The organism is Janthinobacterium sp. HH106 (assembly GCF_001758725.1).
GTDB lineage: Bacteria > Pseudomonadota > Gammaproteobacteria > Burkholderiales > Burkholderiaceae_D > Janthinobacterium.
In genome coordinates, this window is record NZ_LRIC01000065.1 from 1 (window position 1) to 56,722 (window position 56,722).

General features: G+C 64.3%; 51 protein-coding genes (1 of these 51 cut by a window edge). 20 read left to right on the forward strand and 31 right to left on the reverse strand.

Annotated features, from left to right (window positions below; genetic code table 11):
- The coding region (locus JAB8_RS24530) for an Hpt domain-containing protein (RefSeq protein ID WP_175445252.1) at positions 1 to 182 on the reverse strand (182 nt) is incomplete at its 3' end.
- The gene (locus JAB8_RS24535; RefSeq protein WP_070291820.1) at positions 182 to 1,036 is read right to left on the reverse strand and encodes a protein phosphatase CheZ; all 855 of its coding nucleotides are present in this window, start codon (positions 1,034 to 1,036) and stop codon (positions 182 to 184) included. The genes JAB8_RS24530 and JAB8_RS24535, both read right to left, overlap by 1 nt.
- A gap of 466 nt (positions 1,037 to 1,502) precedes the next feature.
- Here JAB8_RS24535 and JAB8_RS24540 point away from each other — a divergent pair, with 466 nt between their 5' ends.
- The 6 genes from JAB8_RS24540 (at position 1,503) to JAB8_RS24565 (ending at position 6,051) form a co-directional block, all read left to right on the forward strand.
- The gene (locus JAB8_RS24540; protein ID WP_070221114.1) at positions 1,503 to 1,970 is read left to right on the forward strand and encodes a universal stress protein; all 468 of its coding nucleotides are present in this window, start codon (positions 1,503 to 1,505) and stop codon (positions 1,968 to 1,970) included.
- Positions 1,971 to 2,124: 154 nt separating this feature from the next.
- The gene (locus JAB8_RS24545) at positions 2,125 to 2,769 is read left to right on the forward strand and encodes a response regulator transcription factor (RefSeq protein ID WP_070221113.1); all 645 of its coding nucleotides are present in this window, start codon (positions 2,125 to 2,127) and stop codon (positions 2,767 to 2,769) included.
- A gap of 336 nt (positions 2,770 to 3,105) precedes the next feature.
- On the forward strand, positions 3,106 to 3,912 hold the full coding sequence (locus JAB8_RS24550) for a helix-turn-helix domain-containing protein (RefSeq protein WP_070221155.1): 807 nt from the start codon (positions 3,106 to 3,108) through the stop codon (positions 3,910 to 3,912).
- A 251-nt stretch (positions 3,913 to 4,163) separates the two neighbouring features.
- Positions 4,164 to 4,361 (forward strand): hemin uptake protein HemP, encoded by a 198-nt coding sequence (locus JAB8_RS24555; protein WP_034750559.1) that lies wholly within the window; start codon positions 4,164 to 4,166, stop codon positions 4,359 to 4,361.
- A gap of 85 nt (positions 4,362 to 4,446) precedes the next feature.
- Positions 4,447 to 4,773: a hypothetical protein gene (locus JAB8_RS24560; RefSeq protein ID WP_070221111.1), complete on the forward strand. Its 327-nt coding sequence runs from the start codon at positions 4,447 to 4,449 to the stop codon at positions 4,771 to 4,773.
- 48 nt (positions 4,774 to 4,821) lie between these two features.
- Positions 4,822 to 6,051, forward strand: coding sequence for a DUF2325 domain-containing protein (locus tag JAB8_RS24565; protein ID WP_083287913.1), 1,230 nt, complete (start codon positions 4,822 to 4,824; stop codon positions 6,049 to 6,051).
- 15 nt (positions 6,052 to 6,066) lie between these two features.
- Here the strand turns inward: JAB8_RS24565 and JAB8_RS24570 are convergent, their stop codons facing one another.
- Genes JAB8_RS24570 through JAB8_RS24590 form a run of 5 tightly spaced genes read right to left on the reverse strand, consistent with a single transcriptional unit; the run spans position 6,067 to position 10,537 of the window.
- On the reverse strand, positions 6,067 to 7,431 hold the full coding sequence (locus JAB8_RS24570; RefSeq protein ID WP_070291821.1) for a sulfite reductase subunit alpha: 1,365 nt from the start codon (positions 7,429 to 7,431) through the stop codon (positions 6,067 to 6,069).
- A 13-nt stretch (positions 7,432 to 7,444) separates the two neighbouring features.
- Positions 7,445 to 8,473 (reverse strand): FAD:protein FMN transferase, encoded by a 1,029-nt coding sequence (locus JAB8_RS24575; protein WP_070291822.1) that lies wholly within the window; start codon positions 8,471 to 8,473, stop codon positions 7,445 to 7,447.
- A 26-nt stretch (positions 8,474 to 8,499) separates the two neighbouring features.
- Complete coding sequence (locus JAB8_RS24580; RefSeq protein ID WP_070291823.1) at positions 8,500 to 9,324, reverse strand: DUF4198 domain-containing protein; 825 nt, start codon at positions 9,322 to 9,324, stop codon at positions 8,500 to 8,502.
- Positions 9,325 to 9,336: 12 nt separating this feature from the next.
- Complete coding sequence (locus tag JAB8_RS24585; protein ID WP_070291824.1) at positions 9,337 to 9,852, reverse strand: DUF2271 domain-containing protein; 516 nt, start codon at positions 9,850 to 9,852, stop codon at positions 9,337 to 9,339.
- Positions 9,853 to 9,883: 31 nt separating this feature from the next.
- Positions 9,884 to 10,537 (reverse strand): PepSY-associated TM helix domain-containing protein, encoded by a 654-nt coding sequence (locus JAB8_RS24590; RefSeq protein ID WP_070291825.1) that lies wholly within the window; start codon positions 10,535 to 10,537, stop codon positions 9,884 to 9,886.
- Positions 10,538 to 10,799: 262 nt separating this feature from the next.
- On the opposite strand from JAB8_RS24590, the gene JAB8_RS24595 reads away from it, so the two are divergent.
- Together JAB8_RS24595 and JAB8_RS24600 are read left to right on the forward strand one after the other, a co-directional pair.
- On the forward strand, positions 10,800 to 11,297 hold the full coding sequence (locus tag JAB8_RS24595) for a pyridoxamine 5'-phosphate oxidase family protein (RefSeq protein WP_070291826.1): 498 nt from the start codon (positions 10,800 to 10,802) through the stop codon (positions 11,295 to 11,297).
- An 84-nt stretch (positions 11,298 to 11,381) separates the two neighbouring features.
- Complete coding sequence (locus JAB8_RS24600; RefSeq protein ID WP_070291827.1) at positions 11,382 to 11,990, forward strand: DUF2239 family protein; 609 nt, start codon at positions 11,382 to 11,384, stop codon at positions 11,988 to 11,990.
- A gap of 9 nt (positions 11,991 to 11,999) precedes the next feature.
- Here JAB8_RS24600 and JAB8_RS24605 read toward each other — a convergent pair whose 3' ends face one another.
- From JAB8_RS24605 to JAB8_RS24665, 13 genes are all read right to left on the reverse strand, one after another.
- The gene (locus tag JAB8_RS24605) at positions 12,000 to 12,266 is read right to left on the reverse strand and encodes a hypothetical protein (protein ID WP_070300427.1); all 267 of its coding nucleotides are present in this window, start codon (positions 12,264 to 12,266) and stop codon (positions 12,000 to 12,002) included.
- Between the two features lie 194 nt (positions 12,267 to 12,460).
- Positions 12,461 to 12,835, reverse strand: coding sequence for a KGG domain-containing protein (locus JAB8_RS24610; protein WP_070221093.1), 375 nt, complete (start codon positions 12,833 to 12,835; stop codon positions 12,461 to 12,463).
- Positions 12,836 to 13,028: 193 nt separating this feature from the next.
- Positions 13,029 to 13,718, reverse strand: coding sequence for a ligase-associated DNA damage response endonuclease PdeM (pdeM, locus tag JAB8_RS24615; protein ID WP_070221091.1), 690 nt, complete (start codon positions 13,716 to 13,718; stop codon positions 13,029 to 13,031).
- A complete protein-coding gene (locus JAB8_RS24620) occupies positions 13,715 to 16,180 on the reverse strand; it encodes a ligase-associated DNA damage response DEXH box helicase (protein ID WP_070291828.1) in 2,466 nt (821 codons plus the stop codon). The genes pdeM and JAB8_RS24620 overlap by 4 nt, the downstream gene beginning before the upstream one ends.
- A 7-nt stretch (positions 16,181 to 16,187) precedes the next feature.
- Positions 16,188 to 17,828 (reverse strand): ATP-dependent DNA ligase, encoded by a 1,641-nt coding sequence (locus tag JAB8_RS24625; RefSeq protein ID WP_121670187.1) that lies wholly within the window; start codon positions 17,826 to 17,828, stop codon positions 16,188 to 16,190.
- On the reverse strand, positions 17,821 to 18,861 hold the full coding sequence (locus JAB8_RS24630) for a ligase-associated DNA damage response exonuclease (protein WP_070291830.1): 1,041 nt from the start codon (positions 18,859 to 18,861) through the stop codon (positions 17,821 to 17,823). The genes JAB8_RS24625 and JAB8_RS24630 overlap by 8 nt, the downstream gene beginning before the upstream one ends.
- 87 nt (positions 18,862 to 18,948) lie before the next feature.
- Entirely contained in the window at positions 18,949 to 20,640 is a 1,692-nt protein-coding gene (locus JAB8_RS24635; RefSeq protein WP_070291831.1) for an ATP-dependent DNA helicase RecQ, read from the reverse strand.
- Between the two features lie 106 nt (positions 20,641 to 20,746).
- A complete protein-coding gene (locus tag JAB8_RS24640; RefSeq protein ID WP_070221081.1) occupies positions 20,747 to 21,145 on the reverse strand; it encodes an MAPEG family protein in 399 nt (132 codons plus the stop codon).
- Between the two features lie 48 nt (positions 21,146 to 21,193).
- Complete coding sequence (locus tag JAB8_RS24645; protein WP_070291832.1) at positions 21,194 to 24,592, reverse strand: response regulator; 3,399 nt, start codon at positions 24,590 to 24,592, stop codon at positions 21,194 to 21,196.
- Positions 24,589 to 25,713, reverse strand: a complete 1,125-nt coding sequence (locus JAB8_RS24650; protein ID WP_070291875.1) for a hybrid sensor histidine kinase/response regulator — start codon at positions 25,711 to 25,713, stop codon at positions 24,589 to 24,591. The genes JAB8_RS24645 and JAB8_RS24650 overlap by 4 nt, the downstream gene beginning before the upstream one ends.
- Positions 25,714 to 25,819: 106 nt before the next feature.
- Positions 25,820 to 26,428, reverse strand: a complete 609-nt coding sequence (locus JAB8_RS24655; RefSeq protein ID WP_070291833.1) for a chemotaxis protein CheB — start codon at positions 26,426 to 26,428, stop codon at positions 25,820 to 25,822.
- 1 nt (position 26,429) lies between these two features.
- Positions 26,430 to 27,254, reverse strand: a complete 825-nt coding sequence (locus JAB8_RS24660; protein WP_217494246.1) for a CheR family methyltransferase — start codon at positions 27,252 to 27,254, stop codon at positions 26,430 to 26,432.
- Between the two features lie 140 nt (positions 27,255 to 27,394).
- Positions 27,395 to 28,381 (reverse strand): aldo/keto reductase, encoded by a 987-nt coding sequence (locus JAB8_RS24665; protein WP_070291835.1) that lies wholly within the window; start codon positions 28,379 to 28,381, stop codon positions 27,395 to 27,397.
- Between the two features lie 89 nt (positions 28,382 to 28,470).
- Between JAB8_RS24665 and JAB8_RS24670 the strand changes: the two genes are divergently transcribed.
- Together JAB8_RS24670 and JAB8_RS24675 are read left to right on the forward strand one after the other, a co-directional pair.
- Positions 28,471 to 29,361: a LysR family transcriptional regulator gene (locus JAB8_RS24670; RefSeq protein ID WP_070291836.1), complete on the forward strand. Its 891-nt coding sequence runs from the start codon at positions 28,471 to 28,473 to the stop codon at positions 29,359 to 29,361.
- Positions 29,362 to 29,428: 67 nt separating this feature from the next.
- On the forward strand, positions 29,429 to 29,938 hold the full coding sequence (locus JAB8_RS24675; RefSeq protein ID WP_070221149.1) for a GAF domain-containing protein: 510 nt from the start codon (positions 29,429 to 29,431) through the stop codon (positions 29,936 to 29,938).
- Here the strand turns inward: JAB8_RS24675 and JAB8_RS24680 are convergent, their stop codons facing one another.
- Both JAB8_RS24680 and JAB8_RS24685 read right to left on the reverse strand, forming a co-directional pair.
- Positions 29,939 to 30,526: a class I SAM-dependent methyltransferase gene (locus JAB8_RS24680; RefSeq protein ID WP_070221068.1), complete on the reverse strand. Its 588-nt coding sequence runs from the start codon at positions 30,524 to 30,526 to the stop codon at positions 29,939 to 29,941. It lies immediately after the preceding gene.
- 38 nt (positions 30,527 to 30,564) lie between these two features.
- A complete protein-coding gene (locus tag JAB8_RS24685; RefSeq protein WP_070221066.1) occupies positions 30,565 to 31,455 on the reverse strand; it encodes a DMT family transporter in 891 nt (296 codons plus the stop codon).
- 101 nt (positions 31,456 to 31,556) lie between these two features.
- On the opposite strand from JAB8_RS24685, the gene JAB8_RS24690 reads away from it, so the two are divergent.
- Both JAB8_RS24690 and JAB8_RS24695 read left to right on the forward strand, forming a co-directional pair.
- A complete protein-coding gene (locus JAB8_RS24690) occupies positions 31,557 to 32,336 on the forward strand; it encodes a helix-turn-helix transcriptional regulator (RefSeq protein ID WP_070291837.1) in 780 nt (259 codons plus the stop codon).
- Positions 32,337 to 32,417: 81 nt separating this feature from the next.
- Positions 32,418 to 34,880 (forward strand): tetratricopeptide repeat protein, encoded by a 2,463-nt coding sequence (locus tag JAB8_RS24695; RefSeq protein ID WP_070291838.1) that lies wholly within the window; start codon positions 32,418 to 32,420, stop codon positions 34,878 to 34,880.
- On the opposite strand, the gene JAB8_RS24700 is transcribed toward JAB8_RS24695, so the two are convergent.
- From JAB8_RS24700 to JAB8_RS24715, 4 genes are read right to left on the reverse strand one after another with little or no spacing between them, the layout of a single operon-like run.
- A complete protein-coding gene (locus tag JAB8_RS24700) occupies positions 34,877 to 35,527 on the reverse strand; it encodes a heme-binding beta-barrel domain-containing protein (protein WP_070291839.1) in 651 nt (216 codons plus the stop codon). The genes JAB8_RS24695 and JAB8_RS24700 overlap by 4 nt on opposite strands.
- A gap of 56 nt (positions 35,528 to 35,583) precedes the next feature.
- The gene (locus JAB8_RS24705) at positions 35,584 to 35,988 is read right to left on the reverse strand and encodes a hypothetical protein (protein WP_070291840.1); all 405 of its coding nucleotides are present in this window, start codon (positions 35,986 to 35,988) and stop codon (positions 35,584 to 35,586) included.
- Positions 35,989 to 35,990: 2 nt separating this feature from the next.
- Positions 35,991 to 36,794 carry a type I methionyl aminopeptidase gene (map, locus tag JAB8_RS24710; protein WP_070291841.1) on the reverse strand — a complete coding sequence of 268 codons (804 nt, stop codon included), beginning with the start codon at positions 36,792 to 36,794 and terminating at the stop codon, positions 35,991 to 35,993.
- A gap of 17 nt (positions 36,795 to 36,811) precedes the next feature.
- Entirely contained in the window at positions 36,812 to 37,411 is a 600-nt protein-coding gene (locus JAB8_RS24715) for a TetR/AcrR family transcriptional regulator (protein WP_070291842.1), read from the reverse strand.
- A gap of 113 nt (positions 37,412 to 37,524) precedes the next feature.
- Here JAB8_RS24715 and JAB8_RS24720 point away from each other — a divergent pair, with 113 nt between their 5' ends.
- Together JAB8_RS24720 and JAB8_RS24725 are read left to right on the forward strand one after the other, a co-directional pair.
- The gene (locus JAB8_RS24720) at positions 37,525 to 39,039 is read left to right on the forward strand and encodes an AMP nucleosidase (RefSeq protein WP_070221052.1); all 1,515 of its coding nucleotides are present in this window, start codon (positions 37,525 to 37,527) and stop codon (positions 39,037 to 39,039) included.
- Between the two features lie 432 nt (positions 39,040 to 39,471).
- Complete coding sequence (locus JAB8_RS24725) at positions 39,472 to 41,994, forward strand: TonB-dependent receptor (RefSeq protein WP_070221050.1); 2,523 nt, start codon at positions 39,472 to 39,474, stop codon at positions 41,992 to 41,994.
- Positions 41,995 to 42,133: 139 nt separating this feature from the next.
- Here the strand turns inward: JAB8_RS24725 and JAB8_RS24730 are convergent, their stop codons facing one another.
- Together JAB8_RS24730 and JAB8_RS24735 are read right to left on the reverse strand one after the other, a co-directional pair.
- The gene (locus tag JAB8_RS24730) at positions 42,134 to 42,604 is read right to left on the reverse strand and encodes a DUF1854 domain-containing protein (protein WP_070221406.1); all 471 of its coding nucleotides are present in this window, start codon (positions 42,602 to 42,604) and stop codon (positions 42,134 to 42,136) included.
- Positions 42,605 to 42,606: 2 nt separating this feature from the next.
- Complete coding sequence (locus JAB8_RS24735) at positions 42,607 to 44,877, reverse strand: ABC transporter ATP-binding protein (protein WP_083286938.1); 2,271 nt, start codon at positions 44,875 to 44,877, stop codon at positions 42,607 to 42,609.
- Between the two features lie 467 nt (positions 44,878 to 45,344).
- Here JAB8_RS24735 and cphA (JAB8_RS24740) point away from each other — a divergent pair, with 467 nt between their 5' ends.
- The 6 genes from cphA (JAB8_RS24740) (at position 45,345) to JAB8_RS24765 (ending at position 55,900) form a co-directional block, all read left to right on the forward strand.
- On the forward strand, positions 45,345 to 47,522 hold the full coding sequence (cphA, locus tag JAB8_RS24740) for a cyanophycin synthetase (RefSeq protein WP_070291843.1): 2,178 nt from the start codon (positions 45,345 to 45,347) through the stop codon (positions 47,520 to 47,522).
- Positions 47,523 to 47,579: 57 nt separating this feature from the next.
- Positions 47,580 to 50,150 carry a cyanophycin synthetase gene (cphA, locus tag JAB8_RS24745; RefSeq protein WP_070221408.1) on the forward strand — a complete coding sequence of 857 codons (2,571 nt, stop codon included), beginning with the start codon at positions 47,580 to 47,582 and terminating at the stop codon, positions 50,148 to 50,150.
- 282 nt (positions 50,151 to 50,432) lie between these two features.
- A complete protein-coding gene (locus JAB8_RS24750) occupies positions 50,433 to 53,099 on the forward strand; it encodes a TonB-dependent receptor (RefSeq protein WP_070291844.1) in 2,667 nt (888 codons plus the stop codon).
- Between the two features lie 169 nt (positions 53,100 to 53,268).
- Complete coding sequence (locus JAB8_RS24755) at positions 53,269 to 53,553, forward strand: hypothetical protein (protein WP_070291845.1); 285 nt, start codon at positions 53,269 to 53,271, stop codon at positions 53,551 to 53,553.
- Between the two features lie 44 nt (positions 53,554 to 53,597).
- Entirely contained in the window at positions 53,598 to 54,494 is an 897-nt protein-coding gene (locus JAB8_RS24760) for a MurR/RpiR family transcriptional regulator (protein ID WP_070291846.1), read from the forward strand.
- An 83-nt stretch (positions 54,495 to 54,577) separates the two neighbouring features.
- The gene (locus JAB8_RS24765) at positions 54,578 to 55,900 is read left to right on the forward strand and encodes an aspartate aminotransferase family protein (RefSeq protein ID WP_070291847.1); all 1,323 of its coding nucleotides are present in this window, start codon (positions 54,578 to 54,580) and stop codon (positions 55,898 to 55,900) included.
- On the opposite strand, the gene JAB8_RS24770 is transcribed toward JAB8_RS24765, so the two are convergent.
- The 3 genes in view from JAB8_RS24770 to JAB8_RS30055 are tightly spaced (at most 28 nt apart) and all read right to left on the reverse strand, a layout consistent with a single transcriptional unit that may run on beyond the window.
- Positions 55,897 to 56,160 carry a PAAR domain-containing protein gene (locus JAB8_RS24770; protein ID WP_070221412.1) on the reverse strand — a complete coding sequence of 88 codons (264 nt, stop codon included), beginning with the start codon at positions 56,158 to 56,160 and terminating at the stop codon, positions 55,897 to 55,899. The genes JAB8_RS24765 and JAB8_RS24770 overlap by 4 nt on opposite strands.
- A gap of 28 nt (positions 56,161 to 56,188) precedes the next feature.
- Positions 56,189 to 56,506 carry a hypothetical protein gene (locus JAB8_RS30050; protein ID WP_254679590.1) on the reverse strand — a complete coding sequence of 106 codons (318 nt, stop codon included), beginning with the start codon at positions 56,504 to 56,506 and terminating at the stop codon, positions 56,189 to 56,191.
- On the reverse strand, positions 56,479 to 56,722 hold the 3' portion of the coding sequence (locus JAB8_RS30055) for a hypothetical protein (RefSeq protein ID WP_254679591.1). The gene runs 161 nt beyond the window's last position; 244 of the gene's 405 nt are visible here — the last part of the coding sequence; its start codon lies beyond the right edge, outside the window; the stop codon is at positions 56,479 to 56,481. Before JAB8_RS30055 ends, JAB8_RS30050 begins: the two co-directional genes overlap by 28 nt.

A 56,722-nucleotide genomic window follows, 5' to 3' on the forward strand; every position in this document is an offset into this window, starting at 1 on the left:
GCCGCCACCAGCGCGGGCAAGCCCATGAAGCCGGCACCGCCCTTGATCGTGTGGAAGGAACGAAACACCGCATTCAGTGTTTCCTTGTTGTCAGGATCGCGCTCGAGGCGCAACAAGTGCTCTTCAACATTAACCGCAAGATCCATCGCCTCAACGACGAAATCCTTGAGCATATCGTCCATTAGAATCCCAAATCCGCAAGAAGGTCGTCTACATTATCCTGGTCCAGCGCCACCGACGGCACGGACGGGCCCTGCATCAGCGGCACCGGCTTTTGCGCCAGTTTCTCGCGCACCTCGGCCGGCGCGTTGTCGCGCAACAGCTGGGCCAGTTCGTTTTCCACGGTCTTGGTGATGTTGACCACTTTTTTGATCAGCTGGCCCGTGATGTCCTGGAAGTCCTGCGCCATCATGATTTCCAACAAGCGCGCTTTTTCCGCTTCCGTCGCTTCGGCAACGGCTTGCGCGAACTGGCGCGAGTCGCCGGCCAGGGCCTTGAATTCTTCCAGGCTCAGCTTGCCGTCGAACAGCGCCGTCCAGCGGCCGTCCATGTCCTTGGCTTTCTTCGACAGCACATCCTGCGCCGGCATGCCTTCGTCGAGCGTGTTCAGGACCTTGTTGGCGGCCTGCTCGGTCAGGGTGGCGACGTATTCCAGGCGGTCCTGGGCGTCGACGATCTGCGACGACGCTTCCGTCAGCGCCTTGTCGTAGCCCAGTTCGCGCAGCGAATCGTGCAGCAGGCGCACGATGCCGCCCAGACGCTCGAACATCGGCTTGTCGGACTGGTCGACGGGATCGGCCGCGTCGCCAGACGCCTCGGCGCTGGCCACAGGCAGCGCTTCCGCCTCGGCGGCCACGGGCTCGGCGGCTGCCGGCACGGCGGCGTTGGCCGACACCGAGTCGAACAGCGCGTCGAAATCGTCCTCCGCAATCACGGCGGGAGCGGGCGCGGCGGCAGGCGCGGGCTGAGCCGCGGCCGCACTTTGCGCAGATACTTCATCGAATAATGCGTCGAAATCATCAGCGGCGTTGGTCATATCCCTGCTTCTCCATAATTTGTCAAAATTCCGCCTGAACTGTGCGTTTTACAGACTGATACCCACAATTTCTCGATTAAGATGATTTGAGGCAATACCGCTGCGATGGTGCGAGTGTAGCAGGGCGCCGCCCTGTTGGTAAATCTCAAAACGCGCTTCCTGGTGCAAAGCTGGCCTACAAGAGCTTTTCCACAAGGAAATATGTGTTCCAGCTGTTGTATTTTGAAATACTACCATTGGCGTGCGTGCAAGACCACGCACAGCAGAAGAAATCCTGCTTCCGGGCGTCTGCGCAACAGCGCCACATGGACATCGTTGCAGCTACACACGATCTTTCTGCCAATGTTGTCTATACTGAAGGTGCAGTTGTATTGATAATTATCAAGTCTTTGCATGAATACAATGCTGCCGCCGCGTCTACAATAAGAGGCGTTGCGCGCGCTCAGTCACCGCCAAAGGACCTGCCATGTATAAGAAAATTCTGATCGCCACCGATGGCTCCACCGTCTCCAACCTGACGGCCTGCGCCGGCGTTGCTTTTGCCGAACAGATGCACGCCGACATCCTTGCCTTGTATGTGGCGCCCGAATACCAGTACCCGGTGTACATCGAAATCATTCCGCCAAGCTATCCCAGCGAGGAGGAGTACCGCATCGCCATGCGCAAGGCCGGCGCCGACCACTGGCAGCCCATCCTCGACGCGGCCGCCAAGCGCGGCCTGGAAGCGACGGGCCTGACGGCCTTTTCCGACAGCCCGGCCCTGAAGATCGTGGAAGTGGCGCAATTGCAGCATTGCGATCTGATTTTCATGGGTTCGCATGGCCGCAGCGGCTGGGGGCAATTGCTGTTGGGCAGTGTGACCAATAAAGTGCTGTCGCACTCGAAATTGCCCGTGCTCGTGCATAGGCTGATCAAGGAACCCCCATCCGAATAAGAGGTCACATGACCACCGGGGCCGCCGTTGCCGGCATATGCAGAAAAAGGCATAATGCGGCCGCCTCAGTTAAAATGACAACGTTTCTCGTTTCTCAACATTTGATTGTCCGGTGACGGACAGAGCAGATTTCACGCATCCAGATTGCCCGCCTATGATACGTATTGTAATTGCCGACGACCACACCATCATGCGAGAAGGCTTGAAGCGCATCCTTGACGGCGCGCCGGATATCGATATCGTGGGCGAAGCCATCGACGGCTTTGAAGTACTCAATCAGGTGCGCCAGGGCGGCTTCGACCTGCTGCTGCTCGACCTGTCAATGCCGGGCCGCAGCGGCGTCGACCTGATCCGGCAAATCCGCAGCGAGGCGCCCAAGCTGGCCATCCTGATCCTCACCATGCACGAGGAAGAACAATATGCGGTGCGCGCCATCCGCGCCGGCGCACAAGGCTATCTGACCAAGGAAAGCGCGGGCACCCAGCTCGTGGGCGCCATTCACAAGGTGGCGTCGGGACGCCCCTACATCAGCGCCGAGGTGGCCGAGCAGCTCGTGCTCAACATCATGATGCCGAATGAAAGCTTGCTGCACAAACAGTTATCGGACCGCGAGTTCGAAGTCTTTTCCCTGCTGGTGGCGGGCAAGTCGATCACGGAAATCGCCAACAACCTGCACCTGAGCGTGAAGACGGTGAGTACGCACAAGACGCGCATCATGCAAAAAATGGGCATGAGTTCGCTGTCCGAAATGGTGCAGTACGCCGTGGCGCACCGCCTGCTCTCCCCCTTCAAGACGTAAGCCCGGCGGCGCGCGCCCGCGCGTCGACAGTAGGAACAATCCTACTCCCCCTACCGTAGCTCCTACTGCCATATTCAGCCACTGCTGATATTAATTGCATATGGTTGTTGGCATACTGAAACCAGTAATCAAGTTGCTGGGAAGTTATTTCATCACACAGCAAGTCGTCAGCGAATTGAGCTTTACCAGCCTGGACGCGCGCCGCCCTTTCCCTGCCCGCCGTCTGCGCACCCTGTCATTCAACTCTGAACTACCTGTCACCAGGAGATGAACATGCTGTCCACGCAAACGCCCGAAACCCGCGCCGCCGCCCCATCGCTGGCCCCCTCTTCCCCGATGGAAGCAGGGCGCCAGCGCCAGGGGCGGCTATGGTCGAACCTGAAGGAAGTATGCGATCTGCTGCATATCTCCAGCGCCTGCACCATCGCCGCCGACGAACTGCTGTTCCAGCACGTGCAATTCAAGACGGGCCAGCGCGTGCATACCATCGGCCAACCGTTCGACACCTTGTACATCGTCAATTCGGGCTTCCTGAAAACCGTGCTCATCGACGAATTCGGCAATGAACAGGTACTGAGCTTTCCCATGAAGGGCGACATGCTGGGCGTCGACGGCATCCACTCGCGCCACTACTCCTCGGAAGCGGTGGCCCTGTCCGACTGCGACCTGATCTTGTTGCCGTTCAAGAAGCTGACGGCGCTGGGACGTGTTCACCTGGAACTGGAAAACGTCATGTACGGCGTGATGAGCCGCGAACTGGTGCGCGAACAGGCGATGATCGGCATGCTGGGCGCCTTGAGCGCCGAAGCCCGCGTGGCGCGCTTCCTCGTCTCGCTGGCCGACCGCTTCGCGCAGATGGGCTATTCGAGCAAGCTGTTCAACCTGCGCATGACGCGCCACGAAATCGGCAGCTACTTGGGCCTGACCCTGGAAACGGTGAGCCGCACTTTGTCCGCCTTCAATGAAATCGGCCTGATCTCGGTTGACCAGCGCACCATCGGCATCAAGGATCCGGACGCCCTGAAAACCCTGCGCCGCTTGCCGCCGTCGCGCTCGCGCGCCAAGCAGCTGGCTGCCGCCAAGCTCAAGGCCGACACCACCGCCGCCGCGGCCGCCTCGGCGCAATTGCTGGCCACGATTTAACGCCATCCCGATTTCTTCCAGCTTGGCACAGGCTTGACCCGACCAAGGCGCGCACCGCCTTGCCGGGTCTTTTTTGCTGCCGCTCCCCTTCCATGCCGCGCCAGTGGCCGTCTTCGCGCAGCGCCATGCTCCACGCTGCCATCCCATCGCAAAAAAGCACGGATTGCGCATAAATAAGCCTTGCTTTTCGGGCCACATTCAACAATAATGCAAATACGAATCATTCTCAACTGAGATAAAGAAAGCCCAACATGCAAAGCTCAAAACCAGCCTTGATCCAGGATGCCGCTACCGCCCACGTCCGTCCTCCCGTCAGCATGGCCCAGCCGGCGCGCCGCATTACCAGCGAAGCGCTGCTGCAGCAGGGCCGCGAAGTGGAGATTGAGCACAGCGGCAAGATCTATCGCCTGCGCGTCACCCAATTGAACAAGCTGATCCTGACTGCCTGAAGCAGCACGGCAGCCAGTCACCACGCTCGCCAGCCAGTCGCGCCCCGTGCGCGCAGCCAGCCAAACCACCGCACAGGAGTGTTTGATGGCGAACGACCGACCTTCCTCGATGTTTCCTTCCCCACAAGGCCAGCAGCCTGAATTGCTGCTGTCGGCCGTGCTGCACCTGATGTCGCACTACCATGCGGACAGTCCCTGCGAGAAACTGGCCGCAGTCATCGAACGCCATCTGCAAGCGCTGGCCGGCTCGCCCGGCCTCGGCCCCGTGCTGCAAGCGACTTGCCAGCAACTGTCGCAGCAATGGGCCACCCTGGTGGCGCTGCACCGGCCCGCGCCGCCGAAGACCACCTTGCTCGAGCGCCTGGCACGCATGCTGAGCGCCAGACGTCCTGCCTCGCCGCTGCCGCACTAATTTCTATTTCTCTTCCACCGCTGCCCCACCGCCCAACAGGATATCGCCATGTGTGACAAAGACCAGTCCCTGCCCGTCATCAGCAATTGCGCCCACGCCGACACGGAAACGGCCGCGCTCGCTTCGCGCCGCCGCCGGCTGTGGGAACTGTCGCATACCTGCCATTGCCCGCTGGTCGGCGTAGGCTTGCCCTTGGGCTACCTGCGCAAACTGGTGGGCAAGATGACGGGCGGGCGCGTGCTGGCCGACGACTACGAAGTGCACGTGGGCGCCGTCACGGAATGCGGCGCGCGCAACCGCCTGTCCGAAGCGCTGCAAAAGGAACTCGAACGCCGCTACGCTCCCGTGATCCTGCGCTTTCGCGGCGCCAAGACCACGGAACAGGTAGCGCAACTGTGGCGCACGGCCGTCGCCAACGGCGACGTGTCGGGCGCCTTCTGGGCCGGCCTGACGCACCCGCGCTGCGACGCCGAGCTGGAAGAGCAGATGTGCCGCGACTTGCACATGATCCAGCACCAGGCCGGCGCCTGCGTGCGCGCCGACATGGGCAAATTTACGGCCTTGCAGGAAGAAAATGCGCGCCTGACGCAGGAACTGGCCAAGCTGCAGCAGCGCAGCCAGGCCGCACTGACGGAAAAAACGGGCGAACTGGAACGCCAGGAAGCCGTGCTGCTGCGCACGCGGGCCGAGTCCATCGGCAAGGATAGCGTGATCGACGGCTTGCGCGCGGAACTGGCGCAATTGCAGGCGGCCATCCCGGCACTGGAATCGCGCACGCGCCTGGTCGAACGCCTGGCGCAAATGGATGAGCGCGAAAAGGAACTGCGCCAGCAAATCGCGGAATTGAAACAGGCCCAGCCGCGCCCTGCCGCCGCCGTGCCGCCACCGGCGCCCAAGCTGGAAGTGCCGACCGGCGGCAAGCTGAAAATGCCGATCCGCCTCGTCGATCAAAGCGTCTTGTGCGTGGGCGGACGCAGCGGCAATGTCGCCACCTACCGCGCCCTGATCGAACGGGTCGGCGCGCAGTTCGCCCACCACGACGGCGGCCTGGAAGACAATGCCAACCTGCTCGACTCAAGCCTGGCGGCCGCCGACCTGGTGATTTGCCAGACGGGCTGCATCAGCCACAGCGCCTACTGGCGCGTGAAGGATTATTGCAAGCGCACGGGCAAGCGCTGCGTCTTCATCGACAACCCCAGCATCTCCAGCCTGGCGCGCGGCTTGCAGGAAGTCAGCAGCGAGATGGACACGGCGCCGCTGGCTGCGGTCCAGCCATAAGCAGTCCCTGCTGCATTAATACACGTCGCGCCGGTAGCGCCCTTCGGCCGCCAGCGCGTCGAGCGCGGGCCGGCCCAGTATCTCCTGCAGGGCCTGGTCTACACCGCCCGCCATGCCGGCCAGGCTGCCGCAGATATAAATGGCCGCGCCCTGCTCCAGCCACAGCTTGACTTCATCGGCATTGCCGCGCAGGCGGTCCTGCACGTAGGTGCGCCCGGCCTGGTCGCGCGAAAACGCCAGGTCCAGCCGAGGCAAGTCGCCGCTGGCATGCCAGCCTTCAATCTCTTCGCGATAATGAAAATCGTGGGCCAGGTTGCGCTCGCCAAAGATCAGCCAGTTGCGCCGCTGCCCTGCCAGCACGCGGCTCTTCAGGTGGCCGCGCAGACCGGCGATGCCGCTGCCGTTGCCGATCAAAATCAATGGCCGCTGGGCATTGTCTTCCAGCCGGAAGCGTTTATGCTGGCGCAAGCGCAGTTGCACCACGTCGCCGACCTTGGCCTGCGCCGTGAGCCAGCCCGAGGCCAGGCCCAGGCTGCCGTCGGGATGCGCATGCTGGCGCACCAGCAAGTGCACGCCGCCATCGCGCGGAATCGAAGCGATCGAATATTCGCGCGGCTGCGAGGGGTCGGCGGGCGCCGTCACCTGCACCAGGTCGCCCGATTGCCAGTCAGGCAGGCTACCGGCCACGGGCGCCAGTTCCACGTGATAGATGGCGCCGCCCGCGCTGCCCGGGTTGAGCAGCTGCCTGTGCGTCAGGCGCCAGTCGCCGAAGGCGGGGGCGCTCCAGTCGGGCGCGTCGCTGGTGCCGGCCAGGTGACTCAGATGCTGGAACCATTGCTCGATGCTGACGCTGGCGCTGCGGTCGACTTCGATGCGCTCGAACAGGCGCGAGGCGCCCTGCGCCGCCAGCCAGGCATCGAGCGCGCGGCCGAAACCGCAAAACTGGCCATAGCTGCGGTCGCCCAAGGCCAGCACGGCGTAATGCAATTGCGGCAGCGCCAGCCCGCCCGTCATCAGGCGGCCCATGAAGGCAGCCGCATTGTCGGGCGCATCGCCTTCGCCATAGGTGCTGACTAAAAACAGAGTCCGTTCGGCTTGTTGCAGATCAAGGGCCGTGACTTCGGCCAGCGCGCACAGGCGCACGGGGATGCCGGCCAGTTGCAGGCTCTGCGCCGTTTGCGTGGCCAGTTCCTCGGCATTGCCCGTCTGGCTTGCATACGCCACCAGCCAGGCGGGACTGTTTGCCAGCGCCGCCTTGGCGGCGGCGGACGCGCGGCGCCTGGCGCGCGCGCGCAACCAGGGCGCCAGGCACACGCCCGCGTAGCTGAGGGACAGGGCGGCCAGCAAGGCCAGCCGCGTCGTATCGTGCGTAAAAATCATGGGAAATAAATCTTCATTCGTCGAGCATGGCCAGCATGTGGCTGCTCAGCGTTTCGTGAAAGCCAGGGCCGTCGCGCTGCAGGAAGCGCGCGGCCAGGCCCTGCTCTTCGGCCAGCGCCATGCCGGCCTCGACACCGAGCACGGTCAGGGCCGTCGACCAGGCGTCGGCCGCCATGCATTGTTCATGCACGACGGTGACGGAAGCGAGTTGATTGGCGATCGGCATGCCGCTGCGCGGATCGATGGTGTGCGAGAAACGCGCCGTGCCATCCTGGAAGAAACGCCGGTAGTCGCCCGACGTCGCCACGGACAAGCCGTGCAGCGCCAGCAGCATTTCCGGCGGATGTAGATCCGCGTCGGCGCCGTCGACCTGTTCCAGCATCACCCACCATGGCTGGCCGTCGGGCTTGCTGCCGGCGCCGCGCAGCTCGCCGCCCACTTCGACCAGGTAATGGCCGATGCCCTGGCTGTCCAGATAGCGCGCCAGGCGGTCCACGCCATACCCCTTGGCGATGGCCGATAAATCGAGCTGCAAGCCGCCGGGCTGACGCGCGCGGCGGGCCGGCAAGTCCAGCTCCAGGCGGCGGCGCTGGCGTTGCGACAGCAGCAAGGCCACCGTCTCTTTGTTCGGCGGCAGAAAACCGGGCTCGTCGTAGCGATGGCGGGGGCCGAAGCCCCACAGGTTGACGAGGGCGCCCGCACACGGGTCGTATGCGCCACCGGACGCCTGCGACACGTGCATGGCAAAGCCCAGCACCTCGCAAAAGGCGGCGGGCAGGCTGTGCCAGCTGCCGGGTTCGGCCCGGTTGAAGCGGCCCAGGTCGGACTCATCGCTCCAGTGACTCATTTGCGCCACGACCAGGTCCAGCTGCTGCTGCAAGCCCTGCTGCAGGTCGGCGCTGCCGGCGCGTCCCGGCATGGCGGACTCGAGCAGGCGCACCGACCAGCTGGTGCCCATGCTCAAGCCGCGCAAGTCCCGGATCGCGGCGCCGGGCGGCGCGGCCTGATCGGAAATATGCTGCGGCAGCAGGACCCGGCGCATCGGCGAGCTCGTGACGATGCCGCCGCTTACTGCGGCAGCACTTCCACGGTGGCCGCGTAGGTCATGCGGCGCTCCGGCATGGCTGGCGGCTGGCCGGCCACGGCAGGTGCGGCCGCAGGCCAGGTGCTGCTCAGGTAATACATGCCGGCGGCCGGCACGGTGAACGTAATCTCGCCCTTGGCATCGGTGCTCTGGCGGATTTCCCCGAGCACGCCACGGTAGCGCACGCCGCCCGGCACAAGGCTGAAGGCCTGATTCGCGGCCGGCTTGCCATCGACCAGGAAGCGCCACGTGGCTTTTTCGCCCGCGCGCAAGTCGTTCGGATGGGTCACCGGCACGAATTCCAGGCCCACGCCCGTCGGCTTGAACACTTCCGTGCTGGTTTCGCCATTGCTGAAGAAAGTTTCCAGCCGCGCTGCCGTGCGCGTGATTTTCAGCTCTTGCGCGTCGGCCGGCACTTCCTTCTTGAACGTCTCTTCATTGCCGCGGAAACGCTTCTGCTCGCCATTGAGCTTGTAGCTGCCCATCACGTTTTGCGACACGATGGCCGCTTTATACGTGCCCGGCTTTTCCATTTTTACGTCGAAGACGCTGCGCAAACGGCCCGTGAGCGTATTCGCCGGCGCCACTTTCGCGCCATCGGGGCCGGTCACTTGCAGCGCATCCAGGCGCAGCGGCTGGTGGTCGATCTCGAACAGGCCGTCGGAGACGGCAGCGTCCACCGTCACCCAGGCGTCCTTGCTTTCCACCATCGTGCTCGATGGCACCATCCAGCCCCGGTGGGCGTGGGCATTCATGGCCAGGCCGGCCAGCGCCAGGGCGATCAGCGGTTTATTCAGTTGCTTCAACATGGTAGAGGCGCCTTAAGGTTTGAGTTGGACGACGACATTGCCGAGTTCTTCCTTGCCCTTGCCAGGAACGGACTGGGCCGATTTCAGCGGCCACTGGAACGGCACGCGCACCAGTTCGCGTCCGCCCGCTTCGCGTGCCGCTTCCACCACCACCTGGTATTCGCCGGCCGGCAGCTTGTCGAGCAAGGCCTTGGCGCCAGGGAAAGTCAGGGTATGTTCGCCCGGCGCGCGCGTGGCGCCGCTGACGCCGTCCACTGGCATGGCCAGGTCGCGGCCGCTCTTGCGCCACCATTGACGCATGTCCTTCAGCCATTTTTCGCCCGCCTTGTCCTTCTTTTTCACGTCATACAGCACAGCCAGATTGCCAACGACCTTTTGATCGGCCGTTTCCAGCCACGCCGCCACGTAGGGGCGGTGGTATTCCGCCACGTTCAGTTGCGGGATTTCAAGCTTCAGGGACAGGTCGGCAGCCATCGCCGACGTACCGATCAGGGGAAGGCCAAGCGCCAGGGAGTAGCGTAATTTCATGGTGTGCCTGTAAAAAGGAAAAATAAAAACATCAGTGGATAAACAGCAAGGCGATCGCGCAAGGTATCAGAATGCCGAGGCCAACCATCGGCCACGTAAATGGCCGGTTGGCCGCGTGGAACTTCAAAATCAATAGCCCCGTCAGGCAAAACACGATGCAGGCGCCGGCAAAGATGTCGATGAACCAGCTCCAGGCGACGCCCGTGTTGCGGCCCTTGTGCACGTCGTTGAGCCAGGACACCCAGCCCCGGTCCGTCAATTCATATTCAGCGGCCCCGTCTTCGAGGCCGATGCGCACCCAGGCGTCGCCGCCCGCCTTGGGCAGCGGCAGATACACTTCGTCGACCGACCATTCGGCGGGACGCCCGCCCGCATTGAGCGACCATTGCTGCCTGAGCCAGGCTTCGGCGGCGGCCGGCATCGGCGCATTGGTGCCGTCATGCCCGGAGGCAAAGGCGGCCAGTTCCGTGACGAGGGGCGCCGGCAACTGCGCCTTCTGGCGCGTGATCGACGGTTTCGACTCGATCTGGCCGGCGTGGTTCAGGGTGATGCCGGTGATGGCGAACAAAAACATGCCCAGCAAACAAAGTGCCGAGCTGATCCAGTGCCATTGATGCAAGTTCTTCAGCCAGACGGCGCGGCTGGCGTTGTTCCTGGCCTTGTCGGCGGCGCCCGCACTATGCATGCTCCGCTCCCGGCAAGGGGCGGGCCAGCTGGCGCGACAAGTCAGTGTGCTTCATTCCCATCCTTCAATCAGAGTGCATGCCGATATTTCAAACAAATGATAATGATTATCATTTATTAAGTCAAGACATGGGGCGCCCCGCCGGGCCGGCGTTTTGTAACAGCTTTGAAACAAAGCACCGCTGCTACGTAAGCTGCCGTACAGAGCCGCATGCGGCAAGCGCCTATGCTTGTTGTTCAGGACAACCAACAAGGGAGCACCCATGCAATCGTATTCCAGCGAACAACTGGCCAGCATCGCGGCCAAGATCAAGGACGTCAAATTCGGCATGCTGACCACCAGCGACGACATGCGCACCCTCACCAGCCGGCCGCTGACGCAGCAGCAGGTCGATAACGAAGGGCATATCTGGTTCTTTGTTTCCGACGAGGCCAGCTATACGCGCGACTTGCTGAACAATCCGCAAGTCAATGTCAGCTTTGTCGACACGGGCGACAGCCTGTATGTATCCGTCTGCGGCCACGCGCAGCTGCTGAAAGACCGCGCCAAGGCGGAGGAATTGTGGAATCCGCTCGTGAAAGCCTGGTTCCCGGGCGGGCTCGACGATCCGAAGCTGTCGCTGATCAAGGTGACGATCCAGTCGGCCGAGTATTGGGATAGCAGCGCCAGCAAGATGATGCAATTCTATGAAATGGCCAAGGCCGCCATCACGGGCGAGCCGCCGAAAGACATGGGCGAACACGGCCGGGTCGATCTGTAGCAGATTTATCCTATTTTACCCGGGTAATATTGACTTTCTATTTAACCCGGGTAAAATTGCCTGCATTCCCCATGGAGGCAAGACATGCATAGCCCCGCACCACCTCAGCTCACCGCCTTCGCCGGCAAGCGAAAAGTCGCCGCCGGCCCTTTACATGCGCTTGCGCAAACACTGAAGGAACTGGTGACGCGCGATCCCGATGCGCAGATCCTGATTTTCGACGATGCCAGCGGCAGCCAGGTCGACCTGAACCTGCACGGCAGCCTGGCCGACGTGCTGCAGCGCCTGCCTCGCGCGGCAACGCCGGCGCCGCAGGACGACGCTCCCGCCCCCGCACGCACGGCAGGCCGCCCGAAGCTGGGCGTCGTGGCGCGCGAAATCACTTTGCTGCCCCGTCACTGGGAATGGCTGGCGACGCAGCCGGGCGGCGCTTCCGTCGCCTTGCGCAAACTGGTGGAACACGCGCAGCGCGGCAACAAGCTGCACGATGAGCAGCGCCAGGCGCGCGAAGCGGCCTATAAAGTCATGAATGCGCTGGCCGGCGATGCGCCAGGCTTCGAGGAAGCAAGCCGCGCCCTTTTCGCCGGCAAGCAAGCAGCGTTTCTCGCATGCGTACAGGAATGGCCAGCGGACGTGCGCGAACACGTCTTGCAGCTGGCCCGGCGCGGGTGGCTTGAGAGTGAAGAAAGTTAGGCGGCCAGATCAGACGCCCGTACTGCCCGTGGTGTCGGGCGCATCGTCGGCACTCTGCCGGCTCTGCCCGGCGGAGCCGGACTGGTGATGGGGCAGGCGGTCGGCGCGCCGCACCTCGCCGATGGAAAACAGATCGTCGCCGATATCGAGCCCTTGCTCGCTATCGACCAGCACAAAGTTCTCGGCAGAATCGGCCGTACTTTGCTTGTTGCCTGCCACGGACGGCGTGCCGCCCTGGCTATTGCCGGCTTGCGGCGTGGTGGAGTTGCCCATCATCTTCTCCCTGATCGTGAGTGCGATTTGACTGCGTTGACTGCGTGTCGGCCGTGGCCGGCGCAGCTATTTCATCATAGTCCATGCCTGCTGCGTTGCATCAAAATTTTGCGGCAGCCAAATAAGCGTGGCCCTGACCAGCGGCGTGCCTGCTTCCCGCTGGCCAGAGCCACTTGCAACTTGCTACTCAGCTGGCGCTACTTGTTGCGCGACCCGGAGCTGGAACCGGACCCGGAACCGCCGCTTTGCTTGTTGCCACTGTCACGGTTGCCCTCCTGGTTCATGCTGGCGTTATCGCGCGAACCGCTGGAGCTGGAGGCGCTTTGCCGGTTGGCATCGTTCTTGTGGCTTTGGCTGCCTGCGCGGCGGGCCTCTTCCGACGTGAATTCATGGGCCGTGCCTTTTTCATGCGCGGCACGTCCGCCTTCGCTGGCGATTTCGCGCTGCTGGGCGGGGTCCATGGAAGCGAAACCCCGCTTGCTGGTATCGCTTTGCTTGCTGCCGCCGCTGCCGCCGCTGCTACTGCTACTGGTTTTACTACCTTGCTGTTTATTGTCGCTCGATGTGGCCATGATGATCTCCTTGATCGATGGAATCGGAAACAGTGCAAACCATGCAATTCTTCCCCCTCGCATGGCAAGGGAACCGTCATCTTAGTGCGCACATGGGGCACAAGAAATAGGAGGATGGCAAGAGCGCATGTAGGATGAGTCCCGCCTACGGTGGCACAGTTACTTTCAGTTTTCCACCAAAAGTACCAAGCACTCAGCAGTTAGCGGGCAGCGGAAAAATCGCCGCGTCGGCCGTCACGTACACGCGCTCGCCAGTGCCTGGCAGCACCGCATGGCCGCCCGTGAAGGCGCCAAACGAGGGCAGGATGGCGCGCTGTTGGCCCAGCAGGAAACACGGCAGGCGCAGGCCGCCGCCGTGCGCTCCGCTCCCTTTGGCACGCAAGTGAAACACGGGATGCACGTGGCCCGCCAGCACGTAGCCGGGCGCGACGGTGTCCGGGTGATGGCAGAACGACAGCTTGCCCACCTGGTGCGGTTCATCGACCATGCGGATGCCCAGCGCGGCGGCCGGATCGCCCGCATGCGCGTCATGGTTGCCGCGCACCACCGTCAGGCGCACGTCGCGATGACGCATGCGCCACGCCAGCATGGCCGCCACGGTGGCGGCCGCATGGGCGGCGCGCGCGTGCAAAAAATCGCCGAGAAAGACGATTTCCTCGCAGGCGTAACTGGCCAGCAAGGCATCGAGCGCCAGCAGGTTTTGCGTGGTGGTGCCGCGCGGCACGGGCACGCCCAGCGCGCGAAACGCCGCCGCCTTGCCGAAATGGATGTCGGCAACGATCAATATCCTGCGCGCCGGCCAGTACACGGCCTTGTGCGCCAGCAGCCAGACCACCTCGCCGGCCAGCTCCACCGCGCAATGCGCCTGCTCCTGTCCCTTCATGCGGCCGCCTTTTCCAGCGCCAGCACCAGCCGCGCCACCCGGTCCGACAGTTTTTCCGTCGTCAGCTGTTCGCGGAAGCGCTCGACCATCAGGCCGAAGGCAAATGGCGAGGCGCGCTCCAGCGCTTGCAGGCAGATGCTGCGTCCATGCAGTTCGCGCAAGGTGGCGCGCAGGCGCGTCAGTTCCAGTTCCTGCTCCAGCACTTCGCGCTGCGCCTGCGTGAGCAGCAAATTGGCCGCGTCGTGCTTGCGGAACACTTCAAAGAACAGCGAGGACGACGCTTGCAGCTGGCGCGCGCTTTTCGGCTGGCCCGGATAGCCCTGGAACACGAGGCCGGCGATGCGGGCGATTTCACGGAAACGCCGCTGCGACAATTCCGTCGCGTTCAGGCTGGCCAGCACGTCTTCCAGCAAGTTGTCCGTGCTGAACAGGGGAAGATCGGCACCGCTGGCGGCCGTCAGCAGCGGCGCAAAATCGATATCGTCCGCGCCCAGCAATTCAAAGCCGTAATCGTTGACGGCGATCGACAAGGTGGCCGGCTGCACGCGCGCGATGCGATAGGCCAGCAGGGATGCCAGGCCCAGGTGCACGGAGCGGCCCGCGAATGGATACACGAACAGGTGATGGCCCTCGCGGCTGGACAAGGTTTCCAGCAGCAGGCTGGCGCGCGTGGGCAGGCTGGACCATTTCTGCTGGATGGCCAGCAGGGGCGCCAGCGCGCGCATTTCCGGCCCGCTGGCACGGCCCTCCTGCGCCAGCTGCAGTTGGTCCAGCACGGCGTGCGCCAGTTCCGACGACAGCGGCATCTTGCCGCCCTGCCAGCGCGGCACGGCACCGCGGCTGCCCGTGGCGCGCCGCACGTAGGCCGTCATCTCATGCACTCGCACGAACTCCAGGATGCGCCCGCCAAACAGAAAATGGTCGCCCTGCTTCAGGCGCGCGATGAACGATTCCTCGATGCTGCCGATGCGTCCCCCGCCGAGGAATTTGACCTGGATCGCCGCTTCCGAGACGATGGTGCCGATGCTCATGCGGTGGCGCCGCGCCAGCGCCACGTCCGGCACGCGGTAGACGCCTGCATCGTCCGGCAGCACTCTGCGGTATTCCGGGTACACGGTCAGGCTTTGCCCGCCGCGCGCGACGAAGTCGAGCGCCCATTGCCACTCGTCCGGCGTCAGGTGGCGATACGACCAGGCCGCGCGCACTTCCGCGTACAGCGCCGGCGAGTCGAAACCGCCGCCCAGCGCGATCGTCACCAGGTGCTGCACCAGCACGTCGAGCGGCTTGTCCGGCACGGGCCGCGCTTCCAGGTGGCCCTGCGCCAGGGCAGCGCGGGCGGCGGCCGCTTCCAGCAATTCCAGGCTGTTGGTCGGCACCAGGGTGACGCGCGAAATGCGCCCCGGCGCGTGGCCGCTGCGCCCCGCCCGCTGCACCAGGCGCGCGATGCCTTTCGCGCTGCCCACTTGCAGCACCCGTTCGACGGGCAGGAAATCGACGCCCAGGTCCAGGCTGGACGTGCACACGACGGCTTTCAGCTCGCCCGTCTTCAGGTGCTGCTCGACCCACTCGCGCACTTCGCGGTCCAGCGAACCGTGGTGCAGGGCGATCAGGCCCGCCCAGTCGGGGCGCGCGTCGAGCAGGTGCTGGTACCACAGCTCGGCCTGCGAACGCGTGTTGGTGAACACCAGGGTGGTGGCGCTGCCCTCGATCTCGGCGATCAGCGGCTGCAGCATCTGGATGCCCAGGTGGCCGCCCCAGGGAAAGCGCGTGGGATTGACGGGAATCAGACTGTCGACAAGGATGCGCTTCCTGACTTTACCTTCGACCAGCACGCCATCGCTTTGTTCTCCCAGCAAGACGTCCTGCGCCTGCCGCAGATTGCCCAGGGTGGCCGACAAGCCCCACGTCATCAAGGTTGCATTCCAGCGGCGCAAACGGGCCAGCGCCAGCTGCACCTGCACGCCGCGCTTGCTGCCCATCAATTCATGCCACTCGTCGACGATCACCGTTTCCAGCAGGCTGAAGCGTTCCTGCGCGTCCGCTTGGCTCAGCATCAGGGACAGGCTTTCCGGCGTCGTGACGAGCACCTCGGGCCACGCTTTCGCCTGCCGCGCCCGCTGCGCGGCGCTCGTATCGCCCGTGCGCGCCTCGATGCGCCAGCCGGGCGCCAGCGTTTCGCCGGACGCCTGCAGCGCGCGCACGGTGTCGGCCGCCAGCGCCCGCATGGGCGTGATCCACAGCACGCGCATGCCCTGCTTCCTGCCCTTGCGTTGTAGCCGCTCGGCGCGCAGCAAGGCGCCGAACCACACGGCATACGTCTTGCCGGACCCTGTACTCGCATGCAGCAAGCCGGACTGGCCCTGCGCGCCAGCGCGCCAGACGGCGCGCTGGAAAGGAAAGATCGTCCAGCCGCGCCGCGTGAACCACGCATCGATGCGCTGCGCCAGCGCGCTTTTACTCATCGCCTGCTCATGCGGCGCCCGCCAGCATGGCCTTCAGCGTGGCCAGGGTGTCGGCGTCGGCAACTGTCTTGTCTTCGCGGCGGCGCAGGATGCGGGGGAAGCGCACGGCGATGCCCGCCTTGTGGCGGCTGGACGCAGCGATGCCCTCGAAACCGATCTCGAACACCATCGTCGGCTGCACGCTGCGCACGGGGCCGAATTTTTCTATCGTCGTCTTGCGGATGGCCGCGTCGACTTGCGCGATCTCCGCATCGGTCAAGCCCGAATACGCCTTGGCGAACGGCACCAGCTTACGCTCCCCCTGCCCGCCCTCCTCCACGTCATCCCACACGGCAAACGTATAATCCGTGTACAGCGACGCGCGGCGGCCGTGGCCCGCCTGGGCGTAGATCAGCACGGCGTCGATGGCATACGGATCGATCTTCCATTTCCACCACGTGCCCACGTCTTTCGTGCGGCCCACGCCATACGCGGCCGACACGGCCTTGAGCATCAGGCCTTCCACGCCGCGCGCGCGCGATTCCTCGCGGATGATGGCCAATGCCTCCCAGCTAGCCGCGTCAACACGCGGCGACAGGCGCAACGCGGGAGAGTGCACGCCGGCCACCACGCTTTCCAGCAGCGCGCGCCGTTCCAGCTGGGGCAGCTGGCGCACGTCCACGCCATCGAGTTCCAGCACATCGTAAGCCACCAGCACGGCGGGCAGCTCGGCCAGCAACTTGGGAGAGACCGTCTTGCGGCCCATCCGTTGCTGCAAATCGGCAAATGGCGCCGGCACGTCGCCCGGCTGCCAGATGAGGATTTCGCCATCGAGCACGGTACCCTCGGGCAAGGCCAGCTGCGCCAGTTCCGGAAAGCGCTCCGTGATCAATTCCTCGCCGCGCGACCACAGCCAGTTCACGCCATCGCGGCGCAGCAGCTGGGCGCGCATGCCGTCGTATTTCCACTCGGCCAGCCAGCCGCCGATGTCGCCCAGGCTTTCCGGCCCCGCCTGCAGGGGATGCGCGAGGAAAAACGGATACGGCTGGCCGCCGCGCAGCGCATGTTCGCCGTCCGACTGCGCGGCGATCAGCTTCAAGAATCCAGCGCCCGTGGGGTTGACCTTGCCATCGGTCCAGCCCATCAGGCGCTGGGCGATCAGCTTGCTGTCGACGGCGGCGATGGACGCCAGCGCGCGCGTCACCAGCAGTTTTGAGACGCCCACGCGAAAGCCGCCGCCGATCAGCTTGATCAACAGAAAACGTTCGCGCGTTTCCAGCTCGTCCCAGTACCCCAGCAGGGCGGCGCGGATGGCGTCCGGCGCCGCGCCGCGCAACGGTGCGATGCGCTGCTCGACCCACTCGGCCAGGCCGACGTCGCTGCGTTTGGCGGGCGCGGGCAGGATCAGGGCGATGGTTTCGGCCAGGTCGCCCACGGCGTGATAGGCCTCGTCGAACAGCCAGGCATCGAGGCCCGCCCGTTCGGTCGCGTATTCGCGCAGCAATTTGGTGGGCACGGCCTGACGCGGCTTGCCGCCGGCCAGGAAATACACGGCCCAGGCCGCGTTCTCGGGCGAGGCGCCGCGAAAATAGGCTTGCAGCGCCGCCAGCTTGCGGCTGGTGGAGGTCGTCTCGTCGAGTTCCGCGTACAGCCGGGCAAAGTCACGCATGGCTGACGTCCTCCGCCGCCGCGGCCGCATCGGGCGCACCGTCATCGGCCTCGTCATCGCCGTATTCCGTCTCGAAGCCGCCCGCCTGCCAGCCGTTCTGCTGCAGCCAGCGCACCATGACGGGAATCGAGCCATGCGTGACGATGATGCGTTCGGCCTGCGTGGCCGTGATCGCTTGCATCAGGCCGGGCCAGTCGGCATGGTCGGACAGCACGAAACCCCGGTCCACGCCGCGCCGCCGGCGCGCCCCGCGCAGCAGCATCCAGCCGCTGGCAAACGCATCGCTGTAGTCGCCGAAGCGCTTCATCCACGGCGAGCCGGCGGCCGATGGGGGCGCGATCACCAGCGCCGTTTTCAATGCAGCCTTGTCCGTCACCTCGCCCACCATCACGGTGGCGGGCAAGGCCACGCCCGACTCGCGGTAGACCTGCGTCAGGGCTTGCGCCGCGCCATGGCAGATGATGGGGCCGATGCTGGCATCGAGGCCCGCCAGGATGCGCTGCGCCTTGCCGAAGGCATAGCAGAACAGCACGCTGGTGCGCCCTTCGGCCGCATTCCTGCGCCACCACTGGTTGATGTCGTCGTAGATTTCCTGCGGCGCCTGCCAGCGGTAAATGGGCAGGCCGAAGGTCGATTCCGTGATGAAGGTGTCGCAGCGCACGGGTTCGAACGGCAGGCAGGTGGGGTCGGGCTGCAGCTTGTAGTCGCCCGACGCCACCCACACTTCGCCGCCATATTCCATGCGCACCTGTGCCGAACCGAGCACGTGGCCGGCCGGATGCAGCGACATCTGCACGCCGTGGTGTTCGATGGTCTCGCCATACGCGAGCGCCTGGATGGACACGGGGCCCAGGCGCGCGCGCAGCACTTGCTCGCCTGGCGCGGCGCACAGGTAATGCCGGTGCCCGACCCGCGCATGGTCGGCGTGCGCATGTGTGATGATGGCGCGCTCGACGGGGCGCCACGGGTCGATGTAGAACTGACCCGGCACACAGTACAAACCTTCCTTGCGCACCACTACCATGTCCGCCATGCCCTGCTCCCTGCGTTATCACGCGTTGGAATGGGCTGATTCTAGCGCTCTTGCGCCAGATCATCTGTCAGACAGCGCACACTGGGTTCACGCCGGTGCGACAAACTCGGCCATGAAGGTGCGCGTGGTGTTTTCCGGAAAGGCAATCGTGACCTGGTCGCCCGCCACCGACAGCACGGTACCGATCTGGTAGCGGGGCACGCGCACGCGGCTGCCGACGGCGATCTGCGGCGCTGGCGGCGGCGATGGCGCTTGGGACGGGACCGGGGGCAACTCGTCGAGGGAAATGGGCGCGGCCAGCGCGGGCGGCGACAGGCAATTGTCACAGGTGCAGCAGCGCTCGAAATCGCCGGCATCGCCAAAATAATCGAGCAGCAGTTTCCAGCGGCACAAGCCGCTTTGCGCATAGGCCACCATCTGCTCGAGCGCCTGTTTGTCGCGCTCCTGCTTGTCGACGTAGATCTGCGCCAGCTGCGCATACGAGGGCGAGCTGGCCGAGGGCGCTTTCAGGCTGTAGCCCAGCTTGCGGTCCTGGCGCAGCAGCTTGCCGTCTTTCAACAGTTTCAGGCATACCTTCAGGTGGCCGTCAGAAAAATCGGGCAGGCTGGACGCCAGCGCAGCGAAAGTAAACGTGGCCGGCAATTCTTGCGCTGCCGCCACGATGGCGGCCAGTTCCTCGGCCGTCGGGTAATGCTTGGCCAGAAAAAATTGCTGGACCCGCTTGTCTTCCTGGAAGTACAGCAAGGTGCAGTCGGCGGGCAAGCCGTCGCGCCCTGCGCGGCCCGATTCCTGATAGTACGCTTCCAGGTTGGCCGGCACCTGCAAGTGAATGACGAAGCGCGTGTCGGGCTTGTCGATGCCCATGCCAAAGGCGTTGGTGGCCACCATGATGCGGCGCTCGCCATTCATGAACAAGTCCTGGTGGTGCTTGCGCTCGCGCGCCGCCAGCTTGCCGTGGTAGCAGGTGACGCTCTCGCCCAACGCTTCCAGCCGCGCCGCCAGGTCTTCGACGGCCTTGACGGTGGCCGCGTACACGATGCCCACGCCCGGCGTCTCGCGCAGCAGGCGCAGGACTTCGTCCTGTTTTTCTCCCGCATTCGTGACCTGGATCACGCGGTAGCGCAAATTGGCGCGGTAGATGCCGGTATTGATGACGTTCAGCTTGCGCGCTTCGAGTTGCGTATCGATATCGGCCATTACTTCCCCGGTGGCCGTGGCGGTCAACGCCAGCACGGGCGGGCGGCCCAGCGCGCGCAGGGCGGCCGCGATGTCCAGGTAGGCGGGACGGAAGTCGTGGCCCCACTGGGAAATACAATGGGCTTCATCGATGACGACCAGGCTTGGCGGCGCGCCGGCCAGCAGGGACAGGAAGGCGGTATTGGTGAGGCGTTCCGGCGTGCAAAAGATGATGAGTCTGCCGCCCTGGGCGATGCGGGCGATGGCGTCGTCTTCCTCGGCGCGCGACAGGCTGCTGTTGAGCTGCACGGCCGTGATGCCCAGTTCGTGCAGCTTTTCCAGCTGGTCCTTCATCAGAGAAATCAGCGGGGACACCACCACGGTGGCACCGGGCAACAGAGCGGCGGGCAGCTGGTAGCACAGCGACTTGCCGCTGCCCGTGGGCATGATGGCCAGGGTGTCGCGTCCGGCCAGCACGCTGTCGATGACGTCCTGCTGGCCCGCGCGCAGCCGCGCCACGCCAAATACGGAGCGCAGCAGACGCTGGATCTTGCGCTGGCGGGCGCTGCCCGCTTCGTTCACTGCAGAAATGGTAGTCGCCATCGTGGTCCGGTCCCTCACATGCCGGCGCCAATTGCCAGCTTGCCGCCACTTTACGGCCGGGTCTGGCGTACGACCATAGGACGGCTGCTACAGCCAGCGTAGGATTTCAGGAAGCGAACAGGATGGCCCAGAACAGCATCAGCAGCCCGGCAATCGACACGCACCACACGAGCGTGCGCACGACGGGCACGCCGAACGCGTACAGGGGCAAATACAGCACGCGCGCGGCCAGATACAGGGCGGCGCCGTACAGGGTCAGTGCGCTTTCCTGCGCCGTCACGTGGGCGATCAGCACGGCGGCGGCGAACAGGGGCAGGGTTTCGAACAGGTTTGCCTGGGCACGCCGCAAACGGCCCGTGATCTTGCCCACGGGCGGTCCGTCGCCGTCGCGCGCGCTCACGTTATAGGCCGTGCCCGTTTCGCGCGTGCGGAACAGCGCGGGCAGCAGGATTTGCACCAGCGCCAGTACCAGGGTACCGGCCAGCATCGTCAGTTCAGGGGTCATGCCTTACCTCTACGTGTGAGACGGGCGGGCCGAAGCGGCGCGTGCCCGTCAAGGTTGGTCGAGTGCCGCTTGCAACTCCATCAAATCATAGGGCTTGCGCAAGACACTGGCGGAAAAACCCAGCTCATCCATCGATTCCTTGCCATAGCCCGTGGAAAAGATGATGCGCATGGCCGGTTTATCGCGCAGCACCATGCGCGCCAGCGCGATGCCGGACATGCCGGGCAGGCTGACATCGGTAAACAGGATATCGAAGTCTTGCTCGTTGAGCAATTTCCACGCCGCCTCGCCATCGGATACGCCGCTGACCGTATGGCCCAGCATGCCCACCAGTTCGCACACCATCAGCTGCGAATCGAGGTTGTCTTCCACCACAAGTATTTTCATCGATGTCGGCATGTCCCCCTGTGGTTCCGGAGCATGGCCCGTCAAGTCCAGTCCCGGCGTGTCACTTCCCAGCACGCTGGCAGCCGCGCTGCCGGTCGGCAGGATGCCGGCCACCGGCGCGCCGGACCGTTCAAACTGGCGCGCACGCATTTGCTGCTGGCGGTTGGCCAGCACATGGCGCAGCTTGCGCGCCAGCTCTTCGCGCCGGTACGGCTTGCTGAGCAATTCCACTCCCGCGTCGAGACGCCCCTCATGCACGATGACATCCTGCGCGTAGCCCGACGTAAACAAGACGGCGATATCGGGCTGCAACTCGCGCGCCTGGCGCGCCATCTCCGTGCTGCTGACGGGACCGGGCATGATGACGTCCGTAAACAGCAAGTCGATCTGCGCGCCGCTATGCAGCACGGCCAGCGCGCTTTCGCCATCCTCGGCCTTGAGTACCTTGTAGCCCAGCGCGCCCAGCATATCGACCACGGTGGTGCGCACGCCCACGTCGTCTTCCACTACCAGCACGGTTTCCGTGCCGCCCGTGACGACGCCGCTCAATTCCAGTTCCTCGTCCGCTTCGGCCATCAGGGAACGGGGCAAGTAGATTTTGACTCCCGTGCCCACGCCAGGTTCACTGTAAATGCGGATATGGCCGCGGCTTTGCGTGACGAAGCCATACGCCATCGACAGGCCCAGGCCCGTGCCCGCGCCTTCCGGCTTGGTGGTGAAGAACGGCTCGAACGCGCGCTGCAGCACGGCGCCGCTCATGCCGCGGCCCGTGTCCGTCACCGACAGCATCACGTACTGGCCCGCCGGCACGTCGACCAGATTGTGCACATACTGTTCGTCGAGCACGACGTTGCCCAGCTCGATCGTCAGCTTGCCCACGCCATCCATGGCGTCGCGCGCATTGATGACCAGGTTGAGGATGACGTTCTCGATCTGGCTGCGGTCGACCAGGGTATTCCACAGCCCGCCGCCGCCCACCAGCACGATGTCGATCGCTTCGCCCAGCGCGCGCCGCAGCAGCGCATCCATGTTGCGCACCACGCGGGCCAGGTCGGCCACCACGGGTTTCAACGGTTGACGCCGCGCAAAGGCCAGCAGGTGCGACGACAATTTGGCGCCCCGCTCGACAGCGGCAATCGCCGTGTCCAGGCGCTGGCGCATGAGGCCATCCGTGCCCGCCAGATGCTGCAGCAAGTGCAAATTGCCGGAAATAATTTGCAGCACATTATTAAAATCGTGCGCGATGCCGCCCGTCAACTGGCCCACGGCTTCCATCTTTTGCGCCTGGCGCAACGCGTCTTCGGCCTTGGTGCGCTCACCGACTTCCTGTTCGACCCGGTGCTCGAGCGTTTCATTCAATTCATGCAGCGCTTTTTCCACACGGCGCCGGTCCGTGATGTCCGTCTTGACGGCGATCAGGGAACGCGTATGACCCTGCTCATCGACGAGGCGGCTGACATTGCTCGACACCCACACTTGCGTGCCGTCGGGCTTCAGGTAGCGCTTTTCCAGCGAAAACGACTCGCCCGTTTCCACCAGACGCTGGAACAGCACGTTGTTGCCGGGCACGTCCGCCGGATGCATGATGTCGTTCATGTTCAAGCTCAGCAGTTCCTCGGCGGAACGCCCCAGCATGCAGCACAGGGCACCGTTGACCCTCTGGAAACTGCCATCGAGGCCCAGCTCGGACAAGCCCACCGAGGCCTGGCCGAAAATGGCCGCCATGCGCTCCTGGCTGGCATTGAGTTCATCCTCGATCTGGCGCCGCTCCGTCACGTCGAACGACACGCCCACGTAGCGGCGCTGGCCCGGCACGCGGCCGGCCACCACCTCGCCCTGGCGCGCGATCCAGCGCAGCGCGCCATCGGCGGGGCGGCGGATGCGGTACTCGACGTATTCGAGGGGATTGGGCGCGACGTCAAGCTTGCTCGGTCCGACCTTTTGCTGGTCGCGCGCGTCGACCAGGCTCACCAGCAGGCGTTCCGTCACTTCCACCTCGTCGGCAATACCCCACAGGCGGCGGAACGTGGGCGACACCACCATCGCGCCCGTCTCGGGGAACCATTCGAAGGTGCCGATGCCGCCCGCCTGCTGGGCCAGGCGCAGCCGCTCCTCGCCTTCCATGCGTTCGGTCACGTCGATGCCTTCGACGAGGATGCCCGTCACCACGCCCTCTTCATCCTTGATGGGCTGGTACACGAAATCGATCTGGCGCTGGCCCGTCTGCCCGTCCGCCGCCTGCAAGTCCACCTTCACCTGGCGCCCCTCGTAAGGTTCTCCCGTGCGGTAGACCTGGTCGAGCAGCTCGATGAAACCTTGCTCCTTGACTTCAGGCAAGGCCGCTTCGACTGTCTTGCCCAGCACATCGCGGTGCCCGACCAGACGCAGATAATGCTCGTTCGCCAATTCGAACACGTGCTGCGGCCCGCGCAGCAGGGCCATGAAACTCGGCGCCTGCTGGAACAGGGCGCGCAGCAGCGCCCGCTCCTCGCCCAGGCGGCGGTTGGCCGCGCGCACGGCCTCGCTCTCGGCCTGCAAGGTGGTGTTGAGTTGGCCCAGCTCGGCCGTGGCCAGCTTCAGCTTGCGCCCCTCCTCCATGCGCGCCGTCAATTCCAGCGCCGTGCACAGCACGCCGTCGACCTGGCCGCCGGCGCCATGCACGGGCGTGTAGAACAGGTCGAAACAGACGTCCGTGCGCTGTCCGCCGCGCAACAGCGGCAAACAGCATTCGCGGTGCACCTGCGTCTCGCCGCGCAGTCCCGCTTCGAGGATGCGCGCGTTCCAGTCCCAGATTTCCGGCCAGATGCCCGGCACCGTGCCGCCCAGCGCCGCCGGATGGCGCTCGCCGGCGATCTGGATGTAGTCGTCGTTGTAAATCATGACGTGCTGCGGGCCCCACATCAGCACCATCGCCATCGGCGAATTGAGCACGATGTCGACGCTGGTGCGCAGATGGGCGGGCCAGCCATCGACGGCGCCCAGGCTGGTGGCGGACCAGTCCCGCTCGCGCACCAGTTCCCCCATGCTGCCGCCGCCGCGCGGCCAGGCTGGCGCGCTCATGTCGCCCGTCCCGCTTGCACGCACACCTGGCACTGGCGCGGAATGCGCACGGTCGCCAGCGTGCCCTGCGCGGCCGTCGAACTGAGCTCGAGCGTGCCGCCATGGGCCTTGACGAACATGTTTGCCGTGTACAGGCCCAGTCCCAGGCCCTGCCCCGTCCGGCGCTTCTCGCCCGCCTGCTGGAACGGTTCGAACAGGGTCGGCAGCAAGGTGGCGGGAATGACGCCACGATTGGCGATGCGCAATTCAATACTGCCGGCGTCCCGTCCGTCGAGGGCCAGTTGCACGGGCGCGCCCGGCTCGCCATGCGTGATGGCATTGTTTAACAGATTCGAGATGACTTGCGACAGCAGGCCCGCATCGCATTGCCCGTGCAGCTCGCCCACGCTGCTGACCTCGACCAGCGGCGCCTGACCGGCCGTCTCGCATTCCTCGACGATGGCGCGGGCCAGCGCCAGGTAGTCGTGCATGCTGCCGCGCAACTCCATCGAGCCGGAACGGATGCGCGCCAGGTCCAGCAACTGGTCGACCATGCGCGCCATGCGCTTGGCGCTGCTTTCGATGCGCTGCGCCGTGACGATCACCTTCGGGTGGTCGCTCATCATCGGCAACAGCATGGCGCCGTTCATCACCACCGACAAGGGCGTGCGCAAGTCGTGACCCAGCACGGCCGTGAACAGTTCATTCAGGTGCAGCGCGTGCTTGAGTTCGTCGAGTTGGGCCGACAATTCGCGTTTCTGCTGGTAGAGCTGGACCAGCACCGCCACCTTGCTTTGCAAGGCTTTCACGTCGATGGGCTTGTAGAGAAAGTCGACGGCGCCCGCCTCGTAGCCACGGAAACTGTAGCTCGGCTCGCGCGACGCGGCCGTGAGGAAAATCAGGGGGATGCTGCGGGTGCGCTCGCTGCCGCGTATCAGCTCGGCCAGCTCGAAACCATCCATCTGCGGCATTTGCACGTCGATCAGGGCCAGCGCCACTTCATGCGTCAACAGCAGTTCCAGCGCTTGCGCGCCCGAGCTGGCCTTCAGGATGACAATGCCGGGCCGCGCCAGCACGGCTTCGGCGGCGACCAGGTTTTGCGCGATGTCGTCAACGACGAGGATATGAATAGGGGCGGTCACGGAATCATCTTCAGGCATCGCAACGGCAAGACGCCATCGTGTTTCGATATGGACATAAACATTGTTTCAATTCTCACATATATTACACGCACTACACTATTCCCATTCACTTGTGTTCGCCATCGCCGAGCAATGCCAGGCTGGCAGCCATTTGCGGCAAATCGAGCACGCGGTCGGCGCCGGCCAGCTTGAGCGCGGCGGCCGGCATGATGCCACAACTGGCCCGCTGCGGGTCTTGCACCCAGGCGCTGCCGCCCAGCTGCCGCACGCGCGCCAGGCCCGCCGCGCCGTCGGCCGAGGCGCCCGTCAGGATGATGGCCAGCATGGCGCGCCGGTAGGCATACGCGGCCGTTTCCAGCAAGACATCGATCGATGGGCGTGAAAAATACACTGGCGCTTCCTGCGACAGGGAAAAACAGCCATCGGGCTCGACTTGCAGGTGGTAGTCGGGCGGCGCGAAATACACGACGCCGGGTTGCAGCGGTTCCTTGTCCTGCGCTTCGCGCAAGGGCAGCTGGCAACGTTCCGCGTACAACTGCGGCAACTGGCTCGAGCGGCCCGGCGCCAGGTGCAGCACCACCACCACGGCCGCGCGGCAGGTGGCGGGCAAGGCGCGCAGCACGATGCCCAGCGCTTCCACGCCGCCGGCCGAAGCGCCGATGGCGATCAGGCGCAGGCCGGCCGGCGGTGGCGCGACGTCGGAGCTCGGCAGCATGTCAGGCACGCTGGAAGATGCGTTCGGCCGGGCTCAGCTCGTTAAAGCTGTCCGCATGACGGCTGAAATGCAGGCTTTCCTTCATGCCCAGACCCAGGAAGCCCCGGTTCACCAGCGCTTCGTGGAACAGGCCCAGGCTGCGGTCCTGCAAATCTTTATTGAAATAAATCATCACGTTACGGCAGGAAACCATGTGCACCTCCGAAAACACGCTGTCCGTCGCCAGGCTGTGGTCGGCGAAAACGAACTGGCGCCGCAAGCGCCGGTCAAAGATGGCGCCCTTGTAGGCGGCCGTGTAATAGTCGGACAGCGAGCGCTTGCCGCCCGCCAGCTGATAATTCTCGCTGAACTGGGCGATGCGCTCGACCGGATAGATACCCGCTTCCGCGGCAGCCAGCGCTTCCACATTGATGTCGGTCGCATAAATCATGCTGCGCTCGAGCAAGCCTTCCTCTTCCAGCAAGATGGCCAGCGACCACACCTCTTCGCCGCTGCTGCAGCCGGCCACCCAGATCTTGATCGAGGGATAGGTGTGCAGGATGGGCACGACTTTTTCGCGCAAGGCGCGGAAATACGCGGGATCGCGGAACATCTCGCTCACTTGCACCGTAAAAAATTGCAGCATCTGCGCGAACATGGGCGGCTCGTGCAAGATGCGGTCCTGCAATTGCGACAGGCTGGCGCAGCCGAAGCGCTCCATGGCCTGACGCATGCGCCGGCGCAGGGAGGCCACGGAATAATCGCGGAAATCGTGCTGATAGCGCAGCAATATTCCCTCAAGCAATAATTTCAGTTCTATATCGAAAATATCGTCATCTAACAACATCCACCTCATCGGATACCTGACCGTTGAACACGGTGCAACACGCACCATGCAGTCACTGCCAAATGCTAGCAGATCGTCGCCGATTATCCCGCAGGAAAAGCGTCAGTTAGGTACGCTGGCGTACGCTAGAGCCACTTTTTTCAGGCATCCACGCCCTTCATGCCTTCCTCCGTATAGCGCGCGCCCGCCGCCATGCCCAGGGGAAAGGCCGCGTTCATCGCCGCCAGCTCCGCCCCGTCCAGCCGCACGACCAGCGCGCCCAGGTTGTCGTGCAGGTAGGCGATGCGCTTGGTGCCGGGGATGGGAATGATGTCGTCGCCTTGCGCCAGCAGCCAGGCCAGCGCCAGCTGGGCCGGCGTGCAGCCTTTGGCGCGCGCGATGTCCCTGACCTGCGCGACGATGGCCTGGTTATGCGCCAGGTTGTCGGCGGCAAAGCGGGGATTGAAGTGGCGGAAATCTCCCGCGTCGAGACTGGCCGCATCGGCGATGGCGCCCGTCAGGAAACCGCGCCCCAGCGGGCTGTAGGCAAAGAAACTGGCGCCCACGTCGCGGCAGGCGGCCAGCACGCCCTGCTCCGGCTCGCGCGTCCACAGCGAGTATTCGCTCTGCACGGCAGCCACGGGGCAGAGCGCCGCCGCGCGCCGCAAAGTGGCGGCGCTCACTTCGCACAAGCCTACGGCGCGAATTTTTCCTTCTTGCCTCAATTGCGCCAGCGCTCCCATCGACTCTGCCAAAGGGGTATCGAGGTTCAGGCGGTGCAGGTAAAACAGGTCGATGCTCTCCACGCCCAGGCGCGCCAGCGACGCTTCGCACGCCTGGCGGATGTAGGCGGGGGAATTGTCGACGCGGCGCGCATAGCTGCCCGGCTCGCGCGCCAGGCCGCACTTGGTGGCGACCAGCGCCTGGCCTGGGTGGCGCGCCAGGAAACGTCCCAGCAATTGCTCGTTGTGGCCAAAACCGTAGGCGTCGGCCGTGTCAAACAGGGTCACGCCCGCCGCCAGGGCCGCTTCCAGGGTGGCCATCGATTGCGCCTCGTCCGTGGCGCCATAAAATTCCGACATGCCCATGCAGCCCAGGCCCAGTGCCGAACTGTTCAAGCCGCTATTACCGATCCGTCGTTGTTGCATGCTGCTCTCCTCATGTGTTGACCCGATGCAGCCAGTCTAGGCCGTGCCGGCTGGCGGGGGAATGCGCGATTTCGTGATACCTTTCTGGTATGAGAGCCCTCGACACCCACGCCCTGACCCTGTTTTGCGCCGTTGCCCGCTGCCTGAACTTTCGCCAGGCGGCCGAGCATTTGCACATGACCCAGCCGCCCTTGTCGCGCGCCATCAAGACACTGGAAGAAAAACTGGGCGCGCGCCTGTTCGAGCGCGACACGCAGGGCGTGGCCTTGACGCAGGCGGGCCGCACCCTGCTGCCGCAGGCACTGCACATCCTCGACTTGCTGGAGACGGCGCAAACGTCGCTGCAGCGTGATGCCGCCCCGGCACGCCTGCGCCTGGGTCTGACCAGCTCCGTGGCGGCCGGCCTGTTCCGCCCGCTGCTGGCGGCGCTGGAGGCGCAACTGGGCAATGTCCGGCTGGAACTGACGGCGGCACCGTCGCCGCGCCTGGTGGCTGGCGTGCGCAAGGGCCAGCTCGACGCGACCCTGCTCGCGCTGCCCAGCGCCACGTTCGAACTGACCGTGCAGCCGCTGGCGCGCCAGCCCATGATGCTGGCCCTGCCCGCCGGGCACCGGCTGGCGAAGAAGCGCAAGCTCAGTCTGACCGACATCGCGGCAGAATCGATTTACTGGTTCGAACGGGCGCGCCAGCCCGCCTTCTTCGACCATTGCCAGCAAGTGTTTCGCCGCCATGGCTTCGCGCCCGCCTTCCTGCGCGAGGCGCCCGACCACCATGTGCTGCTCGGCGACGTGGCGGCCGGCAAGGGCATGGCGCTGCTGGCCGACTCGTTCCGCGCGCTGCGCCTCGCTGGCGTGGCCTACCGGCCATTGGCGGAGGGCGAGGAATTGGCTGCCGGCATCGGCCTGGCCTGGCGGGAAGAGCACGGCCATGCGGCCCTGCCCCTGCTGCGCCGGCTGGCGCAGGAACACCTGCAAAAGTGAGGGTCACACGCGGATGCGCCAGACGCGCTACCATAGCGCCTTCCCCATTTTGCGCCCCACCACGACCATGACGTTTACCCTCAGCGACGCCGCCTACGCCACCGATACCCCCGAAGCCAAGCAAGCCATGTATGCGGACCTGCGTTCGCAACTGCAAGGCTTGCTGTCGGGCGAAACCGACTTCATCGCCAATACGGCCAACTTCAGTTCGCTGGTCTTCCACACGATGCCGGGCCTGAACTGGGCCGGCTTTTATTTCCTCAAGGGCGAGGAACTGGTGCTGGGACCGTTCCAGGGCAAGCCGGCCTGCATCCGCATCAAGAAGGGCCGCGGCGTATGCGGCACCACCGTGGTCGAAGGCAAGTCCATCGTCGTGCAGGACGTGCACGCTTTTCCCGGCCACATCGCCTGCGACGTCAATTCCCGTTCGGAACTGGTCGTGCCCGTGTTTGCACACGGCCAGATCGTCGGCGTGTTCGACCTCGACAGCCCTTTGACCGGCCGCTTCGATGACGTCGACGCGCAAGGCGTCGAATCGCTGGTGCGCGTGCTGGAAGCGGCTATCGTCGCTGAATAATCAGTTGCCGGACTTGACGGCGATGAATTCGCCCTTGCCGACAGTCGCCAGGCACGCCGTGTAGCGGCTGTCGGCGCGGATGGCGTCAAGGAACTGCGCCATGTCCGCGTAGTGCGAACTGGCGTTGTCGACCACCAGCACGCCGCCCGCCGCCAGCACCCGGTCCAGCTGCGGCCACCATTGTGCATATTGCTGGCGCGCGGAATCGAGGAAGATGAAATCGTAGGCGCCGTCCGCCGCATCGCGCAGCACGTCGCCCGCGTCCGCCAGCAGCTGACCGATCACGCCTTGCAGTTGCGCGCGCACAAAGTTGTCGTGCGCCATGTCGAACTTGTCCTGCGCCTTTTCCACCGTCACCACGCTGCCGCCCAGCGCCTGCGCCGCGCGCGCCAGCCACAGGGTCGAGTAACCGTTCGAGGTGCCGATTTCCAGCAGCCGGCGCGCGCCGCGCGCGTGCACGAGCACGGCCAGCAATTCGCCCGTGTCGCGCGTGATGTTGAGCATGCGGCTGGCGCGTTCCGTGTGCGCCGCATCGTTGCTGCTGCCGAAGGCTTCAAGTTCGCTCAACAGGGTATCAATGTCCGGCATGATGGCTCCTTGTGAAAAACATCAGCATAGCAAAAAAACTAGGCGCTGGCGCGGCGCAGGGGGCGCTTCAGGGTTTGCACCATCACCACGCCCAGCAGGGTCACGCCGCCGCCGATCACATCGTAGCTGTGCAAGGTTTCACCGAGAAACAGCATGGCGATGATCACCGTGAACACGGGCAGCAGATTCATCAAGGTGGTGGCGCGGCTGGGGCCCAGCTTGGCCAGGCCATGCATCCACAGAAACGGCGCGATAATGGACGCGGGGATGCCGGCAAACAGCACCAGCGGCAAGCCGGCGCCCGTGACGGGCGGCGCCGACTGGCTCAGGTAATACACGAACAGCACGGGCACGGCGCACCAGACCTGGATCAGCAAGGAGTGCCAGTTATTCAGAGGAATCTTCCAGCGCTTGAGCAGCACGCCGTAGCCCGCATACGACAGGCAGGCCAGCAGCATCAGCGCGTCGCCCAAGGCCGCGCCATGGGCGATCAGGGCGGCCGGGTCGCCATGGCTGAGCAGGTAGCCAAGTCCCAGCAAGGACACGATGCCGCCGAACACGCCGCCCACGGTAGGCGCCTCTTTCAGCACCAGCACGGACAGGCCCACGGCCAGCAGCGGCATCATCGACGCGAGGATGCCCATGTTGGTGGCCGTCGTCGTCTGTGCGGCGATGTAGGCGAGGCACTGGTACATGACCATGCCCAGCATGCCCAGCACAAACAGTTTGCCCAGATACGGTGTCACCACGGCCCGCTGCTTCCACACGGCGCGTCCAAACACGAGCGCCAGCAGCACCCCGGCCAGCAGCCAGCGGAAGAACGAGATGGCGGCCGGATCGATCACGCCCACGGCCAGCTTGCTGACGATGGTATTGATGGCCCAGATCAGCACGGCGATCACGGGAAACAGATAATGCTTGGCTTGCATGCGGCGGACTCCAGATTTCAATACCGCCATTTTCGCATGGTCTGATTCCATGGATATAATGCATATCGGACAATCGATGCGAAGAACAGGACAAAGACACCATGGCCAGCAACCAGCATTTCCCCGCCGTTTCCGACGCCCTGCCCTATCCCGTGTACTTTCGCCTCGACGATTATCACGCGCACCAGCAGTTCGATTACCAGAGCCATCCGTGGGGCCAGCTCACCTATTGTTCCACGGGCGTGATGGAAATCATGGTGGCGGGCCAGCGCTATCTGTCGCCGCCCCAGTACGCCGTGTGGATACCGCCCGAGACCCTGCACGACGGCTATATCCGCCAGGACGTCGTGTTTCACTCCGCCTACATCGATGCCAGCCTGTGCGCGCAGCTGCCGGCCCAGCCGTGCGCGCTGGTATTGAGTCCCCTGCTCAAAGCCATCCTCGGCGACTTCGCCGACAGAAACGTCACCACGCCCGCCACCGCAGCCGACCAGCGCCTGGCGCAAGTGCTGGTCGACCAGCTGCAGCTGGCGCCGTGCAGCCGCAACTACCTGCCCGGCAGCGACGAGCCCGTCATCGCGGCCTTGCTGGCGGCCCTGCAGGCGGAGCCGGGAAGTAATCGCTCACTGGCCGAGTGGGCCGCGCAATTGCACGTCACCGAGCGTACTCTGGCACGCCGCTGCCAGCGCGAGCTGGGCATGCCGTTCGGCGAATGGCGCCAGCGCCAGCGCTTCCTGGCGGCCCTGCCCCTGCTGGAACAGGGAGAAACCGTGCAGGCGATCGCGCTGGAACTGGGCTACAGCACGGCCTCCGCCTTCATCGCCATGTTCCGCCGCCAGAGCGGCGGCACGCCGGACCAGTTCCGCCGCGGCCTGCGCTGAAAAAGCGGCTCCGCTTTGTCATGCTTTGTCATATGAGGATGCTAAAATTCAAACATCTTTCCAGAGAGCAAAAGGACGCGCATGAACCCCAGCACCGAGACGGCCCATGAAACCCAAGGCATCGAGGATGCGCCGCAGGTGACAGAGACGGCCGTGGCGGCGCCAGCGCCCGTCAAGCTCGGCAAGGAAGACATCCCCACCGTATTGGGCAAGCTGCGCACGCTGGTGCAGGACAAGACGCGTTTCGAGCCGCACGACATCACGCCGCTGGGCGAGGAAGACGTGCTGCAGGATTTTTCCCTGCAAGCCAATTACGCGCTCGAAGCGCGCTTCGAACAGCGCGTCATCAACGGCTATTTCACGCCCTCGGGCAATGACTGCCGATGTGGCTCCCACGAGGTGGGAGCGCTCGCTCACGCGCAGGAGAAGGAACGGCTGCGCCGCGCGGCGGGCAAGCTCGACAATGCCTTGCGCCAGGCGGGCCAGGCCTACAACGCCATCGAAGCGGGCGCCTACCTGCCGCACGCCGTCAAGTACTGGCACCTCGATACGTGCGTCCCCTGTTCGGGCAAAGGCCGCATCGGCTGCCACACCTGCCACGGCGCGACGACGGAAACATGCTGGAACTGCCACGGCGGGCGCACCGTCAGCTGCGACGCTTACGGCTGCTACGGCAGCGGCAAGGTGTCGTGCTCGTATTGCAGCGGCAGCGGCACGGTGGCCGAGCAAGTCACCGATTACATCACGGTGCAAGTGCCCACTACCACCTACAGCAACGGCAGCTCGCACACGAGCTACCACAGCGAAACGCGCACGCAATACCGCACCGAGCATCGCAATTGCTACCATTGCAGCTTCGGCAAGGTCACGTGCAACACCTGCCACGGTTCCGGCAACATCAATTGCGGCACCTGCCGCGCCAGCGGCAAGGTTACATGCCGCACTTGCAGCGGCGCGGGCGACTTGCGCTGCAACCCGTGCGACGGCTCCGGCAAGGTGGGCACGGCGGCCTGGGTCGACGTGCACGTGACGCCCGGCTACAGCGTCAGCCTGCCCAAGCCGGCGCCCGATGACGCGCGCCGCATCCGCGACAAGGAGAGCGTGCACTCACTGGCGGCCATTGCCAGCAGCCTGGCCCTGGCAAAAGTGAGCATTTACAATGAAGACCAGCCGCAGGAAGTCGACGCCCTGTATGCTGCCAAGCTGCGTATCGTGCGCCTGGACGCATCGTGCAACGCGGAAAAACACCACCTGGTGGCGTACGGCACGGACTTGCGCTGGCTGACCCTGGACGATATCGTGGAAAAGCTGCTGCGCGGCGACCTCAAGGCGCTCAGCGATGCGCTGGCCGGCAGCGCCGACGACGGCCTGTTCTCGGCCCACGTGCAGGGGCTATTGACGCCGCTACGCGACGTGGCCGCCTCGGAACTGAATGCGGACGTGATCGAGTCTGTCCTCAGCGGCGACGCGGATCACGCCCACGTCGATGTCGTCTCCGCCGACTATGCCAACAATGTGCGCACCTGCGTGCTCGGCGCCCTGCGCCAGGTCTACACGCGGCTGGCCAAGCAATTCTGGTGGAAAAGCGCGCTGGCCGCGCTGGCCGCCGCCATCGCCGCCTGGTTCTTCGCCGGCCGCGGCGCGGCCGCCGTTGCCGGCCTGCTCGTCACGGGCGCCGGCTACTGGCTGTTCAACCGCAAGGTGAAAAGCGTGCTCAGTGAAGCGCTGGGCGGCCAGCAGCAGGCCGCACGCGCCATGGGCATCGCCGGCAAGGGCCGCCGCAACCAGCTGGCGCAAGTGCTGATCCTCGCCCCCGCCAGCGTGGCCGTGCTGGCCGCCAGCTATGGCTTGCCCGTGCGCGTGCGCCCCGCTGCGCCTCCGCAGCAGGCGGCCATGGCCTCGGCGCCCGTTGCGCCCCATGCACCGGCCGCCGTGCCGCAGGACGCAAGTGCCGCCAAGGCCGTCAAGCTGTACGAAAATGGCGACAAGGCACAGGCGCTGGCCATGCTGGAAAGCCTGGTCGGCAAGGGCGACGCGGGCGCGTATGGTCTGTATGGCTGGATGCTGCTGATGGGCGAAGGCAAGCCCGGCCCCGTCACGGCGCCGACGGCGCAGCAGCGCGAAGCGCGCCAGGTGGCCGCCAAGCCCCTGGTCGGCAAGGGCCTGCTGAAGAACGACAGTTATGCGCTGACGGCGAAGGGCGTGATGCTGGCCGAAGGCTGGCAGGAACCGCGCAACATGGCGCGCGGGCTCGACCTGCTGAAACAGGCCGCGAACAAGGGCAATGCGCAAGCGATGCACTTATTGGGCCTGTACCACGTGCGCGGTTACCAGATTCCCGTCAATCACAAGGAAGCGCGCAAATGGTTCACCCTGGCCGCCGACAAGGGCAGCGCGGGCGACATCTACAACCTGGGACTGATGGACTGGGAAGGCGCCGGATTAAAACGCCCGGACCGCGCCAGCGCCATGCAGCGCTGGAAGATCGCGGCCGCCATGGGCGAGGAACGCGCGATCAAGGCCGTCGCCCAGGGACAGCCTTAAGCGGCGGCTGCCGCCAGCGCCTGCAGGGCCATCGGGTTCGGCGTGGGCTCGCCGACTTTCGTCAGCAGGTTGCGGTCCGTGTGGTGGAACGGTTCATCCTTGCCGCGAATGAGCATGACCGTGTCTTCATCGTAGCCCCAGGTGCCGTCGGCGTGGATATCGACCTTGATCCGGTATTCGACGGTGGTGAATGCGTGTTCGAGGAAAGGGTTCGAACAGATGCCGTAGGCCGTCGAATCGCGCTTGGCCACCAGTTCGAAACTGGTGGCGTCCGCCGTCGTCGTGCCCGACGCCATGGCGATCTGGCCGCGCGGGATGGCCAGGGTCTGGATCACGGCGCCCGTGGCCGGTTCCCACAGCCAGTAGCCCACCTGCTCATGATAGGTTTTCACTTGATCCGGCTTGGTGATGTGGATGTAGTAGCGCAAGCCGTAGAACAGCTGCGGGCCGTTGGTGACGGGGTCGATCGGCTGCAGCTCGATGCGTTCGACGAAGGCCTGCTTGCGCGGACCGTCCGCTTTCGGCTTGACGTCCAGGCCGCGCGTGCCCGTCCAGATGCCGGCCATGCCGGTCAGGGGCCCCAGGTTGTTCAGGGTATGCACGTCGGCGGACGGCTCGGTGTAGATATCTTCGGGAAAATCGCTCATGCGGAAGTCTTCAAAATGGGGCAACAGTGCTTGCCGCCATTGTAAGATGCAGGCCGCTATCTGGGAAAGAGCGCGATGTGGCGTTCGACGAACAGCAAGGCTGCAGCGGCCAGCAAAGGACGCTGCGTTTCGAACACGGCCGCATCGCGCGTTTGCAGCAGATTGGCGGCCGCCTCGGGCAGGCCCAATTCGCCGGCGACGAACGCCGCCACCGCGTCGATATTCGCGTACAGGGCGCTGTCGAAGCCTTCCCAGTCCACATAGGCCAGCCACTCGGCCAGGGTCAGCACTTGGGCGACGGGCGGCGCCAGGGCCGCGATGCGTTCAGAACGCAGCACGCTGTCGTCGCGGATGCCTTCCTGCTGCAGGACGGCCAGCGCCACCTGCTGCAGCGCGTCTTCGGGATCGTGCCGGTATTTGTTCAGCAGGCGCTGCGTCAGGCTGGTACTGGCCGCATCCATGCTCAGACCAGCGGCTCGGTCGAACCGGTCAGGGTAAAGATTTCAAAGCCCGTTTCCGTCACGGCCAGCGAATGCTCGAACTGCGCCGACAGCGAACGGTCTTTCGTCACCGTCGTCCATTTGTCGGGCAAGACCTTGACCTGGTAGCTGCCCACGTTGAGCATCGGCTCGATCGTAAAGATCATGCCCGGTTCGAGCACGATGCCCGTGCCTGCGCGGCCATAGTGCAGCACTTGCGGCGTGTCGTGAAAGACCTGGCCCACGCCATGGCCGCAGAAGTCGCGCACGGAGGAAAAGCCCTGCGCCTTGGCCACCGCCTCTATGGCGGCGCCCACGTCGCCCAAGGTCGCGCCCGGACGCACGGTGTGGATGCCTGCCATCATGGCGTCATACGCCGTGTTGACGAGGCGGTTGGCCAGGATGGACACGGCGCCCACCTTGAAGGTGCGGCTGGTGTCGCCGAACCAGCCGTTGAATTTCGGCGTCACGTCGATGTTCAGGATGTCACCCGCCTTCAGGATCTTGGTGTCCGACGGGATGCCGTGCGTGACGACGTGATTGACGGAGATGCAGCTGGCGTGCTTGTAGCCGTGGTAGTCGATGGTGCCGGGGATGGCGCCGGCGGCGCGCATGAATTCCTCGCACAGGGCGTCGAGTTTGGCCGTCGACACGCCCGGTTTGACGAAAGGAGCGATGTAGTCGAGCGTGTCGGCGGCGATGCGGCCGGCCGCGCGCATGCCGATAAAACCTTCTTCGTCGTGCAGCGGGATTTTCTTGCCGTGTTCTAGCTGGGTGGAATAGCGCATGGGGATTCTTTTCTTTGTCAGTGTGTGATGGTTTGGGTCGCCCAGCCGCGCACGGCGTCGTGCGAGGCGCGCAGCATGGCGTCGACGCTGGCCGGTATCGGCCGCTCCTGGGTCAGGTAAGGCTTGACGACGGCCACTGGGGCATCGATCAGCACGAATTTGAGCAGCATGTGATCGAGGTCAAGCTCCGTGGTGGCCGGCATAGCTTCGGCGCAGCGCACAAAGCAGGCATCGAGCGCCGCCTGTTCCTCTTCGACGGCGGCCAGCAATTGCTCGCTGAGGCCACTGCTGAAATCGGGGCTGTCCGCGCATTGCAGCAGGAAGCGCGCGTACACGGGCTTGCGCCGGCACCAGTCCAGCAAGCCGTGCACGCCGGCCCAGGTGTCGCCGCCGAGCCAGCGGCTGGCTACTTCCTCGCGGAAGTCGCTTTTCACGCGCAGCCAGGCGCGCGCCAGGATGGCGTTGCGCGAATCGAAGCGGTGATACACGGAGCCGATGGGCGCGCCGGCCTTGACGGCGATGGCAGCCATCGACACGGCGCCCACGCCGCACTGCGCGGCGACGGCGATCGCACTGTCGATGAAATTGTTTTCGTTGAATTTAGCGAGTCTGACCATTCAAATAGAATACAGATTCTATTTGAATCCGTCAAGCGCCCCCGACATGCGCCAACATGAGTTGCCTTGCTGCCTTACAATGGTATGCACGAACCGCTACAAGGAGAATCCGCTTGCTTACGCCCCCCTTCATCGCCTCCTCCCGCTTCGACGATCCACGCCTGGCGTTGGAACAGGTGCAAGCCATTTACCGCAGCAGCATCGAACACTTGCGCGACGCGCTGCAGCGCTTTGTCGCCGGCGAAGACATGCACGAACGGGTGCGCGCCTGCTACCCCTTCGTGCGCATCCAGACCGACACCGTGGCGCGCGCCGACTCTCCGCTGGCCTACGGTTTTGTCGCCGGCCCCGGCGTGTTTGAAACCACGCTGACGCGCCCCGACCTGTTCGGCGATTACTACCTGGACCAGTTCACCCTGCTGCTGAAAAACCATAACAGCGGCCAGAAAGTGCACCTGGAAGTGGGCGTCAGCGCCCAGCCCATCCCCGTGCATTTCTCGTTCGCCGAGCATGACCATATCGAGGGCAATATGGATGCGGGCCGCCGCCTGGCCATGCGCGACCTGTTCGACCTGCCCGACCTGTCGGCCATGGACGACGGCATCGCCAACGGCACGCACGAACCGGCGCACGGTGAAGCGCAGCCCCTGTCGCTGTTCACGGGACCGCGCGTCGATTATTCGCTGCAGCGTCTGCGCCACTACAGCGGCACCTCGCCGCAGCATTTCCAGAACTTCGTCCTGTTTACCAATTACCAGTTCTACATCGACGAATTCATCCGCCTGGGCCACGCCATGATGGACCGCGCGCCCGACGCGGCCGCGCCATCGGACGACGATGGCTACGTCGCCTTCGTCGAACCGGGCAACGTGGTCACGCGACGTGTGGGCCAGACGGTCGAGAGCGAGGATGCGCTGGGCGCCGCCCCGCCGCGTTTGCCGCAGATGCCCGCCTACCACCTGCTGCGCGCGGACGGCAGCGGCATCACCATGGTCAATATCGGCGTGGGACCGGCCAACGCCAAGACCATCACCGACCATATCGCCGTGCTGCGCCCGCACGCCTGGCTGATGCTCGGTCATTGCGCGGGCCTGCGCACCACGCAAAGCCTGGGCGACTACGTGCTGGCGCACGCGTATGTGCGCGAAGACCACGTGCTCGACGAAGACTTGCCGCTGTGGGTGCCGATCCCGCCGCTGGCGGAAATCCAGCAGGCGCTGCAAACGGCCGTGGCGGAAATCACCCAGCTCACGGGGCATGACTTGAAACACATCATGCGCACGGGGACCGTGGCCAGCACGGACAACCGCAACTGGGAACTGCTGCCGCAGCGCACGCCGGAGCGCCGCTTCAGCCAGAGCCGCGCCATCGCGCTGGACATGGAAAGCGCGACGATCGCCGCCAACGGCTTCCGTTTCCGCGTGCCGTACGGCACCCTGCTGTGCGTGAGCGACAAGCCGCTGCACGGCGAAATCAAGCTGCCCGGCATGGCCAATCACTTCTACCGCGAAAGAGTCGACCAGCATCTGCGCATCGGCATCCGCGCCGTGGAACTGCTGCGCCGCCAGGGCGTGGACCGCCTGCACAGCCGAAAATTGCGCAGTTTTGCGGAAGTGGCGTTTCAATAAGCGCGCTCCCCCTTCATGCCGGCCGCCCTCCACGGGCGGCTTTTTTTTGCCCGTAGCGCTGACGCAATGCGGCGGGCAATCGTCGCAACGACACTATAAAACGTCACAAAAAAACAACAGATGTCCAGATCGGCATCACAAAAAAACAAAACTATCCACGCTTTTTTTGCTAATGGGAAAATTAAATTTATTTAACAATTAAAATTTAATGATTTCCTGCCATACACAAATCAAATTCATCCAGCGTCATTCTTCGAAGAGAGAATCCATACGCAAAAAGCAGAGCCGTCTTGACAGCCCAAGGCGAAAAATGGTCTGATGAATTGTAAATTTAAGCTGCTAAATTTATAAACATGGTAATTTTGAAAATACTTTCAAATAGCTAAATAAAAACCCTAAGGAAACTAAAGTTTCCTAGTTGGAGGATGGACAATGATTGAAAAGAAATTAAGCAAATCCTTGCGCATGATGTTTGCCGGCACTTTGGTCATGAGCGCAGGCTTCATGCACCAGGCCGCTCAAGCGCAGGAAGCCAAGGCTGACGAGAAATTGCAGCGCGTGGTCGTCACCGGTTCCGCCATCAAGCGCGTGGATGCCGAAACGGCCGCACCGGTGGAGATTTACACCAAAAAAGATATCGAGCGCACGGGCGCCACCAGCGTTGCCGAATTGGTCAAGAATCTGGCCTCGATCGACATCAATGATCAAGGCGAGCTGAGCGCCAACTCGCCTTCCGGTTCCGGCACCACCAACATCAAGATGCGCGGCTTGAGCGAACGCAACGTGCTGATCCTCTTGAACGGCCGCCGCCTGCCAACCAATGCGCTGGCTGACGGTTCGGGCGCGGGCGCCGCGGTCGACGTCAACGCTATCCCGCTGAGCGCGCTGGAACGCATTGAAATCCTGAAGGACGGCGGATCCGCCATTTATGGCGCCGATGCGGTGGCCGGCGTGATGAACTTCATCACCAAAAAGAACTACCAGGGCCTGGAAGCGAAGACCAGCTATGGTCAAAGCTCGCGCTCGGACGCCAAGGAAAAGACGGCCAACCTCGTGTACGGTTTTGGCGACTACGACACCCAGGGCTTCAACGTACTGGCCACGGTCGACGTGTTCAAGCGCGATCCGATCTACCGCAAGGACCGCGACCTGACCCGTTCGGCCGACTTCCGCCGCTTTGGCGGCCCGGATGGCCGCAGCGGCTTCCATCCTAGCGGCAATATCGCCGGCGGCGGCACCCTGGTGCCATGCCCACCGGACGATTTGAGCAACGGCTCCTGCCGTTTCGACGTCAACAAGACCTTGCTGACCTCGACCAACGGCGCCGACCGCGTCAGCGGCATGCTGATCGGCAGCCTGAAAATCAGCGACAACATCCGCGCGTTCGCGGAATTTACCTATTCCGAAAGCAAGGATGACTTCGAAGCCCAGGCTGCTCCGGGCAACTTCGTAGTCAATGGCAAGACCGTTGCCGGCCGCTTTATGCAAATGGGTCCTCGCAAGACCAACCGCAAGGGCACAATGACCCAGTTCTCGACGGGCCTGGAAGGCACGACGCGCGGCATCGACTGGGACGTCGCCATCGGCAAGGGCGTAAGCAAGGCCACCAACCGCGATTCGAACTACGCACATTACGATCTGTTCAACGAAGCGATCGAGAATGGTTCGATCGACCCGACCCGCACCGACAACCCGCAAGCCGCCGTCGACAAGATTCGCCTGACGCCTACGCGCGCCGGCAAATCGGAACTGACCTTCTTCAACGCCAAGGCCTCGGCGCCGATCATGGACCTGGCTGGCGGTGCGATGGCCTACGCCGTCGGCGTGTCGTACAACAAGGAAACGCTGAGCGACCAGCCCGACCAGAACCAGATCGATGGCCTGGTCTTCGGCAGCATCCAGCAGGCTGCCGTGAAGGCGGACCGCAATTCCAAGGGCATCTTCGGCGAACTGTCGATTCCCTTCCTGAAAAACGTCGAAGCTCAGGTCGCCTTGCGCTATGACGACATCTCGAATGTCGGCAGCAAGACCAGCCCGAAACTGGCGTTGCGCTACCAGCCGCTGAACAACCTGATGTTCCGCGGTTCGTATGCAGGCAGCTACCTGGCGCCATCGCTGAAACAGATGTATGGCGGCGTCGATGCCGGTGCCTATACGACGAACGACAAGGAAATCTGCAATGCCTTCCCTTCGATTTCCGGCAATTGCACCAACTTCTCCTACTACCAGGTCTCCGGCTCCAACAAGGACTTGAAACCTGAAACGGGCAAGACCTATAACCTGGGCGTGGTGTTCTCGCCAGTGAACTCGCTGACGGTCAGCATCGATTACTTCAAGATCGACAAGAAGAACGAGATCGGTACCCTGACGGAAACCAAGGCGATCGAGCGCGGCAACGTCGAAATCAAGAATGGCGACGCGCGCATCCTGCTGAACAACCAGAACCTGGCTACCACCGAAGTACGCGGTTTCGATACGGACGTACGCTACACCTCGCCGCAAACGATGTTCGGCAAGTTCACGATCCGCAATGCGTCCACCGTCTACACCCGCATGGAAACGCAGGATACGGAAACGGATCCGGTGCAAAGCACGCTGAAGACGTTCATGAACCCGAAATACCGCAACACGTTTACTGCGAGCCTGGAAAAGGACAATATGTCCGGCTCCCTGGTCATTCGCACGACGGGCGACATGATCGACTCTGACAAGCGCCGCGAAGAAATCAAGCCGGGCACCCGCACGATTCCTTCGCACACGGAAGTCGATCTGACGGGCCAGTACGTGGCGATGCAAAACCTGACCTTCACGGCCGGCATCAAGAATCTGTTCGACAAAATGCCGCCGTTTAGCGCAATGGGCGCGGGTAACCAGTACGGCACCCTGGGCTTTGCTCAGCTGTACAACGTGCGCGGCCGTTACTTCTACATCGGCGCAGGCTACAAGTTCATGTAATGTAGCGCAATCCCCGGCAGCCTGAAATGGCTGCCGGTACTGCCCCCGAAAGCCGCACGAGAGTGCGGCTTTTTTCATGCCCGGCAGACGAAAAAAAACCGCTGCAGGCAGCGGTTTTCAGGTAACTCCAACGCTTAGCTTACAGGAAGCGGTCGAGTATCTTGCGCGTCGTCTTGTCGATATTAAACATGTCGCGTATCAAAAAGTGGATGCCATGGTTGTCGGCGATCAAGAGCGACGCGGCACCGATGCGGCGGATGTCTTCTTCGCCTTTCAGCACGAATTGCGTCTCGCCTCGGTCCGTGTCGACATGCCAGGTGCATGGCGTGGCGAAGCTGGAGACGCTTTTCACCCTCGCGATCTCGGGCATGAATTCGCGCCCTTCCAGCTCTTCCTGCAGCAGGCTGCGCGCCGGCTCCGGCATGGCGTCGAGGCGGTCGATCCACGCCACTTCCTTGCCGTTGCCCAGCACCAGCGAAATGCCTTCGTCCGGCGACTGGATGGGGAAGGCGCGCACGGGCGCCACGCCTTCAAAGACCTGGCCGTCCGCGTCCGTCATCACCAGCTTGCCGAAGGGGTCGCGGCTTAATGTAAAAGTTGTACTGGCCATGCTTATTCCTTGTCATCCAGGGCGAGTTCGTTGTTGCGCGCCTGTGCTTCGTAGAGGCGGAAATAGGCGCCCTCTTTCGCCATCAGTTCATCGTGACTGCCCACTTCGACGACCTGGCCACGGTCCAGCACCACCAGACGGTCGGCCCGGTGCAGGGTCGACAGCCTGTGCGCGATGGCGATCGTCGTGCGGCCCTGCACCAGATTATCGAGCGCCTTCTGGATCTCTTTTTCCGTTTCCGAATCGACCGACGATGTCGCTTCATCCATGATCAGGATGCGCGGGTCGATCAGCAGGGCGCGGGCGATCGAGATGCGCTGGCGTTCGCCGCCGGACAAGCCCTGGCCACGCTCGCCCACCATCGAATCGTAGCCTTGCGGCAGGCGCAGGATGAATTCGTGCGCATGCGCGGCGCGCGCGGCGGCGATGATCTCCTGGCGCGTCGCATGCGGTTTGCCGTAGGCGATATTTTCCGCGATGGTACCGAAGAACAGGAACGGTTCCTGCAGCACCAGGCCGATATTGCGGCGGTAGTCGGACACGGCGAACGAACGGATGTCGACGCCGTCGAGCAAAATCGCCCCTTCCGACACGTCGTAGAAACGGCAGATCAGGTTGACCAGCGTGCTCTTGCCCGAACCGCTGTGGCCCACCAGGCCGATCATCTCGCCCGCCTTGATGTTCAGGGTGATGCCGCGGTTGACGGCGCGGTTGCCATAACGGAAACCGACTTCGCGCAAATCGATCCTGCCTTCGATCTTCTCCAGTTTCACGGGCTGCGCCGGTTCCGGTACGCTCGACACATGGTCGAGGATGTCGAAGATGCGCTTGGCGGCGGACGCCGATTTCTGCGTCACGGAGACGATGCGGCTCATCGAATCGAGGCGGCCGTAGAAGCGCGTGCTGTAGGCGATGAAGGCGGTCAGCACGCCGACGGTGATTTCGCCGCGCGACAGCTGCCAGATGCCGAAGCACCAGATGACCAATAAGCCCATCTCCGTCAGGAAGGAAACGGTCGGCGAGAACAGCGACCAGACCTTGTTCAACTTGTCGTTGACGGCCAGGTTGTGCGCGTTGGCGTCGCGGAAGCGGGCCGCTTCGCGCTTTTCCTGCGCAAACGCTTTGACGACTCGAATGCCGGGGATGGTATCGGCCAGCACGTTGGTCACTTCGCTCCACACGCGGTCGATCTTTTCAAAGCCCGTGCGCAAGCGGTCGCGCACCAGGTGGATCATCCAGGCGATGAACGGCAGCGGCGCCAGGGTCATGATGGCCAGCCACGGATTCATCGACCACAGGATCACGCCCGTCATGATGATCATCAGCACGTCGGAAGCGAAATCGAGCAAGTGCAGCGAGAGGAAGACGCAGATGCGGTCGCTGCCGCTGCCGATGCGCGCCATCAGGTCGCCCGTGCGCTTGCCGCCGAAAAATTCCAGCGACAGCTTCATCAGGTGTTCATAGGTGGCCGAGCGCAAGTCGGCGCCCATGCGTTCGGACACCAGGGCCAGCACATAGGTCTTGCCCCAGCCCAGCAGCCAGGCCAGCAGGGCCGAACCGAGCAAGCCGCTCATGTAGTACACCACCAGCCACGGATCGATATGCTTGCCGTTCTGATACGGGATCAGCACATTGTCCATCAGCGGCGCCGTCAGGTAGGGCGGAATCATGTGCGCGGCCGTGGAGAGCAGCATCAGCATGAAGCCCAGGGCCAGCTGGCCACGGTAGGGATGGGCGAAACGCCACAGGCGGAACAGGGTCCAGGTCGATGGCGGCGTATGCAGCACCTTGGCGCAGATCGGACATTCTTCCTGCTCCGGCTCCAGAGGCGCCTTGCAGCTCGGACACACTTCCTGCTCCGCTTCCAGCACGGGCTGGCCCGTCAGGTGGCTGTCGAGGCGCTCGACGAACTGTTCCAGCACGCGGATCGCATGCAGATTCTGGCCCAGGGTAAAACGCCACGACGCCAGGCGGCCGTGGTCGTCGAACAATTCCAGGTGGCCGACGCCGGCGTGGTCGTGGTGCGTCAGGCGCAGTCCGTGGCGGAAAGACCAACTTTTCCAGGTGGTATCGCCCGGGGAACGGGCCAGTAAACGCTTCTCTGTGACAACAATTATGCCTTTTGTGAAACGTAATCGCGCATCGAGGTCAACCTCAACGCTACTTAAAACGTTCTCCCCTGGAGAAAGCTTGCTTTCCACTTCCGCCAGCCAGTGTTCCGGCAGCGAGGTAAGGGGAATAGTTGTTGCAGGAACACTCAGTTCAGTTGTCATCGTAAAGCATACTCCGGCTCGAGGCCAAGCCCTTCAGGGCGGGATTTGGGGGATGGGGCAGACGCCCGATCAATGTTTGTGTATTGCGCGATGGCGAGGTAGATGCACCAGTGGCAATTTCCTGTATTGTATCGAATGGATGCCTGCAGGTAATGAATGATGGCAAAACGGAGCAAAAAAATGCGCGGCCATCGTACAGGGGCAAGTATACAACAGCCCGCTGTTGCGCAAATGCTCCAGCTTAGCCCGGAGTCGGTAACTTTATAACAAGTATGGCAACAATTAGTAACAATTAGAATGACAACACCAGCAGAATACGAGAAGCAAACGCGACAAGAGGCCGCTAAAAGTGGCACACTGCGCATACCCGGGATAAAGAACCAAGCACGAGCCTGAAAAGACTCTGTAAAGCCAACATAAAGTATCTGGCGCCCAGACGCCTGGCTTGTTATCAAGAAACCACTTACATGATCAAGAAGAAGAACATCGAATTCGTCCGCGTCACCCACTTGCGCGGCCCCAACATCTGGACTTACCGCCCGGTGATTGAAGCCTGGGTCGACATCGGCGAACTGGAAGACTATCCATCGAATACCCTGCCCGGCCTTTACGAGCGCCTGGTGGCGTGGCTGCCCGGCATGATCGAGCACCGCTGCGGCGTGGGCGAACGGGGCGGCTTTTTCGAGCGCCTGCGCGAAGGCACATGGTCGGCTCACATCCTCGAACACGTGGTGCTGGAACTGCAAAACCTGGCCGGCATGCGCACGGGCTTCGGCCAGACGCGCTCGACCAGCCAGCGCGGCGTCTACAAGATGGCCTTCCGCACGCGCGAAGAGCACGTGGGCCGCGCCGCCCTGGCCTCCGCGCGCGAACTGCTGATGGCCGCCATCAATGATGAAGCCTACGACCTGGAAGCGGCCCTGGCGCCGCTGCGCGACATGGTCGACTCGCGTTGCCTGGGCCCGAGCACGGCGAGCATCGTCGATGCCGCCACCGAGCGCCGCATCCCTTCCCTGCGCCTGAACGACGGCAACCTGGTGCAGCTGGGCCACGGCGCCGCGCAGCGCCGCATCTGGACGGCCGAAACAGACCGCACCAGCGCGATTGCCGAAGGCATCGCCAGCGACAAGGATCTGACCAAATTCCTGCTCAAATCGTGCGGCGTGCGCGTGCCCGAAGGCAGCCTGGTGCGCAGCGCCGAAGCGGCCTGGGAAGAAGCGCAGGACATCGGCGTGCCCGTCGTCGTCAAGCCGTATGACGGCAACCATGGCCGCGGCGTGTCGCTGAACCTGATGACCGAAAGCGACGTGAAGGCGGCCTATGAACTGGCCGCGCGCAAGGGCGACAGCTCGGCCGTGCTGGTGGAAAGCTTCATCACGGGCGACGAACACCGTCTGCTCGTCGTCGGCAACAAGCTGATCGCGGCCGCCAAGGGCGAATCCCTGTGGGTCGACGGCGATGGCACTTCCAGCGTGCTGGAACTGGTGAACACGCAGATCAATACCGATCCACGCCGCGGCGAAGGCGAAGATTTCCCGCTCGGCACCGTCAAGCCGCATGAATCGGGCGAGATCATCCTCGAACTGCAGCGCCAGGGCATGACCGCCCTGTCCGTGCCGCAGGCGGGCCAGAAAGTGCTGATCCAGCCGAACGGCAACGTGGCCATCGACGTCACGGACGACGTGCACCCGTCCGTCGTACATGCAGCCCTGCTGGCCGCGCGCGTGGTCGGCCTCGATATCGCCGGCATCGACCTGGTGACGAAGGATATTACCCGTCCCCTGGAAGAGCAGCGCGGCGCCATCATCGAAGTCAATGCCAGCCCCGGCCTGCTGGCGCACATCAAGCCAGGCGTGGGCCAGCCCCGCCCTGTCGGCGCGGCCATCGTCGACCACCTGTTCGCGGCCGAGGAAACGGGCCGCATTCCGCTGATCGGCGTGACGGGCACGCGCGGCACCAGCCTGATCGTGCGCATGCTGTGCAAACTGCTCAACCTGTCGGGCCTGCATACGGGCGCCGTCTGCAGCGAAGGCATGTATCTGGACCAGCGCCGCGTCGTCAGCAGCGATTGCGTGAACTGGGACGCGGGCCAGCGCCTGCTGCTCAACCGCACCGTGCAGACGGCCCTGTTCGAGAGCAATCCGCGCATGATCCTGGCCGAAGGCCTGGCCTACGACAAGTGCCAGATCGGCGTCGTCACGGACATGGGCAGCCTCGATAGCGTCAAGGATTTCGACGTGCTGGACGAAGCGGGCCTGTACAAGGCCGTGCGCAGCCAGGTCGACGTGGTCGTGCCGACGGGCGTGGCCGTGCTCAACGCCGTCAACGCGCACGTGCTGGAACTGGCCGAACTGTGCGACGGCACGGTGACCCTGTATGCGCAGGATGGCAGCTTGCCCGCCATCGCGGCGCAACTGGCCGCCGGCCAGCGCGCCGTATTCGTGCGCGGCAACCACATCGTGCTGGCCGAAGGCGGCATCGAAACGGTCCTGCTGTGCCTGGACCTGCTGAAACCGGCCACGGCCGGCAATGTCGACAGCGTACTGGCCGTCGCGGCCGCCGCCTGGGCCCTGAACCTGCCCGTCGACCTGATTTGCGCCGGCCTGCGCACCTTCGACGCGGCCCCCGGCTGCATCGGGAATTAAGACTCAAGCCCGGCTACGGCCGGGCCCACAAGAACACAACAGGATTACGGTTTAATTATGGAAGTATCTCGCGTACGGGCCTTGCGGGGCCCTAACCTCTGGAGCCACGACACCGCCGTGGAAGCCATTGTTTCCTGCACCACGCAGGAACTCGACATCGCCCAGCTGCCCGGCTTCGAAGCCCGCCTGCGCGCACTCTTTCCGCAACTGAGCCCGCTGCAACCGCTGGGCAATTACAACGCCGCGCCGATGGCGCAGGTGCTGGAACTGGCGGCGCTGGGCCTGCAGGCGCAAGCCGGCTGTCCCGTCACCTTCAGCCGCACCACGCCGACCCTGGAAACGGGCATCTTCCAGGTCGTCGTCGAATACTCGGAAGAAGCCGTCGGCCGCCTGGCCCTGGAACTGGCGCAGCAGCTGTGCCGCGCCGCGCTCGACGATGCACCGTTCGACCTGGCCGGCGCCCTGCACCAGTTGCAGGAACTCGATGAAGACGTGCGCCTGGGCCCTTCGACGGGCGCCATCGTCAACGCCGCCGTGGCCCGCAACATTCCGTTCCGCCGCCTGACCGAAGGCAGCCTGGTGACGTTCGGCTGGGGCAGCAAGCAGCGCAAGATCCAGGCCGCCGAAATGGACGGCACCAGCGCGATTGCCGAAGCCATCGCGCAGGACAAGGAACTGACGAAGAAGCTGCTCGATTCGGCCGGCGTGCCCGTGCCGCAAGGCCGTGTCGCCGTCGACGCGGACGACGCCTGGGCCGCCGCCTGCGAGATCGGCCTGCCCGTCGTCGTGAAACCGAAGGATGGCAACCAGGGCAAGGGCGTTACCGTCAATGTCACCACGCGCGAGCAGCTGACGGCCGGCTTCCTCGCGGCGCAGGAATTCCGCGACGACATCCTCGTCGAACGCTATCTGCCGGGCCACGATTTCCGCTTGCTCGTCATCGGCAACAAGATGGTGGCAGCGGCCCGCCGCGACCCGCCGCAAGTCGTGGGCGACGGCCAGCACACGGTGCGCGAACTGGTCGACCAGGTCAACCTGGACCCGCGCCGCGGCAGCGGCCACGCCACCTCGCTGACGAAAATCCGCTTCGACGACATCGCCCTGGCCAGCCTGGCCAAGCAGGGCTACGTGGCCGACTCCGTGCCGCCCGTGGGCCAGCGCGTGATCTTGCGCAATAACGCCAACCTGTCGACGGGCGGCTCGGCCACCGACGTCACCGTCGACGTGCATCCGGAAGTGGCGGCGCGCGCCGTCGCGGCTGCGCACATGGTGGGCCTCGATATCTGCGGCGTGGACGTGGTGTCCGACAGCATTTTGAAACCGCTGGAAGAGCAGAACGCCGGCATCGTCGAAGTCAACGCAGCACCGGGTTTGCGCATGCACCTGGCGCCGTCGTTCGGCAAGCCGCGTCCCGTCGGCGAAGCCATCATCGCCGCCATGTTCGCCGAGGGCGACGATGGCCGCATTCCCGTCGTCGCCGTCACCGGGACCAACGGCAAGACCACCACCGTGCGTCTGATCGCCCACCTGCTGACCACCTCCGGCCTGCGCACCGGCATGACGAACACGGATGGCGTGTACATCGAAGGACGCCAGATCGACAGCGGCGACTGCAGCGGCCCGCGCAGCGCGCGCAACGTGCTGCTGCACCCGGACGTGGACGCAGCCGTGTTCGAGACGGCGCGCGGCGGCATGCTGCGCGAAGGCCTGGCTTTTGATCGCTGCCAGGTCGCCGTGGTCACCAACATCGGCGCGGGCGACCACCTGGGCCTGAACTACATCACCACCGTGGAAGACCTGGCGGTATTGAAGCGCGTGATCGTGCAGAACGTGGCCGACAGCGGCGTGGCCGTGCTGAACGCCACCGACCCGGCCGTGGCCCGCATGGCCAAGAATTGCAGCGGCACGGTGACCTTCTTCGCCGCCGACAAGACGCATCCCGTGATGGCCACGCACCGCGCGCAGGGCAACCGCGTCGTGTACGTGGAAGACGGCAAGCTGGTCGCGGCGCAAGGCAAGGAACGCCACGAAATCGCCCTGTCGCAAGTGCCCATCACGCGCAACGGCGCCATCGGCTTCCAGGTCGACAACGTCATGGCGTCGTTGGCAGCCGCCTGGGCCGTGGGCCTGGACTGGAAAACCATCGCGCTGGGCCTGAAAACCTTTGCCAATGAAGCCGACAACGCGCCGGGCCGCTTCAACGTGTTCGACTATCGTGGCGCCACGCTGATCGCCGACTACGGCCACAATCCGGACGCCATCCTGGCGCTGGTGCAGGCCGTCGAAAGCATGCCGGCCAAGCGCCGCTCGGTGGTCATCAGCGGCGCAGGCGACCGCCGCGACGAAGACATCCGTCAGCAGACGGAAATCCTCGGCGCCGCCTTCGACGACGTGCTGCTGTACCAGGACCAGTGCCAGCGCGGCCGCGCCGACGGCGAAGTCGTGGCCTTGCTACGCCAGGGCCTGGACGGCGCCAAGCGCACCAGCCATATCGATGAAATCAACGGCGAATTCGTCGCCATCGACAAGGCCCTGGCGCGTTTGAGCGAAGGCGATCTGTGCCTGATCCTGATCGACCAGGTGGAAGAAGCGCTGGCGCACATCGCCAAGCGCGTCGCCGAAGCGTAAGCGCGCCAACTGCGCACAAGGGCGGCCTGCGGGCCGCCTTTTTTTTCGCCTCTGCGCGGCCGGCGCAACGGCGCGCATTTCATCGGCAGCGAACAGCGATGCCTGGGTGCGCCGCCAGGGCGCATGAATGCAGCAGGGATACCGGAATTGATATTGACTTCGCAAAAGAAGTCATTTGTGGGGCAAAGTCATTCCCACCTACCATGTTTCTTGAGCAGGTTCCAGCTCTGGCGGCGACTGCCGCAGCGTTCTCAACATAACTAAAATACAGGTGGAGACAAGATGAAGCAATCGATGGCAACGGGCACCCGCACGTCCCGGCACAACACACGTCTGACCTTGAAGGCCACAGTGGCCGCGCTGGCCGGCGCCGGCCTGCTGAGCAGCGCGTCCGTCTGGGCGCAACAGGCGCCCGCCGCGGAAACACCAGCGGCAGAAGTGGCAGAAACAGCACCGGCGGCAGCGCCAGCCGACAGCGGCATCGCCGTCGTCGCCGTCACGGGCGTGCGCAGGGCGGCACAGAGCGCGCAGACGATCAAGAAAAACAACGACCAGGTGGTCGACTCCATCGTCGCCGATGAAATCGGCAAATTCCCCGACAAGAACGTGGCCGAAATCCTCGGCCGCGTGACGGGCGTGCAGATCCGCCGCGAAAGCGGCGAGGCCGGCACCGTCATCATCCGCGGCTTGCCCGGCGTGGTGACCCTGCTCAACGGCCGCGAGATGTTCACCTCGGTGGGCCGCAGCCTGTACCTGGCCGACATTCCGACGGCCATGCTGCAGCGCGTGGACGTGTACAAATCGCAGGGCGCCGACATGGTCGAAGGCGGCACGGCCGGCGTGATCGACGTGCGCACCAACCGCCCGTTCGACTTCAAGGGCTTTACGGCATCGGGCAATGTGCGCGCCGAACACCGCGACAAGGCCGGCTCGACGGACCCGAACGTCAGCGGCATGGTCTCGAACCGCTGGAAGACCCCATACGGCGAATTCGGCGCTCTGCTCGGCCTGTCCTACCAGCGCGGCAGATACTATGACGAGACGATCTGGAACGCCGAACCCGTCAAGCGCCCCGAAGCGGGCAACATCACGGGCCCCGATTCCGTCGGCATGATCCCGACCGTGGGCGACCGCAAGCGCTACGCGGCCAATGCCGCTTTCCAGTGGCGCCCGAACTCGCAGGTGGAAGTGTATGCGGAAGGCATGTCGACCCTGATCAAGCACGCGTTCGACAGCCAGTTCTTCGTCGGTTCGCTGCCCTGGGGGCAGAATCCGGACATCACCCTGATCCCCGGCACCAGCCAGGCGGCCACGGTGGGCAAGATCGACGGCCCGTGGTCGCCGTTCACGCTGGGCTCGACGCAGGCGCGGCGCGACCGCTCGATCGGTTCGCAAGGCGCCATCGGCGCGCGCTGGGACATCACGCCGCAGCTGCGCGCCACGACGGAACTGGCGCGCACGGTGAGCAACTTCGAGCGCGAATTTCCCATCCTCGACTTCCTCGCCCACCCGACCAGCGTGATCGGCAGCACGAACGTCAACGGCGGCGCGCAGATCAGCTACCCCGGCTACAACATGCTGGACCCGAAGAACTACACGCTGCTCGGCTTCTACGATAACCACAGCCACGACGAAGGCAGCTCGACCGACTGGCGCGGCGACCTTACCTACGACATGGACAGCACGGGCTTTTTCCGCGAATTTTCGGGCGGCGTGCGCCTGGCCAAGCGCAAGGCCGAATCGATCCGCGAAAAAAATGGCCAGGGCGGGTTGACGTCGATTATGACTGCGGACGCGATTCCCGGCCTGGCTTGCGCCTCGCACGAGAACACGGGCAACTTCGGCCTGCAAAGCTGGCTCACACCCTGCCGCGACTTCATGCTCAACAACACGGCCGCGCTGCGCCAGCTGTTTACGGGCAGCAGCGAACGCAGCCCGGACGATCCGATGACCCACTACAAGGATGTGGAAAAAACCAATGCCGTCTACGGCAAGGCGCGCATCGGCTTTGACCTGGCGCAGGTACCGGTCGATGGCACGCTGGGCGTGCGCGTGGTGCAGACCAAGCAGGACTTGCAAGGCAATTCCTCGCAAAATGGCATCGTCACGCCCGTGCGCGTGAAGACGTCGGATACGGACGTGCTGCCCAGCCTGACCCTGAAAGCCCTGCTGCGCCAGGACCTGATCGCCCGCCTGACCGCCGGCAAAGCCGTGCAGCGCCCGAACTTCGCCGACTTCAACCCCGGCGTGAGCCTGGGCCAGAGCCTGGAAATGGTGCGCCCGACTGGCAGCGGCGGCAATCCCGACCTCAAACCCGTGGAAGGCAAGAACCTCGATGCAGCGCTGGAATGGTATTTCGCCCAGACGGGTTCCGTCACGGCCACCGTGTTCCGCCACAACTTCAAGAACTACATCCTCTCCGGCTCGGCCAAGGAAACGTACGGCGGCATCGAGTACGACATCACGCGTCCGCGCAACACCTCGAAGGGCCATCTGCAAGGTCTGGAAATGGCTTACCAGCAGTTCTACGACAAGCTGCCCGGCTGGATGAGCGGACTGGGCCTGCAGGCGAACGCCACCTACATGACGGGCGAGCTGGAAGAGTTGAATGGCAGCGTGCACCCGTTCACGGGCATGTCGAAGTGGTCGGCCAATATCGTCGGCCTGTACGAACAGGGACCGTGGTCGGCGCGCCTGGCCTACAGCTGGCGCGACAAATATGTCGACGACTACAACTACCGCGGCAAGGGCATCCACCTGACCGTGGCGCCGACCAAGACCCTGGACGCATCGGTCTCGTACAAGCTCAATCCGAACACCACGCTGACGCTGGACGCGAACAACCTGCTCGACTCGACCTACCGCGACTACCACGACACGCCCGACTATGTGCGCGATGTGCGGCGCTATGACAAGGTCGTCGGTTTATCGATACGCTGGAGCTACTAACTCATATCCCCCCTTTCTTCCTTCGAGGGTTTTCAGCGCCAGCCGGCAACGGTTGGCGTTTTTTTGCTCTATGGAATCTATCCGACAGTGGAATTGATCTGGCGCAAAGCGGTGGTGTCGGGGCGCTTTTATGCTGGCAGCTTGACTAGCGAACCCGGCGGGGGACAGCATGCGCGATGCACGGCCCATCGACACACAGTTATTTCAACCCGACATCCCGGTACGGCTCGACATGCGCACGGCGGCGCTGGTCGAACATGCGCTGGCCTTGCAGGAAATGGCCGGCACGGGCGCCGCCGCCCTGTTTTTGCATTGCCACGACGTGCCGCTGCCCACCGCCTTGCGCGTGCTGACGACGGGACCGCGCCGTAAACCGGCGGGGCCGCATCTGTTTGCCCGCCTGCGTCCGCGCACGGCCGCCCGGGTGCAGGGCGCGCCGCTACCGGCGCGCTGACGAATCCTGTACCATCGCCGCAACCTATCAAATGAGGCACGGCGATGCAGGCAGCGACACCCTACGATTCCTATGCGGCACTGATGGACCTGATCAAGGCGCGCCATGCGGAACTGAGCCCGCAATTCCAGGCCGGTGCCCGCTACCTGGCCGACCATCCGGACGAAGTGGCCGTGTCATCGATGCGCAGCATCGCCGCGCGCGCACAGGTACAGTCGGCCGCCCTCGTGCGCCTGGCGCAGCAGCTGGGCTTTGCCGGCTGGCCGGAACTGAAAGCCATCTTCGTCGAACGCCTGCGCGCGGGCCAGGCCGGCTATGCGGCAAAGGCGGGCGCGCTGGCCGGCAAAGAGGGGAAAGAGCGCGACCTGGTTACGGAAGTGTTCGCGGCGCAGCAGCGCAACCTGGCCGCCACGGAAAGCGCCAACCACGCCGCCCTGGACGCGGCCGCCAGCCTGCTGCAGGCGGCACCCCGCGTGCACGTGGCCGGCTTTCGCGCCGCCCATCCGATCGCCTACACCCTGCACTACCTGTACCGGCTGCTGCGCCCCAGCGTGCAGCTGCTGAGCGGCCAGGGCGGCACCCTGGAAATGGACTTGCGCGCCCTGCAGGCGGGCGAAGTCGTCGTCATCGTCAGCTTCGCGCCGTATTCGAGCGAAGCGCTGCTGGTGGCGCAGGCGGCGCGCCAGGCCGGCTGCCAGGTCGTCGCCATCAGCGACAGCGCCATGTCGCCGCTGGCCCTGCAGGCCGACGCCAGCATCGTCATCGCCGTCGACAGCCCCTCGTTCTTCCCTTCCATCGTGGCCGGCGTCGCTGCCGTGGAAAGCCTGGTGGAATTGCTGGTGGCGCGCGCGGGGCCGGATGCCGTCACGGCCATCGGCGCGGCGGAAAGCCAGCTGCGGGCGCTGGGCGCCTATGCAAAAACATCGAATGATGTAAATTAAAGAAAAATACATCAATCGTTGCAATGCGGCGCAACGCCTCCTATAATCGGCCATTCCCCCTTTGCCGATAAGAAAGCGATGCCATGAGCCATGTCTTCCACCGCAGCCTGACCGCCACCTACCCTGTCGCCGCGGGCGGCGACGGTCCCTACCTGATCGATGCCGACGGCAAGCGATACCTGGACGCCTGCGGCGGCGCCGCCGTCTCCTGCCTCGGCCATTCGGATGCGGCCGTGACCGCCGCCGTGCAGCGGCAGATTGCCACGATGGCGTACGCGCACAGCGCGTTTTTTACCAGCGCACCGATGGAGCAGCTGGCCGATTTTCTCGTCGCGCGGGCGCCAGACGGCATCGACAGCGTGTATTTCGTCTCGGGTGGCTCGGAAGCGGTGGAAAGCGCGCTGAAAATGGCGCGCCAGTATTTCGTCGAGCGGGGCCAGCCGCAGCGCTGCCACGTCATCGCGCGCCGCCAGAGCTATCACGGCAACACCCTGGGCGCGCTGGCCACGGGCGGCAACGCCTGGCGCCGCCAGCAGTTCGAGCCGCTTCTCATTGGCGTGACCCACGTATCACCCTGCTATGCCTGGCGCGACCAGCAGGCGCATGAAACGGATGCTGATTACGTGGCGCGCCTGGGCCAGGAGCTGGAAGACCATATCGCCGCACTGGGCGCGGAGAACGTCATGGCCTTCATCGCCGAGCCCGTCGTCGGCGCCACGGCCGGCGCCCTGCCCGCCGTCGCCGGCTATTTTGCGCGCATGCGCGCCATCTGCCAGCGCCACGGCATCCTCCTGATCCTCGACGAAGTCATGTGCGGCATGGGGCGCACGGGCAGCCTGTTCGCCTGCGAGCAGGAAGCCATCACTGCCGACCTGATCTGCATCGCCAAGGGCCTGGGCGCAGGTTACCAGCCCATCGGCGCCGTGATGGTGTCGAAGGACATCCGCGAGACCATCCGCACCGGCACGGGCTTCTTCCAGCACGGCCACACGTATATCGGCCACGCCACGGCCTGCGCCGCCGCCCTGGCCGTGCAGCGGCAGATCGAGGAGCGCGATTTATTGGCCAACGTGCGCGCCATGGGCAGCTTGCTGCAGGAGCGGCTGCGCCAGCGTTTCGGCGAGCACCCGCACGTGGGCGACATCCGCGGCCGCGGCCTGTTCCTGGGGCTGGAACTGGTGCAGGAGCGCGCCGGCAAACAGCCGTTCGACCCCGCCCGCCGCCTGCACGCGCGCATCAAGGCGCAAGCCATGCAGAACGGGCTGATGTGCTACCCCATGGGCGGCACCATCGACGGCCTGCACGGCGACCACATCCTGCTGGCGCCGCCCTACATCATCGACGCCAGCCACGTCGAGGAAATCGTCGACAAGCTGGGCATGGCCATCGACGCCTGCATCAGCTAAGGCCGCCCACTGTTGCCCACGGTAGAGATCAGGCTGGCGCCGCAGCTCGTCTTGTGCCCCTCGAAGGCCACGGGCACGCCATCGATCAGCACCTGCGGATCGCCCTCGGCGATCACGCAGCGCACATGGCCCTTGATCGGGCAGACGCAAGGGTCGCCCTTGCGCGCCACGGCCACGCCCAGCACCGTGCTGTTCGGCGCCGCGCCTACCACCTTGCCGCCGTGGCTGGTGGGGTCGTTCAAGCGGATCACGCCACGCATGCTCTTCTCCTTGAATAGGTCAAACGCCTCATTGCGAAAACCCCTGGTAATACTCGGGCGCATCGTGGCGCAAGCCCCACCAGGGCAGATACGCGTGATTACCGCTGCGCGCGCGGAACCAGGGTTTGCCGGGCTGGATCGGCCGCACGACGGCAGGCGGCGCCACCACCAGCGCCACAGGGGCAAGCAGGTCGCTGGTGCCGGCCACCAGCACGGGCTTGCCGAAATGGTGCGCGTAAGCGATGCCCAGCGCCACGTTCGTCAGCGCCGTGCCCGCGCCCGTCTCGCCCAGCACGGCCGTCAAGTTGAAGCTTTGCTTCAGCAGATCGAATTCCGGCAATTGCACGGTAAGCGTCTGCGCCAGCGCGCCGAGTACACCCCATGAAAACGATCAAACATATCTTCGATATATTTATGGTGGTAGCCGCGGAAGGTTTCAGAGCCATTATTTCCAACCGCAATAGACGCAATGCTTTGCAGTTTGGAATATTTTTCAGGCTTTTCCCTGACCATCTCATCGTTCGGATTTGGTTGTGTCAGCCCCAACGTCCACAGCAATTGC

What these genes read in the sequence shown, in the direction of transcription:
- JAB8_RS24535 (WP_070291820.1), bottom strand. Translation starts at nt 1,036, where the DNA reads ATGACCAACGCCGCTGATGATTTCGACGCATTATTCGATGAAGTATCT.
- JAB8_RS24540 (WP_070221114.1), top strand. Translation starts at nt 1,503, where the DNA reads ATGTATAAGAAAATTCTGATCGCCACCGATGGCTCCACCGTCTCCAAC.
- JAB8_RS24545 (WP_070221113.1), top strand. Translation starts at nt 2,125, where the DNA reads ATGATACGTATTGTAATTGCCGACGACCACACCATCATGCGAGAAGGC.
- JAB8_RS24550 (WP_070221155.1), top strand. Translation starts at nt 3,106, where the DNA reads ATGGAAGCAGGGCGCCAGCGCCAGGGGCGGCTATGGTCGAACCTGAAG.
- JAB8_RS24555 (WP_034750559.1), top strand. Translation starts at nt 4,164, where the DNA reads ATGCAAAGCTCAAAACCAGCCTTGATCCAGGATGCCGCTACCGCCCAC.
- JAB8_RS24560 (WP_070221111.1), top strand. Translation starts at nt 4,447, where the DNA reads ATGGCGAACGACCGACCTTCCTCGATGTTTCCTTCCCCACAAGGCCAG.
- JAB8_RS24565 (WP_083287913.1), top strand. Translation starts at nt 4,822, where the DNA reads ATGTGTGACAAAGACCAGTCCCTGCCCGTCATCAGCAATTGCGCCCAC.
- JAB8_RS24570 (WP_070291821.1), bottom strand. Translation starts at nt 7,431, where the DNA reads ATGATTTTTACGCACGATACGACGCGGCTGGCCTTGCTGGCCGCCCTG.
- JAB8_RS24575 (WP_070291822.1), bottom strand. Translation starts at nt 8,473, where the DNA reads ATGCGCCGGGTCCTGCTGCCGCAGCATATTTCCGATCAGGCCGCGCCG.
- JAB8_RS24580 (WP_070291823.1), bottom strand. Translation starts at nt 9,324, where the DNA reads ATGTTGAAGCAACTGAATAAACCGCTGATCGCCCTGGCGCTGGCCGGC.
- JAB8_RS24585 (WP_070291824.1), bottom strand. Translation starts at nt 9,852, where the DNA reads ATGAAATTACGCTACTCCCTGGCGCTTGGCCTTCCCCTGATCGGTACG.
- JAB8_RS24590 (WP_070291825.1), bottom strand. Translation starts at nt 10,537, where the DNA reads ATGCATAGTGCGGGCGCCGCCGACAAGGCCAGGAACAACGCCAGCCGC.
- JAB8_RS24595 (WP_070291826.1), top strand. Translation starts at nt 10,800, where the DNA reads ATGCAATCGTATTCCAGCGAACAACTGGCCAGCATCGCGGCCAAGATC.
- JAB8_RS24600 (WP_070291827.1), top strand. Translation starts at nt 11,382, where the DNA reads ATGCATAGCCCCGCACCACCTCAGCTCACCGCCTTCGCCGGCAAGCGA.
- JAB8_RS24605 (WP_070300427.1), bottom strand. Translation starts at nt 12,266, where the DNA reads ATGATGGGCAACTCCACCACGCCGCAAGCCGGCAATAGCCAGGGCGGC.
- JAB8_RS24610 (WP_070221093.1), bottom strand. Translation starts at nt 12,835, where the DNA reads ATGGCCACATCGAGCGACAATAAACAGCAAGGTAGTAAAACCAGTAGC.
- pdeM (WP_070221091.1), bottom strand. Translation starts at nt 13,718, where the DNA reads ATGAAGGGACAGGAGCAGGCGCATTGCGCGGTGGAGCTGGCCGGCGAG.
- JAB8_RS24620 (WP_070291828.1), bottom strand. Translation starts at nt 16,180, where the DNA reads ATGAGTAAAAGCGCGCTGGCGCAGCGCATCGATGCGTGGTTCACGCGG.
- JAB8_RS24625 (WP_121670187.1), bottom strand. Translation starts at nt 17,828, where the DNA reads ATGCGTGACTTTGCCCGGCTGTACGCGGAACTCGACGAGACGACCTCC.
- JAB8_RS24630 (WP_070291830.1), bottom strand. Translation starts at nt 18,861, where the DNA reads ATGGCGGACATGGTAGTGGTGCGCAAGGAAGGTTTGTACTGTGTGCCG.
- JAB8_RS24635 (WP_070291831.1), bottom strand. Translation starts at nt 20,640, where the DNA reads ATGGCGACTACCATTTCTGCAGTGAACGAAGCGGGCAGCGCCCGCCAG.
- JAB8_RS24640 (WP_070221081.1), bottom strand. Translation starts at nt 21,145, where the DNA reads ATGACCCCTGAACTGACGATGCTGGCCGGTACCCTGGTACTGGCGCTG.
- JAB8_RS24645 (WP_070291832.1), bottom strand. Translation starts at nt 24,592, where the DNA reads ATGAGCGCGCCAGCCTGGCCGCGCGGCGGCGGCAGCATGGGGGAACTG.
- JAB8_RS24655 (WP_070291833.1), bottom strand. Translation starts at nt 26,428, where the DNA reads ATGCTGCCGAGCTCCGACGTCGCGCCACCGCCGGCCGGCCTGCGCCTG.
- JAB8_RS24660 (WP_217494246.1), bottom strand. Translation starts at nt 27,254, where the DNA reads ATGTTGTTAGATGACGATATTTTCGATATAGAACTGAAATTATTGCTT.
- JAB8_RS24665 (WP_070291835.1), bottom strand. Translation starts at nt 28,381, where the DNA reads ATGCAACAACGACGGATCGGTAATAGCGGCTTGAACAGTTCGGCACTG.
- JAB8_RS24670 (WP_070291836.1), top strand. Translation starts at nt 28,471, where the DNA reads ATGAGAGCCCTCGACACCCACGCCCTGACCCTGTTTTGCGCCGTTGCC.
- JAB8_RS24675 (WP_070221149.1), top strand. Translation starts at nt 29,429, where the DNA reads ATGACGTTTACCCTCAGCGACGCCGCCTACGCCACCGATACCCCCGAA.
- JAB8_RS24680 (WP_070221068.1), bottom strand. Translation starts at nt 30,526, where the DNA reads ATGCCGGACATTGATACCCTGTTGAGCGAACTTGAAGCCTTCGGCAGC.
- JAB8_RS24685 (WP_070221066.1), bottom strand. Translation starts at nt 31,455, where the DNA reads ATGCAAGCCAAGCATTATCTGTTTCCCGTGATCGCCGTGCTGATCTGG.
- JAB8_RS24690 (WP_070291837.1), top strand. Translation starts at nt 31,557, where the DNA reads ATGGCCAGCAACCAGCATTTCCCCGCCGTTTCCGACGCCCTGCCCTAT.
- JAB8_RS24695 (WP_070291838.1), top strand. Translation starts at nt 32,418, where the DNA reads ATGAACCCCAGCACCGAGACGGCCCATGAAACCCAAGGCATCGAGGAT.
- JAB8_RS24700 (WP_070291839.1), bottom strand. Translation starts at nt 35,527, where the DNA reads ATGAGCGATTTTCCCGAAGATATCTACACCGAGCCGTCCGCCGACGTG.
- JAB8_RS24705 (WP_070291840.1), bottom strand. Translation starts at nt 35,988, where the DNA reads ATGGATGCGGCCAGTACCAGCCTGACGCAGCGCCTGCTGAACAAATAC.
- map (WP_070291841.1), bottom strand. Translation starts at nt 36,794, where the DNA reads ATGCGCTATTCCACCCAGCTAGAACACGGCAAGAAAATCCCGCTGCAC.
- JAB8_RS24715 (WP_070291842.1), bottom strand. Translation starts at nt 37,411, where the DNA reads ATGGTCAGACTCGCTAAATTCAACGAAAACAATTTCATCGACAGTGCG.
- JAB8_RS24725 (WP_070221050.1), top strand. Translation starts at nt 39,472, where the DNA reads ATGATTGAAAAGAAATTAAGCAAATCCTTGCGCATGATGTTTGCCGGC.
- JAB8_RS24730 (WP_070221406.1), bottom strand. Translation starts at nt 42,604, where the DNA reads ATGGCCAGTACAACTTTTACATTAAGCCGCGACCCCTTCGGCAAGCTG.
- JAB8_RS24735 (WP_083286938.1), bottom strand. Translation starts at nt 44,877, where the DNA reads ATGACAACTGAACTGAGTGTTCCTGCAACAACTATTCCCCTTACCTCG.
- cphA (WP_070291843.1), top strand. Translation starts at nt 45,345, where the DNA reads ATGATCAAGAAGAAGAACATCGAATTCGTCCGCGTCACCCACTTGCGC.
- cphA (WP_070221408.1), top strand. Translation starts at nt 47,580, where the DNA reads ATGGAAGTATCTCGCGTACGGGCCTTGCGGGGCCCTAACCTCTGGAGC.
- JAB8_RS24750 (WP_070291844.1), top strand. Translation starts at nt 50,433, where the DNA reads ATGAAGCAATCGATGGCAACGGGCACCCGCACGTCCCGGCACAACACA.
- JAB8_RS24755 (WP_070291845.1), top strand. Translation starts at nt 53,269, where the DNA reads ATGCGCGATGCACGGCCCATCGACACACAGTTATTTCAACCCGACATC.
- JAB8_RS24760 (WP_070291846.1), top strand. Translation starts at nt 53,598, where the DNA reads ATGCAGGCAGCGACACCCTACGATTCCTATGCGGCACTGATGGACCTG.
- JAB8_RS24765 (WP_070291847.1), top strand. Translation starts at nt 54,578, where the DNA reads ATGAGCCATGTCTTCCACCGCAGCCTGACCGCCACCTACCCTGTCGCC.
- JAB8_RS24770 (WP_070221412.1), bottom strand. Translation starts at nt 56,160, where the DNA reads ATGCGTGGCGTGATCCGCTTGAACGACCCCACCAGCCACGGCGGCAAG.